Origin of the sequence: Chthonobacter rhizosphaerae (assembly GCF_013839525.1) — a bacterium.
In the GTDB taxonomy this organism is placed as follows: Bacteria; Pseudomonadota; Alphaproteobacteria; order Rhizobiales; family Pleomorphomonadaceae; genus Chthonobacter; species Chthonobacter rhizosphaerae.
The window spans coordinates 1-56,346 of sequence record NZ_JACDIS010000013.1 but is presented as its reverse complement, the minus strand read 5'-3'; the positions used below and the strand labels follow the sequence as shown (position 1 = coordinate 56,346).

49 protein-coding genes, 1 tRNA gene and 1 pseudogene are annotated in these 56,346 nt (G+C 70.1%); 33 read left to right on the top strand and 18 right to left on the bottom strand.

Annotated elements, in window-relative coordinates; genetic code table 11:
* Positions 1–39: 39 nt before the first annotated feature.
* Entirely contained in the window at positions 40–1,356 is a 1,317-nt protein-coding gene (locus HND91_RS19080) for an ActS/PrrB/RegB family redox-sensitive histidine kinase (protein WP_181708200.1), read from the bottom strand.
* A 249-nt stretch (positions 1,357–1,605) separates the two neighbouring features.
* Between HND91_RS19080 and phaZ the strand changes: the two genes are divergently transcribed.
* The 4 genes from phaZ (at position 1,606) to HND91_RS19060 (ending at position 5,053) form a co-directional block, all read left to right on the top strand.
* Positions 1,606–3,102, top strand: coding sequence for a polyhydroxyalkanoate depolymerase (gene phaZ / locus HND91_RS19075; RefSeq protein ID WP_181708199.1), 1,497 nt, complete (start codon positions 1,606–1,608; stop codon positions 3,100–3,102).
* A 5-nt stretch (positions 3,103–3,107) separates the two neighbouring features.
* Positions 3,108–3,434 (top strand): YnfA family protein, encoded by a 327-nt coding sequence (locus HND91_RS19070; RefSeq protein WP_181708198.1) that lies wholly within the window; start codon positions 3,108–3,110, stop codon positions 3,432–3,434.
* 229 nt (positions 3,435–3,663) lie between these two features.
* Positions 3,664–4,053: a DUF2852 domain-containing protein gene (locus tag HND91_RS19065; RefSeq protein WP_181708197.1), complete on the top strand. Its 390-nt coding sequence runs from the start codon at positions 3,664–3,666 to the stop codon at positions 4,051–4,053.
* A gap of 232 nt (positions 4,054–4,285) precedes the next feature.
* Entirely contained in the window at positions 4,286–5,053 is a 768-nt protein-coding gene (locus HND91_RS19060) for a M48 family metallopeptidase (protein ID WP_181708196.1), read from the top strand.
* A 67-nt stretch (positions 5,054–5,120) separates the two neighbouring features.
* Here HND91_RS19060 and HND91_RS19055 read toward each other — a convergent pair whose 3' ends face one another.
* The 3 genes from HND91_RS19055 to HND91_RS19045 all read right to left on the bottom strand — a co-directional run bounded on the left by HND91_RS19055 (position 5,121) and on the right by HND91_RS19045 (position 11,814).
* Positions 5,121–7,448, bottom strand: coding sequence for a transglycosylase domain-containing protein (locus tag HND91_RS19055; protein WP_181708195.1), 2,328 nt, complete (start codon positions 7,446–7,448; stop codon positions 5,121–5,123).
* Between the two features lie 132 nt (positions 7,449–7,580).
* Positions 7,581–10,661 carry a DNA polymerase I gene (polA, locus tag HND91_RS19050; RefSeq protein ID WP_181708194.1) on the bottom strand — a complete coding sequence of 1,027 codons (3,081 nt, stop codon included), beginning with the start codon at positions 10,659–10,661 and terminating at the stop codon, positions 7,581–7,583.
* Positions 10,662–10,782: 121 nt separating this feature from the next.
* Positions 10,783–11,814, bottom strand: coding sequence for an acyltransferase family protein (locus HND91_RS19045; RefSeq protein ID WP_246329581.1), 1,032 nt, complete (start codon positions 11,812–11,814; stop codon positions 10,783–10,785).
* A gap of 228 nt (positions 11,815–12,042) precedes the next feature.
* Between HND91_RS19045 and HND91_RS19040 the strand changes: the two genes are divergently transcribed.
* The 5 genes from HND91_RS19040 (at position 12,043) to HND91_RS19020 (ending at position 17,014) form a co-directional block, all read left to right on the top strand.
* A complete protein-coding gene (locus HND91_RS19040) occupies positions 12,043–13,095 on the top strand; it encodes a MaoC/PaaZ C-terminal domain-containing protein (protein WP_181708193.1) in 1,053 nt (350 codons plus the stop codon).
* A 396-nt stretch (positions 13,096–13,491) separates the two neighbouring features.
* Entirely contained in the window at positions 13,492–13,890 is a 399-nt protein-coding gene (gene sdhC / locus HND91_RS19035) for a succinate dehydrogenase, cytochrome b556 subunit (protein WP_181708192.1), read from the top strand.
* Positions 13,891–13,904: 14 nt separating this feature from the next.
* Complete coding sequence (sdhD, locus tag HND91_RS19030; RefSeq protein ID WP_181708191.1) at positions 13,905–14,297, top strand: succinate dehydrogenase, hydrophobic membrane anchor protein; 393 nt, start codon at positions 13,905–13,907, stop codon at positions 14,295–14,297.
* Between the two features lie 2 nt (positions 14,298–14,299).
* Positions 14,300–16,135, top strand: coding sequence for a succinate dehydrogenase flavoprotein subunit (sdhA, locus tag HND91_RS19025; protein WP_181708190.1), 1,836 nt, complete (start codon positions 14,300–14,302; stop codon positions 16,133–16,135).
* A gap of 99 nt (positions 16,136–16,234) precedes the next feature.
* The gene (locus HND91_RS19020) at positions 16,235–17,014 is read left to right on the top strand and encodes a succinate dehydrogenase iron-sulfur subunit (protein ID WP_181708189.1); all 780 of its coding nucleotides are present in this window, start codon (positions 16,235–16,237) and stop codon (positions 17,012–17,014) included.
* Between the two features lie 284 nt (positions 17,015–17,298).
* On the opposite strand, the gene HND91_RS19015 is transcribed toward HND91_RS19020, so the two are convergent.
* The gene (locus HND91_RS19015) at positions 17,299–17,691 is read right to left on the bottom strand and encodes an MAPEG family protein (protein ID WP_181708188.1); all 393 of its coding nucleotides are present in this window, start codon (positions 17,689–17,691) and stop codon (positions 17,299–17,301) included.
* 257 nt (positions 17,692–17,948) lie between these two features.
* On the opposite strand from HND91_RS19015, the gene HND91_RS19010 reads away from it, so the two are divergent.
* Together HND91_RS19010 and HND91_RS19005 are read left to right on the top strand one after the other, a co-directional pair.
* Complete coding sequence (locus HND91_RS19010; RefSeq protein WP_181708187.1) at positions 17,949–18,431, top strand: arsenate reductase/protein-tyrosine-phosphatase family protein; 483 nt, start codon at positions 17,949–17,951, stop codon at positions 18,429–18,431.
* A 120-nt stretch (positions 18,432–18,551) separates the two neighbouring features.
* Positions 18,552–18,641, top strand: a tRNA-Ser gene (locus tag HND91_RS19005).
* Positions 18,642–18,898: 257 nt separating this feature from the next.
* On the opposite strand, the gene HND91_RS19000 is transcribed toward HND91_RS19005, so the two are convergent.
* Positions 18,899–19,882, bottom strand: a complete 984-nt coding sequence (locus HND91_RS19000) for an aldo/keto reductase (RefSeq protein ID WP_181708186.1) — start codon at positions 19,880–19,882, stop codon at positions 18,899–18,901.
* 69 nt (positions 19,883–19,951) lie between these two features.
* Here HND91_RS19000 and HND91_RS18995 point away from each other — a divergent pair, with 69 nt between their 5' ends.
* Positions 19,952–20,347 carry a MerR family transcriptional regulator gene (locus tag HND91_RS18995; protein ID WP_181708185.1) on the top strand — a complete coding sequence of 132 codons (396 nt, stop codon included), beginning with the start codon at positions 19,952–19,954 and terminating at the stop codon, positions 20,345–20,347.
* Positions 20,348–20,924: 577 nt separating this feature from the next.
* Complete coding sequence (locus HND91_RS18990; protein WP_181708184.1) at positions 20,925–21,404, top strand: VOC family protein; 480 nt, start codon at positions 20,925–20,927, stop codon at positions 21,402–21,404.
* A 151-nt stretch (positions 21,405–21,555) separates the two neighbouring features.
* On the opposite strand, the gene HND91_RS18985 is transcribed toward HND91_RS18990, so the two are convergent.
* Positions 21,556–22,497 carry a LysR family transcriptional regulator gene (locus tag HND91_RS18985; protein WP_181708183.1) on the bottom strand — a complete coding sequence of 314 codons (942 nt, stop codon included), beginning with the start codon at positions 22,495–22,497 and terminating at the stop codon, positions 21,556–21,558.
* 110 nt (positions 22,498–22,607) lie between these two features.
* Here HND91_RS18985 and HND91_RS18980 point away from each other — a divergent pair, with 110 nt between their 5' ends.
* Both HND91_RS18980 and HND91_RS18975 read left to right on the top strand, forming a co-directional pair.
* Positions 22,608–22,931: a nuclear transport factor 2 family protein gene (locus HND91_RS18980; protein WP_181708182.1), complete on the top strand. Its 324-nt coding sequence runs from the start codon at positions 22,608–22,610 to the stop codon at positions 22,929–22,931.
* Positions 22,928–23,707, top strand: a complete 780-nt coding sequence (locus HND91_RS18975) for an SDR family oxidoreductase (protein WP_181708181.1) — start codon at positions 22,928–22,930, stop codon at positions 23,705–23,707. The genes HND91_RS18980 and HND91_RS18975 overlap by 4 nt, the downstream gene beginning before the upstream one ends.
* A 35-nt stretch (positions 23,708–23,742) precedes the next feature.
* Here HND91_RS18975 and HND91_RS22925 read toward each other — a convergent pair.
* Both HND91_RS22925 and HND91_RS18965 read right to left on the bottom strand, forming a co-directional pair.
* Positions 23,743–24,040: pseudogene (locus HND91_RS22925) on the bottom strand (integrase core domain-containing protein); the annotation flags it as partial.
* Between the two features lie 349 nt (positions 24,041–24,389).
* The gene (locus tag HND91_RS18965; protein WP_181708180.1) at positions 24,390–25,181 is read right to left on the bottom strand and encodes a class I SAM-dependent methyltransferase; all 792 of its coding nucleotides are present in this window, start codon (positions 25,179–25,181) and stop codon (positions 24,390–24,392) included.
* A gap of 108 nt (positions 25,182–25,289) precedes the next feature.
* On the opposite strand from HND91_RS18965, the gene HND91_RS18960 reads away from it, so the two are divergent.
* The 6 genes from HND91_RS18960 (at position 25,290) to HND91_RS18935 (ending at position 33,668) form a co-directional block, all read left to right on the top strand.
* Positions 25,290–26,417, top strand: a complete 1,128-nt coding sequence (locus HND91_RS18960) for an ABC transporter substrate-binding protein (protein WP_181708179.1) — start codon at positions 25,290–25,292, stop codon at positions 26,415–26,417.
* Between the two features lie 4 nt (positions 26,418–26,421).
* Positions 26,422–27,489: a FecCD family ABC transporter permease gene (locus HND91_RS18955; protein ID WP_181708178.1), complete on the top strand. Its 1,068-nt coding sequence runs from the start codon at positions 26,422–26,424 to the stop codon at positions 27,487–27,489.
* Complete coding sequence (locus tag HND91_RS18950) at positions 27,483–28,238, top strand: ABC transporter ATP-binding protein (RefSeq protein ID WP_181708177.1); 756 nt, start codon at positions 27,483–27,485, stop codon at positions 28,236–28,238. Before HND91_RS18955 ends, HND91_RS18950 begins: the two co-directional genes overlap by 7 nt.
* Before the next feature lie 305 nt (positions 28,239–28,543).
* Positions 28,544–30,133, top strand: a complete 1,590-nt coding sequence (locus HND91_RS18945; RefSeq protein WP_181708176.1) for a putative bifunctional diguanylate cyclase/phosphodiesterase — start codon at positions 28,544–28,546, stop codon at positions 30,131–30,133.
* Positions 30,134–30,281: 148 nt separating this feature from the next.
* The gene (locus HND91_RS18940; protein ID WP_425485492.1) at positions 30,282–32,639 is read left to right on the top strand and encodes a PBP1A family penicillin-binding protein; all 2,358 of its coding nucleotides are present in this window, start codon (positions 30,282–30,284) and stop codon (positions 32,637–32,639) included.
* A 99-nt stretch (positions 32,640–32,738) separates the two neighbouring features.
* Positions 32,739–33,668, top strand: coding sequence for a DUF1236 domain-containing protein (locus HND91_RS18935; RefSeq protein ID WP_181708175.1), 930 nt, complete (start codon positions 32,739–32,741; stop codon positions 33,666–33,668).
* Between the two features lie 85 nt (positions 33,669–33,753).
* Here HND91_RS18935 and HND91_RS18930 read toward each other — a convergent pair whose 3' ends face one another.
* A complete protein-coding gene (locus HND91_RS18930; protein WP_181708174.1) occupies positions 33,754–34,134 on the bottom strand; it encodes a rhodanese-like domain-containing protein in 381 nt (126 codons plus the stop codon).
* Between the two features lie 395 nt (positions 34,135–34,529).
* On the opposite strand from HND91_RS18930, the gene HND91_RS18925 reads away from it, so the two are divergent.
* The 3 genes from HND91_RS18925 to HND91_RS18915 all read left to right on the top strand — a co-directional run bounded on the left by HND91_RS18925 (position 34,530) and on the right by HND91_RS18915 (position 37,671).
* Positions 34,530–35,669, top strand: coding sequence for a TRAP transporter substrate-binding protein (locus HND91_RS18925; RefSeq protein ID WP_181708173.1), 1,140 nt, complete (start codon positions 34,530–34,532; stop codon positions 35,667–35,669).
* Positions 35,670–35,773: 104 nt separating this feature from the next.
* Positions 35,774–36,352 (top strand): TRAP transporter small permease subunit, encoded by a 579-nt coding sequence (locus HND91_RS18920; protein WP_181708172.1) that lies wholly within the window; start codon positions 35,774–35,776, stop codon positions 36,350–36,352.
* Positions 36,349–37,671, top strand: a complete 1,323-nt coding sequence (locus HND91_RS18915) for a TRAP transporter large permease (protein ID WP_181708171.1) — start codon at positions 36,349–36,351, stop codon at positions 37,669–37,671. The genes HND91_RS18920 and HND91_RS18915 overlap by 4 nt, the downstream gene beginning before the upstream one ends.
* Positions 37,672–37,791: 120 nt before the next feature.
* Here HND91_RS18915 and HND91_RS18910 read toward each other — a convergent pair whose 3' ends face one another.
* Positions 37,792–38,049 (bottom strand): hypothetical protein, encoded by a 258-nt coding sequence (locus HND91_RS18910; protein ID WP_181708170.1) that lies wholly within the window; start codon positions 38,047–38,049, stop codon positions 37,792–37,794.
* A 239-nt stretch (positions 38,050–38,288) separates the two neighbouring features.
* On the bottom strand, positions 38,289–38,864 hold the full coding sequence (locus tag HND91_RS18905) for a c-type cytochrome (RefSeq protein WP_181708169.1): 576 nt from the start codon (positions 38,862–38,864) through the stop codon (positions 38,289–38,291).
* A 396-nt stretch (positions 38,865–39,260) separates the two neighbouring features.
* Between HND91_RS18905 and HND91_RS18900 the strand changes: the two genes are divergently transcribed.
* The 5 genes from HND91_RS18900 (at position 39,261) to HND91_RS18880 (ending at position 47,700) form a co-directional block, all read left to right on the top strand.
* Positions 39,261–40,238: a tripartite tricarboxylate transporter substrate-binding protein gene (locus HND91_RS18900; protein WP_181708168.1), complete on the top strand. Its 978-nt coding sequence runs from the start codon at positions 39,261–39,263 to the stop codon at positions 40,236–40,238.
* A 118-nt stretch (positions 40,239–40,356) separates the two neighbouring features.
* Positions 40,357–40,818: a tripartite tricarboxylate transporter TctB family protein gene (locus HND91_RS18895; protein WP_181708167.1), complete on the top strand. Its 462-nt coding sequence runs from the start codon at positions 40,357–40,359 to the stop codon at positions 40,816–40,818.
* Positions 40,819–40,828: 10 nt separating this feature from the next.
* Positions 40,829–42,334 (top strand): tripartite tricarboxylate transporter permease, encoded by a 1,506-nt coding sequence (locus HND91_RS18890; protein ID WP_181708166.1) that lies wholly within the window; start codon positions 40,829–40,831, stop codon positions 42,332–42,334.
* 445 nt (positions 42,335–42,779) lie between these two features.
* Complete coding sequence (locus tag HND91_RS18885; RefSeq protein WP_181708165.1) at positions 42,780–46,469, top strand: PAS domain S-box protein; 3,690 nt, start codon at positions 42,780–42,782, stop codon at positions 46,467–46,469.
* A gap of 169 nt (positions 46,470–46,638) precedes the next feature.
* Positions 46,639–47,700 carry a fatty acid desaturase gene (locus HND91_RS18880; RefSeq protein WP_181708164.1) on the top strand — a complete coding sequence of 354 codons (1,062 nt, stop codon included), beginning with the start codon at positions 46,639–46,641 and terminating at the stop codon, positions 47,698–47,700.
* A gap of 18 nt (positions 47,701–47,718) precedes the next feature.
* On the opposite strand, the gene HND91_RS18875 is transcribed toward HND91_RS18880, so the two are convergent.
* Complete coding sequence (locus HND91_RS18875; protein ID WP_181708163.1) at positions 47,719–48,126, bottom strand: hypothetical protein; 408 nt, start codon at positions 48,124–48,126, stop codon at positions 47,719–47,721.
* A 294-nt stretch (positions 48,127–48,420) separates the two neighbouring features.
* On the opposite strand from HND91_RS18875, the gene rpsU reads away from it, so the two are divergent.
* Positions 48,421–48,705 carry a 30S ribosomal protein S21 gene (gene rpsU, locus HND91_RS18870; protein WP_181708162.1) on the top strand — a complete coding sequence of 95 codons (285 nt, stop codon included), beginning with the start codon at positions 48,421–48,423 and terminating at the stop codon, positions 48,703–48,705.
* A gap of 228 nt (positions 48,706–48,933) precedes the next feature.
* On the opposite strand, the gene HND91_RS18865 is transcribed toward rpsU, so the two are convergent.
* From HND91_RS18865 to HND91_RS18845, 5 genes are all read right to left on the bottom strand, one after another.
* Positions 48,934–49,326 carry a DUF6481 family protein gene (locus HND91_RS18865; RefSeq protein WP_181708161.1) on the bottom strand — a complete coding sequence of 131 codons (393 nt, stop codon included), beginning with the start codon at positions 49,324–49,326 and terminating at the stop codon, positions 48,934–48,936.
* A 110-nt stretch (positions 49,327–49,436) separates the two neighbouring features.
* Positions 49,437–49,703, bottom strand: coding sequence for a hypothetical protein (locus HND91_RS18860; RefSeq protein WP_181708160.1), 267 nt, complete (start codon positions 49,701–49,703; stop codon positions 49,437–49,439).
* A 156-nt stretch (positions 49,704–49,859) separates the two neighbouring features.
* The gene (locus HND91_RS18855) at positions 49,860–50,057 is read right to left on the bottom strand and encodes a hypothetical protein (protein WP_181708159.1); all 198 of its coding nucleotides are present in this window, start codon (positions 50,055–50,057) and stop codon (positions 49,860–49,862) included.
* Between the two features lie 245 nt (positions 50,058–50,302).
* The gene (locus tag HND91_RS18850; protein WP_181708158.1) at positions 50,303–50,527 is read right to left on the bottom strand and encodes a hypothetical protein; all 225 of its coding nucleotides are present in this window, start codon (positions 50,525–50,527) and stop codon (positions 50,303–50,305) included.
* 103 nt (positions 50,528–50,630) lie between these two features.
* The gene (locus HND91_RS18845) at positions 50,631–50,840 is read right to left on the bottom strand and encodes a cold-shock protein (RefSeq protein WP_181708157.1); all 210 of its coding nucleotides are present in this window, start codon (positions 50,838–50,840) and stop codon (positions 50,631–50,633) included.
* A 467-nt stretch (positions 50,841–51,307) separates the two neighbouring features.
* On the opposite strand from HND91_RS18845, the gene HND91_RS18840 reads away from it, so the two are divergent.
* The 3 genes from HND91_RS18840 (at position 51,308) to HND91_RS18830 (ending at position 56,074) form a co-directional block, all read left to right on the top strand.
* On the top strand, positions 51,308–52,747 hold the full coding sequence (locus HND91_RS18840; protein ID WP_246329580.1) for a vanadium-dependent haloperoxidase: 1,440 nt from the start codon (positions 51,308–51,310) through the stop codon (positions 52,745–52,747).
* A 2-nt stretch (positions 52,748–52,749) separates the two neighbouring features.
* Positions 52,750–54,357, top strand: a complete 1,608-nt coding sequence (locus tag HND91_RS18835) for a CRTAC1 family protein (protein WP_181708156.1) — start codon at positions 52,750–52,752, stop codon at positions 54,355–54,357.
* Positions 54,358–54,547: 190 nt separating this feature from the next.
* Positions 54,548–56,074: a phospholipase D-like domain-containing protein gene (locus tag HND91_RS18830; protein ID WP_181708155.1), complete on the top strand. Its 1,527-nt coding sequence runs from the start codon at positions 54,548–54,550 to the stop codon at positions 56,072–56,074.
* The last annotated feature ends 272 nt before the right edge of the window (positions 56,075–56,346 follow it).

Sequence of the window (56,346 nt, the reverse complement as noted above, 5' to 3'; positions counted from 1 at the left end):
ATTGGAAGCAAAGCGCTTTCGAAACTTCTGAACCGGCTTTCACCAGGGCTCCTCGATGCCGGCGTCCATCGCCTCGCGCGGCCAGCGCACCGTGATGACGGCGCCCGTATCCGGAAGAGCCCTGTTGGTGATTGAGACACGGGCCCCGGTCCGTTCCAGAAGCGTCTTGGCGATGAAGAAGCCGAGGCCGAGCCCGCCGCCCTCCCGCGGCTGTGCCGCCGCCCGCCCGCGCGTCGTCACGTAGGGCTCGCCCAGGCGGTCGATCACCTCCGGCGAGAAGCCCGGCCCGTCGTCGCGGATGGTCACCACCACCTCGTCGTTCGTCCAGGCGGCGCCGATGTCCACCCTGGAGCGGGCGAAGTCGATCGCGTTCTCCACGAGGTTGCCGAGCCCGTAGAGGATCGCCGGGTTGCGGGTGCCGACCGGCTCCCGATCGCGTTCGCCGTCGAGATGCACGATGAGCGCCACGCCGAACTCCCGGTGCGGCGCGATCACGTCCTCGATCAGGTGGGTGATCGGCTGGCGCGCGAGGTGATCGCCGAACTCGGTGGCGAGCGAGGTCAGCTTCTTCAGGATCTCCCGGCACCGCTCCGACTGGGAGCGCAGGAGCGCCAGGTCCTCCCGCCAGGGCGCGTCCGCCGGCACCTCCCGGTCCAGCTCCTTGGCGACCAGCGCGATGGTGGCGAGCGGCGTGCCGAGTTCGTGGGCGGCGGCGGCGGCCAGTCCGTCCAGCTGGTGCAGGTGCTGTTCCCGGGTCAGCACCAGTTCGGTGGCCGTCAGGGCGGCGTGCAGCTGGCGGGCCTCGTCGGCGACCCGGAACGAATAGGCCGCCATGAAGCAGAGCGCGCAGACGAGCGACACCCAGAGCCCCGCCACATACTCGTCCGGCAGGTTGAACCCGGGCCCGTCCGTCCAGGGCAGCGGCCGGTGCCAGACGGCGAGCAGCGTCGCCAGCACCATCACCAGGAGGCCGAGCGCGATGGTGGTCCGCACCTTCAGCGCCGTCGCCGAGACGAGCACCGGCGCGATCAGCAGGATGGCGAACGGGTTGGTGAGGCCGCCGGTCAGATAGAGGAGGCCGGCGAGCTGCAGGATGTCATAGGCAAGGAGGGCCGCCGCGGACGGGTCCGCGAGCCTGAGGGTCGCCGGATAGCGGATCTTCAGGAAGAGGTTCAGCCACGCCGACAGCGCGATGAGCCCCAGGCAGAGGCCGAGCGGCAGCGGGTAGCCGAGGCCGAAGGAGACGCCCATGACGGCGAGGGTCTGCCCCGCCACCGCCAGCCAGCGCAGCCGGACGAGGGTGTCGAGCTTCAGCCGGAGCGGCTGGTTCGGCGAGAGAACGATCGCGTTCGGCATGGGTCCCCCATCGGGCGCCGCTCGGGGGCCGACGCCGGCCTCCCCAGGGCCGGGCGTCGTCCGGTCGGCAGCCGGACGGCCGCCCGCCGCCCGACTTAAGGCTTAGCCGCCTGATCCTTGCGGCTGGAAGAAAACCGGATCTATCCTCAGATCCAGCGCGGTGGAACCCCTGGTCATTGAAACCGCTTGTTCATGACCGTGAGACATCGTCAGTCTTCGCGGGGTGACAGGGTACGAGGACCGCAGAGGATGAACGTGCCGTACTACCACCTGTACGAGTTCAACCACGCAGCCATGGGGCCTGCGCGAGCGGCGGCGGACATGACCCGCCTCTACTTCCAGAACCCGTTCAACCCCTTCTCGCAGACCCAGGTCGGCCGATCCATCGCGGCGGCGTGCGAGCTGTTCGAGCGCTCCACCCGTCGATACGGCAAGCCGTCCTTCGGGCTCGACGCCACGGTGGTCGGCGGCGTGCGCGTGCCGGTGACCGAAAAAGTGGTCTGGCACAAGCCCTTCTGCCGGATGATCCGGTTCGAGCGCGCGGTCCCGGCATCCCGCCGCAAGGACCCGAAGGTGCTGGTGGTCGCCCCCATGTCGGGACACTATGCCACGCTCCTGCGCGGCACCGTCGAGGCGCTCCTGCCCAAGCACGACGTCTACATCACCGACTGGGAAGACGCCCGGATGGTGCCGCTCGCGGCCGGCCGTTTCGACCTCGACGACTATATCGATTACGTGATCGAGATGCTGCAGGCCCTCGGCGGCGACGCCCACGTGCTGGCGGTCTGCCAGCCGTCGGTGCCGGTCCTGGCGGCCGTCGCCGTCATGGAGGCGAACGGGGACCCGCTCGCACCTCTCACCATGACGCTCATGGGCGGCCCGATCGACACCCGCAAGAACCCGACCGCCGTGAACAACCTGGCGGCCGAGCGCGACATCGACTGGTTCCGCCGCAACGTGATCATGAAGGTGCCCTTCCCGCACCCGGGCATCTACCGCGACGTCTATCCGGGCTTCCTGCAGCTGACCGGCTTCATGAGCATGAACCTCGACCGGCACGTGGGCGCCCACAAGGAATACTTCGCCAACCTCGTCAAGGGCGATGGCGACAGCGCCGCCAAGCACCGGGAGTTCTACGACGAGTATCTCGCCGTCATGGACCTGACCGCGGAGTTCTATCTGCAGACGGTCGAGACCGTGTTCATGACCCACGCCCTGCCGAACGGCGAGTTCATGCACCGGGGCCGGCTCGTCGACTGCGGCAAGATCCGGCGCTCCGCGCTCCTCACCGTGGAGGGGGAAAAGGACGACATCACCGGCGTCGGCCAGACGGCCGCCGCCCACGACCTCTGCACCGGCCTCCCGGACGACATGAAGATCCACTACATGCAGCCGGGGGTCGGCCACTACGGCGTCTTCAACGGCTCGCGCTGGCGCTCGGAGATCTGCCCGCGCATCACGGACTTCATCCTCACCCACAACCAGCGGTCCCGCCGCGCGGCGGAGGCGGTGGTCCCCGCCAAGGCCCGCAAGGCCTCCACCGCCACCCACGACCTGAAGCGGATCGACGGCATCGGCCCGCAGCTGGAGGCCGCCCTCTACCGGGAAGGCATCTTCCTCGTCGACCAGCTGGCGGACCTCACCGACGCCCAGATCGACGATCTGGACCGCCGCCTCGCGACTCACGGGCGGATCCGCCGGCAGGACTGGGTCGGCCAGGCCCGCCGCTTGATGTCCCTGGCCTGAGCGGCTTGCCGGCCGGTCTCGCCCTTCTGGTCGCCGCCGGACTGGAGATCGGCGGCTGCTGGCTCGTCCATGCCGTCTTGCGGCTCGGCTGGCATCCGGCTTTTCTCCTCCCCGCCGTCGCGATCCTGCTCGGCTTCGGCTGGGCCCTGACGCTCGTCGACACCGGCGGCTCCGGCCGCACCTTCGCGATCTACGGCGGCGTCTACGTGGCCGCGTCCCTGGTCTGGCTTCGGGCCGTCGAGGGCGTGTCGCTGACGCCTTTCGACCTCGCCGGCGCCGCCCTCGTGCTCGCCGGGGCCGGCGTGATCCATCTCGGTGCCCGCGCCGGCTGAGCCGGCCCTCGCCCGAACCGGCGGCCCTGCCGGACGCCGGTCCCTCACGGCACCGTGATGCCGCATGCGGGTTTCAAGACCTCGCCGCCGGATCTTTTTCGCGCCCCATTTGTTTGAAAGAAGATCGGCTGATCCCCCTTGGGTCCAAAAAACAGCTTGGAAGGTCTTGAACGGCGCCTTGGCCGGGGCCACCTCGTTCTTCGTGGTGGTTGACTGTCGAGGACTTGAAATGACCAACAACTGTATCGTCAAGCCTGGCTGGCACCCGACTTCGGTCGGTTTGATGGTGCTCGGATTCATCGTGTTCTGGCCGCTTGGCCTTGCCATGCTGGCCTACATCATGTGGGGGGACCGTATGCGGACGACCTGGTCGAAGTTGCGCCCGAACATGGAAACCGTGGTGCGGGACGCCGGCTTCCGGGCCCCGGATTTCGGCCGCACCGGCAACGCCGCGTTCGACGAGTACCGCGAGCGCGAACTGAAGCGGCTCGAAGAGGAGCGCGCCAAGATCGAGCGCATGCGGACCGAGTTCGACGAGTTCCTTCGCTCGCTGCGTCGGGCGAAGGATCAGGAAGAGTTCGATCGCTTCATGGCGAGCCGGACTAACCCCACCGGCTGATCCCCCGCCGTGGACAGGCGACGCTTTTCCTGACCTCCAGTCGGTGTGGGCGGGCCTTCGGGCCGCGCCCACATCGGCGTTTCCACGTTTCCGGACGACTGCTTCGACCTGCTGGAGCGTTTTCCGACCTGACGGAGTCGTCACGTCGAAGGCGCTCCGGATCCACCATGCTGGAGCATTCTCTCGTCGATCGCGTCATGCAACTTGATCGGAGAATGCTCTAGGATCGGGCATGCCGAATCGCTGGATCCCGTTCCTCTTCTCCCCGCCGAAGACTCCGTCGCCCAAGCCGGCCCCGTCCGCCTTCGAGGTCGTGGTGGCCGGCCGTCCCATTCCGGTCGCGCTGCGTCGCAACGTGCGGGCGAAGCGCTACACCCTGCGCCTCGATCCGCGCCGCGACGGCGCGGTCGTCACCGTGCCGAAGCGCGGCACCGTCTCGGAGGCGAAGGCCTTCGTCGGCCGGCACCTGGACTGGCTCGCCGAGCGCATCGGCGACGGCACGCCCGCGTCCTCCCTGGTGCCTGGGGGGCTGGTGCCGGTCCGCGGCGTTCCGCATCTCATCCACCCCACCGGCGCCGTGCGGGGCGTCGTGGAGGCGCGCGTGGAAAACGGGCGGCCGGTGCTTCTCGTCCCCGGCGACCGGGCGCACCTCGCCCGGCGGATCCTCGACCACCTGAAGGCGGAGGCCCGGGCGGACCTCACCCGCGCGGTCGCCCGTCACGCGGCCACCCTCGACGTCACTCCCACGGCGATCCGGCTCAAGGACACCGCCTCCCGCTGGGGCTCCGCGTCGAGCCGCGGCACGCTCTCCTTCTCGTGGCGGCTCGTCATGGCGCCGCCCTTCGTGCTCGACTATCTCGCCGCCCACGAGGTGGCGCATCTGCGCGAGATGAACCATTCCGACGCCTTTTGGCGGATCTGCGTGGCGCTCGCGCCGCGCACGGACGAGGCCAAGGCCTGGCTGAAGGCGAACGGGCGGGCGCTCCACCGGGTCGGCTGACGAAGCCGCCCGTGCGCCCGGTTGGGGTGGTCGGCCTCAAGCGGCCCGGTCCGACGCCGGCGGATCCTCAACCCCCGAACAGCCGCTCCAGGAGACCGCGCTCCACGTCCGTCGGGCCGTCCGCACGCACGCCCACGTCCACCGGCGGCATCGGCGGCGGCGCGGTGTCCGGCACGACCGGCAGGCCGTCCGCGTTGGCGATCGGCGTGCCGGGGTCGACCACCAGCGGCGGCACCAGGTCGAGGCCGGGGAGGGGACCGACCGCCATGCCGGCGGTCGCCTTCGTCATGAAGCGGTTCCACACGGTCGCCGTCACGCTGCCGCCGGTCGCTTTCTTGGTCGGCGAGTTGTCGTCGTTGCCGAGCCACACGCCGGTGGTCAGGCCGTTCACGTAGCCGAGGAACCAGGCGTCGCGGAAATCCTGGCTGGTGCCCGTCTTGCCGGCGGCGGGACGGTCCTTCAGCACCGCCTTCTGGCCTGTGCCGGCGTAGAGAACCGTCTGCAGCATCTGGTTCATGGTGCCGACCACGCGCGGCTCGATCACCTGGCCGGTGCCGTCGCCCTGGCGGCGGAACAGCTCCTCGCCGTCCTTCGTGCGGATGCTCTCGATCACATAGGGAATCACGCCGTAGCCGCCGTTGGCGAACGGCACATAGGCGGCGGTGATCTCCAGCGGCGTCACCTCCGCGGTTCCGAGGGCGATCGACGGGCTGTCGTGGAGCCTGGACACGATGCCGACCCGCCGGGCCGTCTGGGCCACGGTGGCCGGGCCGACCTCGGCGGCGAGCCGCGCCGCCACCGTGTTGAGCGACTTGGCGAGCGCCGTCGTCAGCGTCACCGGGCCCATGTAGTCGCGGGAATAGTTCTTCGGCTGCCATCCCTTGATGGAGATTGGCTCGTCCACCACGATGTGGTCCGGCGTGTAGCCCTGCTCCACCGCCGCCAGGAACACGAACGGCTTGAAGGCCGATCCCGGCTGGCGCCGGGCTGCCACGGCCCGGTTGAACTGGCTTTCCGCATAGTCGCGCCCGCCGACCAGCGCCTTCACGGCGCCGCCGTTGTCGAGCGCCACCAGGGCGCCCTGGCTCACGTTGTGCGACTTGCCCTCGGCCGCCAGGGTCTCGCGCAGGGCCGTCTCGGCGGCCTTCTGCATGTCCACGTCGATGGTGGTCTCCACCACGATGTCGCCGGCGACCGACGCCACGTAGCCGGGCAGGAGTTCCATCACCCAGTCGGCCACGTAGTTCTCGGCCCGGGCGTTGTGGGCCATCACGATCCGGCTCGGCGCCTCGGCCGCCTTCTTGGCCTCGGCCCGGCTGATGTAGCCCTCCTCCGCCATGGCGGCGAGCACCAGCCTGGCGCGCTCGCGGGCGAGGTCCGGGTCGCGGGTCGGCGCGTAGCGGGACGGCGCCTTCAGGAGGCCGGCGATGATGGCCGATTCCCCGAGCGTCAGCTCGCGGGCCGACTTGCCGAAGTAGCGCCGCGCCGCGCCGTCCACCCCGTAGCTGCCGGCGCCCAGATAGACGCGGTTGAGGTACATCTCCAGGATCTCGTCCTTGGAGAATTTCCACTCCAGCCAGAGCGCCAGAAGCACCTCCTGCAGCTTGCGCTCCAGGGTCCGGTCCGGCTCCAGGAATAGGTTCTTGGCGAGCTGCTGGGTCAGGGTGGAGCCGCCCTGCACCACGTTGCCGGCGGCCACGTTGGTCACCACCGCGCGGGCGAGGCCGATCGGGTCGATGCCGAAATGAGTGAGGAAGCGCCGGTCCTCGATGGCCATCACGGCTTCCGGCAGGTAGGGCGGCATCTGCTCCAGGCGCAGGGCCTCGCCGCCGGTGTCGCCCCGGTTGGCGATCAGCTGGCCGTTGGCGTCCACGATCTCCACGTTGGGCGGGCGCTTCGGCACGGTCCATTCGGAGGTCGGCGGCATGGTGGCGGCCGTGTAGGCGAGGAGGCCGCCGACGCCGATCGCGCCCCAGAGCCCCAGGGTGAGGCCGGTGGAGACGAGGCCGCGCATCATTCGGCCCGTCAGGCTGCGGCGCGGCTTGCGCCGGCCCCGCCCCGCCTTGTCGTCGGCGCGCTTGCCGCGCTTGGCCTTGGCCACGGGGGCGATCTCCTCGTCGTCGAAGGGCAGGTCCGGCTCGTCGTCCTGCCAGCGGCTCGGCCCGGCGCCGAGACGCGGTTCGGCGCGGGCATCGTGTCGCCCGTGTCGTGGCGACGACGGCGCCCCGTCCCGTCCGTCCTGTCGGCCGTGTCGTGGCGAAAGGGGATCGCGGTCGCGGCCGCGCACGGGCGCGCCCGTCGCGCGGTCGTCCAGGGTCACGCGCAGGTCGCCGTCCCCGGTGTCGCGCCCGAGCCGCGGCTCGATGCGGCCCTCCGTCCTGTCCCGTCCCCTCATCGCGTCCGCCTCGCCGGTGACTCGAATGGGGGCCGCTCCGGCCGTCGGGACCGGGTTCGTCGCGCGCCCCTCGGACCCTCGTCTCGACGCTAAATGCGGCGGTTTAACGAGCGGTTAAGGATGCCCGCCCGGTCAGTGCGCCTCCTCCCAGTTGTGGGCGGCCCGGGCGTCCACCCGCAGCGGGACCGAGAGGGTGACGGCCGGCTCGGCGGCCGTTTCCATCACCCGGCGCACCACCGGCAGCGTCGCCTCGATCTCCTCGTCGGGCACCTCGAACACCAGTTCGTCGTGCACCTGGAGGAGAAGGAGGGCGGAGAGCCCGGCGTCCTTCAGGGCGTCCTCCATCCGCACCATGGCGCGGCGGATGATGTCCGCGGCCGAGCCCTGGATCGGCGCGTTGATGGCCGCCCGCTCCATGAAGGCGCGCATGGAGGCGTTCGGCGCGTTGATGTCCGGATAGTGCGCCTTCCGGCCGAAGATGGTGGTGACGTAGCCGTTGTCCCGGGCGAAGCGCCGCGTGCTGTCCATGTAGTCGCGGATGCCGGGGAAGCGCTCGAAATAGCGTTTGATGTAGTCGCCCGCCTCCTGGCGTTCGATGCCCAGCTGGTTGGCGAGGCCGAAGGCCGAGATGCCGTAGATGATGCCGAAGTTGATGGCCTTCGCGCGCCGGCGCACCAGCGGGTCCATGCCCTCGATCGGCGTGTTGAACATCTCCGAGGCCGTCATGGCGTGGATGTCGAGCCCGTCCTCGAAGGCGCGCTTCAGCTGCGGGATATCCGCCACGTGGGCGAGCACGCGCAGTTCGATCTGGCTGTAGTCGGCCGAGACCAGCTTGCGGCCGGGCGGCGCCACGAAGGCGGTGCGGATCTTCCGCCCCTCCTCGGTGCGGACCGGGATGTTCTGCAGGTTCGGCTCCGACGACGACAGCCGGCCGGTCGTCGTGGAGGCGAGCGAGAAGCAGGTGTGCACCCGTCCGTCCACCGGGTGCATGTAGCCGGGCAGGGCGTCCGTATAGGTGGACTTCAGCTTGGAGAGCTGGCGCCAGTCGAGGATCCGGCGCGGCAGCTCGTGGCCGGCCTCGGCCAGTTCCTCCAGCACGTCGGCGCCGGTCGCGTAGGCGCCGGTCTTCGTCTTCCTGGCGCCGCCGAGCCCCATCTTGCCGAACAGGATGTCGCCGAGCTGCTTCGGCGAGCCGATGTTGAAGCTTTCGCCGGCGAGGTCGTGGATCTCCGCCTCCAGGCGCGCCATTCCCTGCGCGAAGTCGCCCGAGAGGCGGGAGAGGATCTGCCGGTCGACGCTGATGCCGCGCTGCTCCATGCGCGAGAGCACCGGCACGAGCGGCCGCTCCAGGGTCTCGTAGAGCGCCGTCATGCCTTCCGCGGCCAGACGCGGCTTCAGCACCAGCCACAGGCGGAGCGTCACGTCCGCGTCCTCGGCCGCGTAGGCGGTGGCCTTGTCGAGCGGCACCTGGTCGAAGGTCACCTGGCCCTTGCCCGTCCCGCACACGTCCTTGAAGGCGATCGGCTTGTGGCCGAGCCACTTTTCCGACAGCTCGTCCATCCCGTGCCCGGTCTTGCCGGCGTCGAGCGCGTAGGACAGCAGCATGGTGTCGTCGAACGGCGCCACCGCGACGCCGTAGCGGGACAGGAGGGTGACGTCGTACTTGGCGTTCTGCGCCACCTTGAGGACGGAGGGACTTTCCAGGAGCGGCCTCAGCGCCTGGAGCGCGTCCCCGGTGGACAGCTGGCCGGGCACGAGCCCGCCGCCGAGGAGATCGCCCGCGCCGGACTTGTGGATGAGCGGGATGTAGCAGGCCCGGCCCGGCCGGGTGGCGAGCGAGATCCCGCAGAGCTCCGCCCGCATCACGTCGAGCGAGGTGCTCTCCGTGTCGAACGCCACCACGCCCGCTTCGGCCGCCTCGTTGATGAAGGCCCGGAGCGCGTCGATGGTCAGGATGGTCTCGTAGGCCGAGTGGTCGACCGGGATGGCGGCGATCTCGGCGAGGCGGCGGGCCGCGAAGGCGGCGGGCGAGCCGGCGGGAGCGGCCGGGGACGGCGGTTCCCCCCTCTCCCCGACCCTCCCCCTCGAGGGGGGAGGGGGCGCCGTGGTGGAGGTGGGGAGGGCGGCGCCCGCAAAGGACGGCGCAGCAGGATCACCGCCGCTGCTCCCTCCCCCCTCGAGGGGGAGGGCCGGGGTGGGGGGAAGGACCGCGCCGGCGGCGGGCGTGCTCGCGCTCTCCGGCGGCCAGTGTTTCACCGGCACCGGCACCGCGGACACCTTGGAGACGTCCGTGTCGGTCGCCTCCGCGACCCGGCGCGTCAGCGTGACGAACTCCATCGCCTTCAGGAAGGCGATCGCCCGCTCGCCGTCGATAGGCCGCACGGCGAGGTCGTCGATCGGGCAGTCCACCGGCACGGCGCAGTCGAGCGAGACGAGCTGGCGCGAGATCCGGGCCTGATCGGCGAACTGGATCAGGTTCTCGCGCCGCTTCGGCTGCTTGATCTCGCCGGCGCGGGCGAGCAGCGTCTCCAGGTCGCCATACTCCAGGATCAGCTGTGCGGCCGTCTTGACGCCGATGCCCGGCACGCCCGGCACGTTGTCGACGGAATCGCCCGCGAGCGACTGGACGTCGATCACCTTCTCGGGCGGCACGCCGAACTTCTCCATCACCTCGGCCGGCCCGATGCGCTTGTCCTTCATGGTGTCGAGGAGAACCACGCAGTCGTTCTCGACGAGCTGCATCAGGTCCTTGTCCGACGACACGATGGTGACGTCCGCCCCGACCTTGCGGGCCTGGGTCGTGTAGGTGGCGATGAGGTCGTCCGCCTCGAAGCCCTCCTGCTCCACGCAGGCCACGTTGAAGGCCCGCACCGCCTCGCGGATCAGGCCGAACTGGGGCCTGAGGTCCGCCGGCGGCTCCGGCCGCTGCGCCTTGTACTGGTCGTAGAGTGCGTTGCGGAAGGTCACCGCCGAGGCGTCGAAAATCACCGCGATATGGGTGGGCTTCACCCGCGCGGCCGTCGCCTCCGCCTCCTTCAGGAGCCGCCACAGCATGTTGCAGAAGCCCGCGACGGCCCCCACCGGCACGCCGTCGGACTTGCGGGTGAGCGGCGGCAGGGCGTGGTAGGCGCGGAAGATGTAGCCGGATCCATCGACCAGGAAGACGTGGTCTCCGCGGGCGACGGGGCGGGAATAGGAGGAGGCGTTCGACATGGCCGGGACTATGCCCCGGCCGGGTTTGGGAGGAAAGGGGCGGCGCGCGCCCGTACTGACGCCCAACGGCAGGATCGCGCTTCGGCCCGGCCCCGGCGGCGGGGCGCCCGGCCCTGCGGGCCTACTCCGCCGCGGCCAGCCGGGCGCGTGCGCCGTTCGGCCGCTCCAGCCGGGCCCAGGCCGGGCGCTCGAACAGGAAGCGGGCGCCGACGCGCATCGCCACCCACCAGATCGCGAACGGCACCACCACGGCGGCGACCGTCACGATCAGCGACATGGTGCCGACGTCCGGAACGACGCCGGTCTTCACCAGCACCGTCCGGCTCGCCCCCATGGGCAGGAAGAAGGCCAGATAGACGACGATCGAGTGCGCACCGAGGAAGCGCGCCACGTCGCCGGCCTTCGGCAGCGACCCGATCAGCACGGCCGCCGACACGATCGCCGCCGCCCCGGCAAAGCCGAGGCCGAGGGACAGGAAGGGCAGCATGGCGAGACCCGCCGCCACCATCGCGCCGTTGACCACGCCCCAGACCGCAAGGCCGGCGAGCGCCGCGCCCGGCCGGGCCGCGACCCCGTCGGCGAGGCGGAAGATCATCGGCGCGAGCGCGTAGCCGGCGTAGAAATAGACGAAGCGCGACGCGAACTCGTCCAGGATGGGCAGCGGCAGGCCCGGCGGCGCGATCTCCAGGGCGGCCCCGATGGCGAGCATCACCGGAACCGGCACGCGCCGGGTGAGCCGCACCGTGAGGGCGAAGAAGGGCAGGATCCAGATGAACCAGAGGGTGCCGAACGGCTCGATGAAGAGGCTCTCCACGAAGACGAGCGCCGTCGCGCCCGCGCCCTCCGCCGCCACCATGCCGGGCGCCTTGAAGGCGAACTGGATGACGAGCCAGAGGACGTAGAAGTAGAAGAAGTGGACCACCCGCCGGTCCAGGAAGGTGCGCCAGTCCCGGTCGACCACGCGGGACAGGAACAGGCCGGAGATGAGGAAGAAGTCGGGCATCCGGAACGGCTGGGCGAAGGCCACGACCGCGCCCATCCAGCCGGTCTCGCCCGTGACCCGCTCGACCCCGAGGGTGGAGTGCATCATCACCACGAAGACGATGCAGAGGCCCTTGGCCGCATCGACCCAATCCACCCGAGACCGGTTCATGGCCAACTCCCCGCCACCTGACGCGCCGGACCCCGTCCGGCCTTGCGCCAAGCGCATCATGCCGGGGACCAAAGCGGCGGAAAAGAGCCTCTTCGGAGCCTCTTTCACATAGACTTAATGGCGCTGTCGACGATCTGAATGCGCCGCGACGAAGGGCGGGGGTGACAAGCGCGGGCGCTCGCCATCATGGTCCTCGCCGTCAATGCGAGACGAGTGGAGGACGCGAGGGTGTCGAAGACCAACAGCGGCAACTTCTTCGAGGACTTCCGGATCGGCCAGGTCATCCGCCATGCCACGCCGCGCACCGTGAACGCCGGCGACGTGGCGCTCTACCAGGCGCTCTACGGGTCCAGGTTCGCCCTCCAGTCCTCGGCCGCCTTCGCCCGCGCGGTCGGCTATCCGGACGCCCCGCTCGACGACCTCCTCGTCTTCCACGTGGTGTTCGGCAAGACCGTGCCGGACATCTCGCTGAACGCCATCGCCAACCTCGGCTACGCCGGCGGCCGCTTCCTGGCGCCGGTCTATCCGGGCGACACCCTCTCGACCGTCTCCGAGGTGATCGGCCTCAAGGAGAATTCCAACCGCAAGACCGGCGTCGTCTACGTGCGCTCCACCGGCTACAAGTCGGACGGGACGGAGGTGCTGGACTACGCCCGCTGGGTGATGGTGCGCAAGCGCGACGAAGACGCCCCCGCGCCGGAGCCGGTCGTGCCGAAGCTGCCGGACCACCTGCCGGCCGAGGCGCTCGGCAATGCGGTGCCGCTGCTCGACCCGTCGAAGTGGGATGACGACCTGTCCGGCAGCCCGCACCGGTGGGGCGACTATCACGTGGGCGAGCGCATCGACCATGTGGACGGGACCACCATCGAGGAGGCGGAGCACCAGATGGCGACGCGCCTCTTCCAGAACACCGCCAAGGTCCACTTCAACCAGTATACGGAAGGCAAGGGCCGCTTCGGCCGCCGCCTCGTCTACGGCGGGCACATCATCTCCATCGCCCGGTCGCTCACCTTCAACGGTCTCGGCAACGCCTTCCACGTGGCGGCCATCAACGGCGGCCGGCACGCCAACCCGTCGTTCGCCGGCGACACCATCCACGCCTGGTCGGAGGTGCTCGACAAGCAGCCGATCCCGGGTCGTTCCGACGTGGGCGCGCTGCGGATCCGGCTCGTCGCCACCAAGGACCGGCCCTGCGCCGATTTCCCCGACCGGACGGAGACCGGCGAGACCGATCCGGCCGTCGCCCTCGACCTCGATCTCTGGGTTCTCCTGCCCCGGTGACTTGACTTGGCAAGAGTCCGGGTTACGTGCACGTGAGGCGCGACTGCCTGCGACACCGTGCATGCCGGCCGCGACCACCGACCGCGCTCTCCAGAAGGGGTCCGGCGGTCTAGGGTCCTGATCTGAAGCGATTTCTTGTCGACCTGACGTTTCCGTCAGGTCGGAAAGCGCTTTAGACGACAGCGGCTCCTCCTTGGCTTCGCCTTCTGTCGATCCGCGGAGAACGGCGGAGGTCTTAAGACTTTTGCACTGCAAGATCGGCTTTGACGCGGAACAACGAAGAAGCTAGAAGAAATCCAGGATCTTCAAGAGCTTAACGCTTACGTAAACGTAACCTACGAGCTGCAACTCCCGAGCCGCCGCTGGGCGGCCGCGCCGGAAGGGCTGAGGAACACGATGGCGGAACTCCAGACGAAAGTGGCGCGACCCCTGTCGCCTCATCTCCAGATCTTCCGGCCGCTCCTGACCATGGTGATGTCGATCGTCCACCGCATCACCGGCGGCGCGCTCTACGCCGGCACGGCGCTGCTCGCCTGGTACCTGGTGGCGGCGGCCTCCGGGCCGGACGCGTTCGCCACCGCGTCCTGGTTCTTCGGGTCGATCATCGGGCAGCTGATCCTGTTCGGCTACACCTGGGTGTGGATCCACCATGCCCTCGGCGGCATCCGCCACTTCATCTGGGACACCGGCCACGGCTACGGGGTGGAGGCGCGCAACTGGCTCGCCAAGGCCACCCTGATCGGCTCCGTGTCGGTCACAATTCTCGTCTGGGCCATCGCCCTCATCGTGCGCTGACGGAGAGACCGGACATGCCCCGCTTTTCCAACATGCGCACCCCGCTCGCCAAGGTGCGCGGCCTCGGCTCCGCCCACGAGGGCACCGAGCACTTCTGGCGCCAGCGGCTGACCGCGGTGTCGAACCTCTTCCTGACCACCTTCTTCGTCGGCGTCCTCCTCTCCCTGCAGGCGGGCACCTACGCGGACGTGATCGCCACCCTGAGCCATCCCGTCGTCGCCATCCTGCTGATCGGCATGATGATCTCAGTGACCCTCCACATGCGTATAGGCATGCAGGTGATCATCGAGGACTACGTCCATGACGACGGGCTCCGGGTGGTGGCGATCGGCGCCAACACCTTCTTCGCCGCCATCATCGCCATCGCGTCGGTGTTCGCTCTCCTCAAGATCGCGTTCGGAGCCTGATCATGGCTGAGACCAGCAAGACCGGCACGCCCTCCAGCTTCACCGTCGGCGGCCGCGCCTACACGTTCACCGACCACACGTTCGACGTGGTGGTGGTCGGCGCCGGCGGCGCGGGGCTTCGCGCCGTCGTCGGCGCGTCCGAGGCCGGCCTCAAGACCGCCTGCATCACCAAGGTCTTCCCCACCCGCTCCCACACGGTGGCGGCCCAGGGCGGCATCTCGGCCGCGCTCGGCAACATGGGCGAGGACGACTGGCGCTGGCACATGTACGACACCGTCAAGGGCTCCGACTGGCTCGGCGACCAGGACGCGATCGAATACCTCTGCAAGAACGCCCCGGCCGCCGTCTACGAGCTGGAGCACTGGGGCGTGCCCTTCTCGCGCACCGAGGCGGGCAAGATCTACCAGCGTCCGTTCGGCGGCATGACCACCAACTACGGCGAGGGCCGCGCCCAGCGCACCTGCGCGGCCGCCGACCGCACCGGCCACGCCATCCTGCACACGCTCTACGGCCAGTCGCTGCGCTATTCGGCCGAGTTCTTCATCGAATACTTCGCCATCGACCTCATCATGGAGGACGGCGTCTGCCGGGGCGTGGTCGCCCTCTCCATGGACGACGGCACGCTGCACCGCTTCCGGGCGCACAAGACCGTCCTGGCGACCGGTGGCTACGGCCGCGCCTACTTCTCCTGCACCTCCGCCCACACCTGCACGGGCGACGGCAACGCCATGGTGCTGCGCGCCGGCCTGCCGCTGCAGGACATGGAGTTCGTGCAGTTCCACCCGACCGGCATCTACGGCGCCGGCTGCCTGATCACCGAGGGCTCGCGCGGCGAGGGCGGCTATCTCACCAACTCCGAGGGCGAGCGCTTCATGGAGCGCTACGCCCCGTCGGCCAAGGACCTCGCCTCCCGCGACGTGGTCTCCCGCGCCATGACGATGGAGATCCGCGAGGGCCGCGGCGTCGGCAAGGCCAAGGACCACATCTACCTGCACCTCGACCACCTGGATCCGAAGATCCTGGCCGAGCGCCTGCCGGGCATCTCCGAAAGCGCCAAGATCTTCGCCGGCGTGGACGTGACGCGCGAGCCGATCCCGGTGCTGCCGACGGTCCACTACAACATGGGCGGCATCCCGACCAACTACTACGGCGAGGTGCTCACCAAGGTGAACGGCGACCCGGACCACGTGGTGCCGGGCCTGATGGCGATCGGCGAGGCCGCCTGCGTGTCCGTGCACGGCGCCAACCGCCTCGGCTCCAACTCGCTCATCGACCTCGTGGTGTTCGGCCGCGCCGCCGGCGCCCGCTGCGCCGAGACGATCGAGCGCGGCGCCCGCCAGGCGGACCTGCCGAAGGACGCGGGCCTCTCCAGCCTGGACCGGCTCGACCGCTTCCGCCACGCCAGCGGCTCCACGCCGACGGCGGAACTGCGCCTCGACATGCAGCGCACCATGCAGAACAACTGCGCGGTGTTCCGCACCGGCGAGGTGCTGGAGGAGGGCCACACCCTCATCCACAAGGTCTGGTCCGGCACCGACGACATCCGCGTCACCGACCGGTCGTTGATCTGGAACACCGACCTCGTGGAGGCGCTGGAGTACGACAACCTGATCGTCCAGGCGGTCGTCACCATGGACAGCGCCGTGAACCGGCAGGAGAGCCGCGGCGCCCACGCCCGCGAGGACTTCCCCGACCGGGACGACAAGGAGTGGATGAAGCACACCCTCGCCTTCGTCGATACGAATAGCCGCACGGTCTCGATCGACTATCGTCCCGTGCATACATACACCATGTCCAACGAGATCGAGTACATCGCCCCCAAGGCGCGCGTGTACTGACGGCGGAGCCGCCCGCCGCGCCGCCGCCGCTCTTGCGAGCGGCGCGATCGCGGCGGGCCGTCCGGCACCCCAGACAAGTCCAGGAAAGGCGCAAGGGCGATGGTCCAGCTGACGCTTCCGAAGAATTCCAAGATGGTCGAGGGCAAGGTCTGGCCGAAGCCGGCCGGCGCCACGAAGCTGAAGGAGTTCCGCATCTATCGCTGGGATCCGGAGGATGCCAGCAATCCGCGCATCGACACCTACTTCGTCGACATGGACGACTGCGGTCCGATGGTCCTCGACGGGCTCATCTGGATCAAGAACAAGGTCGATCCGACGCTCGCGTTCCGCCGCTCCTGCCGCGAGGGCATCTGCGGCTCCTGCTCGATGAACATCGACGGCATGAACACGCTGGCCTGCACCAAGGGCATGGACGAGGTGAAGGGCGCGGTGAAGATCTACCCGCTGCCCCACATGGCGGTGATCAAGGACCTGGTGCCGGACCTCACCACCTTCTACGCCCAGCACCGCTCCATCGAGCCCTGGCTGCACACCTCCACGCCGGCGCCCGAGACCGAGTGGAAGCAGAGCCGCGAGGACCGCGAGAAGCTGGACGGCCTCTACGAGTGCATCCTCTGCGCCTGCTGCACCACCTCCTGCCCGAGCTACTGGTGGAACGGCGACCGCTATCTCGGCCCCGCCACCCTGCTGCAGGCCTACCGCTGGCTGATCGACAGCCGCGACGAGGCGACCGGCGAGCGGCTCGACAACCTGGAGGATCCGTTCCGGCTCTACCGCTGCCACACCATCATGAACTGCGCGCAGACCTGCCCGAAGGGCCTGAACCCGGCGAAGGCGATCGCCGAGATCAAGAAGATGATGGTCGAGCGCCGCTTCTGACCGCGCCGGCACGCACGCTCCACAAGGCCGCCGGGGCTCGTCGCCCCGGCGGCCTTTTCCGTTCCGGGCCTGCAGAACCTTCCCATCGGCAAAAATGACCCGGCCGCCGAGGGCCGGTCCCGCTTCCGCCGTTCCGGCCTGCGCCCGCCTCGCCGCGACCGGCGCGCCCGCCGTCGTCGGTCGGGGGCGTGCAGGTCGGCGACTTGCATGCCATCGTGTGATGCAATTTTAGGCGGTGCGGTTGCGCCCTGCGCGCAGGCCGGCGGCATTAACTTCATGAAAGATCATATGTCTGCGACCGGAGCCCACAACGGCGTGGTCAGGATGGCCACCGTCAGGCCGAACCCGACCACCCATACGGCGGAGCGCAGGGTCGGCCGGTCGGCCCAGTAGGCGGCCGTGTAGGCGGCGCGGGCGGCCACGAAGGCGATCGCGAGCCCGTCGACGACTGCCGGGTCGCCGCCCTGGGTCAGCCCGGCGAGGACCGCCGCCGCGAACGGCGGGAAGGCCTCGAAGCCGTTCTGCATGGCGCCGTAGGCCCTTGCGAGGAAACCGCTCTTCCAGAAATCCGGGTTGCGCGGGTTCCGGTTGTCGAAACCGGGCCGCACCTTGGCGGGGGCGGACGCCGCGATCGGCAGGATCATGGCCGCGAGGAGACACCAGAGGGCGAGGGACACGGGGGAGGGCGCCTTTCGTCAGGACGGATGGATCGGTCCTGCTACGGCCGGAATCGGCCGGCGGATGCGCCGCGGTCGCGCCTCCGCAAGCCACACACAAGCAGCATTGATAAACTGGCGCGATCAATGCATCGCGCCCGTCCCAACTGGAGCGCCCTCCATGGTCCGGCAGGATCGTCACTGCCATGACATGTCGGTGGTGCATCCCGTGGGCGCCGGCCCGGCCGGTGCCCCGAGTCGGACGTCGGGAGACTGGAATGAAGCCCATTGACGTGCTGTTCCTGTGCGAGACGAACGCGGCCACCAGCCTGATGGCCGAGGCGATCGTCAACCACCGCGGCGACGCCCGCGTCCGCGCTTTCAGCGCCGGCCGTACGCCCGGGGACACGCTCCTGCCGGAGGCCCGCGACGTGCTCGCCGCCCGCGCCATCGCGACCGAGGGGCTGGTGCCGAAGGCTTGGCCCATCTTCGCCCTTCCGGGCGCCCGTCGCCCCGACATCATCGTCGACCTCGCCACGGTCACCTGGACCATTCCCGAGCTGAAGCAGCTGGCCGAGCAGTCCGTGCTCCGCTGGCCGCTGCGCGACGCCGCCCTGGTGGAGAGCCGGCGCGACCGGCGCAGCGTCGCGCAGGCGGTGTTCGACGCGCTCGAATCGCGCATCCTCGACGAACTGGTGCCGCTGGTCGCCCGCCTCGCCCTGGTGCCGATGCGCCCGCACGGCGTCGAACTCACCGCCTGACCAGCTCCCCGACCGGCCTTTCAGCCCGGTTTTCAGAATTCCGCCTATGGCCTTGAAACGCCGCTTGAACCGCGTCGCTCGATGGGTATAGTGCCGCCCGCGGACGTGACCCGTTCGCCTGGAGAGGTGGCCGAGTGGTTGAAGGCGCACGCCTGGAACGCGTGTATACGGGAAACCGTATCGAGGGTTCGAATCCCTCTCTCTCCGCCAGTTTCTCAGGGGCTTTTACCACGCTCCGGGACACGACCTGCGTCCACCATGCGCCCTCTCATGACAGCTATGGCCTGCGAGCCAAGCGTGCGCGGCCCGGGCATAGTTCAGCCGCGCGGGATACTGACGCGAAACTCCTGATTCAGCAGTTTTCTGGTTCTCCGTGACCGCGACTGGGGCGCTGAAGCCGTATGACCCGAAGACGCCGTCCTGACAGAGTGCAGCGCCGCCACCGGCGACGCTGATTGCCAGGTCGCCTATACGGCGATGCCCCGGACGGCGGAGGCGAGTGGCTCGAGTGCTTCCATCTCCGGCGCGGTCAGCATCATGGACGCCGCTACGACGTTTTCCAGGAGACGGATGCGCTTCCGCGTTCCCGGAATGGGCACCGTTTTGACCTTGAGCTTGCGGCTTTGGGTATAGAGCCACGCAAGCGCGATCTGCGCCGCCGAAACGCCGCGCGCCAAGGCAATCTCCTCGATCTTTGCGACCAGCAGCATGTTCGCCGCGCGGTTCTCGGCTGAGAACCTGGGGAAATCCTGGCGTGCGTCGGTGTCGGCCAGGGATGTTGCGAAAGACCGGCCGGTCAACATGCCGCGCCCGAGCGGGGAGTAGGGCACCACCGTCACGCCGAGTTCGGCCGCCGCCGGAACCACGTCGCGTTCGATATCGCGCGTGAAGATCGACCATTCCGACTGCACAGCCGCGATAGGATGGATGGCGTTTGCCGCGCGCAGCTCGGACGCACTTACAGCGGACAAGCCAAGCCACTTCACCTTTCCCGCTTTGACTAGCTCGGCCATGACGCCGATGGAATCATCCAGCGGTACGCGGTCGGACCTGCGATGCATGTAGTAGAGGTCGATGACATCGACGCCGAGGCGCCGGAGCGACCGATCAGCGGCTGCTCGGATGTAGTCCGGACTGTTGTCGATGCTCCAGTCGTCGGGCCGTTCCGGCGTGCGGCGATAGCCAAACTTCGTAGCGATCGTGACGCGCTCGCGATTGGCCGAGACGAAAGGAGCTAAGAACTCCTCGTTTGCACCAAGGCCGTACATGTCTGCGGTGTCGAACATGCTGATCCCGAGTTCGAGCGCGCTTTCCAGCGGCAACCGTGACTCGGCTTCATCGGTCGCTCCATAAAATTCGCTCATGCCCATACATCCGAGGCCTTGAGCGCCGATCATGGGGCCAACCTGGCCGAGTTGAACCTGATGCATGGAGGTGTCTTCGCTTGTCATGGGGGGTCTCCACTTTTGGACAAGCACCGTCCATAAGCGTGGAGTGCACTCCAGGGTCAAGGGCTCGACATGCTCATTTCGGAATTTGCGAAAGCGACTGGGCTGACGCTCGATACGATCCGGTTCTACATCGCCAAAGGTCTTCTGAAGCCTGACCGCAGCCCTAAAGGTGGCTCGAACCAGTACCGACTGTTCAAGCCTGAGGATGTGACCACCGCTCGGATGATCCGGCTTCAACAGACGCTTGGCTTCACCCTCGCAGAAATCCTGGCCCTGAATGACGAGTACCGGGCAGGGGAGCATTCCTCGGAAAGAACCATAGAGGTCCTTCAGTTGCAAATCGAAAGGCTACAACAACGCAAATATGCGTTGGAGGTAGCCTTGAGCTTTCTGCAAAGGAAAGTCGACTGGGTAAAGTCTGGCAAAGCAGGACCTGCGCCGCAGATGGAAGACGACCGGCGCTGAATAGGAGTTCCAGTCATCCCGCGGCGTGGCACTTTCGAATGGGGATCAGTGCGCGCCTGGCTTGTTGCTTCGTATCGATATGGCGGTTCCTGGCTTCCAGTCGCAGGATCGGCTTGAGGTCGGCAAAGAGCATTGCGACTTTCTCCCGCTCGCGGCGGGAGACGGCGTACGCGTCGTCGCGGCGATGTCGCGGGCGCCCCCATGGATGGACCGGAGGATCTCGTGGGCGGGGGCTCGCGGGCGGCATCGTGGCTTCGGGGCACAGGCGTCGCAGTTCAGCTGACTCCCCTGATTGCGCACGAACCAGCGCGAGCCCCGCGACGCGATACACCCGCCCCGGTCCCGGCCCGGTGGCGGCGTCGCGGACCGACTTTCTGGTGCCCGCCCTCCCCGTCCGTCCCCGTCGGGCGGAGAGCCAGATTTTTCTGCTGCGCGGAGTCGGCCCAGCTGCTGCCCGTTCGTCCTGGCATTGTCGGCGGCACTGGACCGCCGCCGGGGACCGGTAAGACAGGGTGCTCGCACCGGTGGTCGGATACGATTGTCGGCGCCGGCCCCACAGGACATGGAGGAGACCCACATGGATCAGCCCAGGAACACCATCTGCATCTGGTACGACAAGGATGCCGAGGCCGCCGCCCGGTTCTACGCGGCGACCTTTCCCGACAGCGAAGTGAAGGCGGTGTTCCGCGCACCCAGCGACTACCCCTCCGGCAAGGCTGGCGACGTGCTGACCGTCCAGTTCACGGTTCTGGGCATTCCCTGCCTCGGTCTGAACGGCGGGCCGACCTTTCCCCAAACCGAGGCCTTCTCCTTCCAGGTCGCGACCGAGGACCAGGAGGAGACCGACCGTTACTGGAACGCGATCGTCGGCAACGGCGGCCGGGAAAGCGCTTGCGGATGGTGCAAGGACCGCTGGGGGGTGTCGTGGCAGATCACGCCGCGCGTTCTCACCGAAGCCCTGGCGGCCGGCGGCGCCGAGGCGAAGCGCGCCTTCGACGCGATGATGCAGATGGGTAAGATCGACGTCGCCGCCATAGAGGCCGCCCGGCGTGGCTGACGCCGCCCCAGATCGCAGACGCATTCCGGCTCTCGCCGAAAACCGTCGCCAACGACCACTACGCGATCAAGTCGAAGCTTGGCGTCGGCTCGGGCATCGTATCGGTTTGCTTCTGCATGCAGCACGGTCTGGTCGCGCCGCTCGCGAGCGGTCAGCCGATCTGACGGGCTTCGGCGGCGCCTGGCGGTCGTGGCGCAGGTTTGTCGCCGATCTGTCGAGCCAGGACGAGAAAGGCCTTCAGGGCCGCGGACGGGTTGCGACGGCTGGGATAGTAGAGGCAGAGGTCCGAACGGGGCGGCGTCCAGTCCTCCAACACGCGGACGAGGCTGCCGTCCTCGAGGTCGGACCGGACGTCCGGCTCCATGAAGTAGCCGAGCCCGATGCCTTCCAGCACGGCCGTGCGCGCCAGGGTGGCCTCGTCCAAGGTGATCCGGCCGGTCACGTCCATCTGTATCGGCTCGCCATCCTTCTCGAATTGCCAGCGCAAGAGAGCGCCGTTCGGCAGGCGAACGCGAACGCATGGGTGAGATGCGAGATCGGACGGAGCACGCGGTGCTCCATGTTTGTCGATGTAGGCGGGCGAACCGACGACGGCCCGTCGCTGCGGACGGCCGAGCGACACCGCGATCATGTCGGCGGGCACGAGGTCGGCGGCCCGCACGCCGAGATCGAAGCCCTCGGCGACGATGTCCACCAGCCGCCCTTCGGTGACCAGATCGACGTGAACCAGGGGATATGTCCGAAGAAACGTCAGAACCAGCGGCGAGAGGATTTCGCGCGCGGCGGCCGAGAAGGCGTTGATGCGCAGCACTCCTGACGGCGTCGCCTGCTGCGATCGGACAACGTCCATGGCGGAACGGATGTCCTGAAGAGACGGGCCGATCAGGTCGACGAACATGCGGCCCGCATCGGTGAGTGAAACGCTCCGGGTCGTCCTGTTGAACAGCCGGACGCCGAGGCTCGCCTCGAGCCTGCCGACTACGCTGCTGAGCGACGTTGTCGACATCCCTAGTTCGAGTGCCGCCGCACGGAACGAACGTCTCCGCGCGATGGCGATGACCGCGTCGAGGTCGTTGAGCCCGGGTTGGTACATTGTCCGCTTTCCTGGGACGACGCGTCCCGATTTGTCCGGCTTATCGCGACGATTGTCCAGAGGTAAATGGAGAGAAGCAAAACAGCCCCGATCCAGAAGGACCATCACCCGTGGACCTGCCGCTATCCATCCAGACTTACTTCGACGCGGAAGCAAAGAACGACGGCAACCTGCTCATTCAAGGTTTCGCGCCTGACGCCGTTGTCAGAGACGAGGGGAGAGTGCATGTCGGCCGCGGCGCAATCCGTGCGTGGTGGCACGACGCGAAGGCGAAGTACCAGCATCAGCTGGAACCAGTTGGCGTGACCGAGACTGGCGACATCGTCGCGGTCCGAGTCGCGGTGACGGGACGGTTTCCGGGTAGTCCCGCCACGCTCGGCTTCGTTTTCCGAACAAGGGGCGACCGTATCGCCGAACTGGAGATTGGTGGATGACCTCCTTCCTGACGCTTGAGAACAAGCGCGCCCTGATCACGTCCGGGACCCGAGGCGCAGGCGCCGCGACTGTCGCCTTGTTCCGCGACCTCGGGGCGCGGGTCCTGACGACCGCACGGTCCCGGCCGGAAGCCTTGCCCGATTCCATGTTCGTTGCGGCGGATCTGACGACGCCGGAGGGCTGCGCCAAGGTGGCCACCGCTGCTCGCGAGCGCCTGGGCGGGGTGGACGTGATGGTCCATATGCTCGGCGGATCGTCCGCTCCAGCCGGCGGCCTTTCGGTGTTGGGCGATGCGGAATGGGAGCGGGAACTCGACCTCAATCTCATGTCCGCCGTCCGGCTCGATCGTGAAATCGTTCCCGCAATGGTGGCGCAAGGCGGCGGCGTGGTTATCCATGTGACATCCATTCAACGCCAGATGCCGCTGCCGGAAGCGACGACCGCTTACGCAGCCGCCAAGGCCGCGCTCTCGACATACAGCAAGAGCATATCGAAGGAGGTCTCCCCGAAGGGGGTACGGGTCGTCCGCGTGTCGCCGGGTTGGATTGAGACCGAGGCGTCGGTGCACTTGGCCGAGCGGATTGCCAAGGACAACGGCACGGACGTTGAGGGCGGCAAACGCATCATCATGGCCTCGCTCGGCGGAATTCCGATTGGCCGTCCGTCAAAGCCTGAGGAGGTCGCCAACCTAATCGCATTCCTGGCGTCCGATCGCGCCGCCACGATCACCGGCACGGAATTCGTGATTGACGGCGGTACGGTGCCTACCACCTGATCCCTTGCGGCGCGTGGCGTTGCCCCCGATTTCCATCCAGCCTCGGGTTCGTTCCGGCGGCTGGTTTGGCCCTCTCGGGCGGGTTGATCGGCGTAGGCAGATAGAGCGCTAGTCATGTTGCGTAGCGTCTCATCCCGCCGCGGGTGAAACGCGGCCGCAAAGTCCATCGGCGTCTGCCATCCGAGCTTCGGGTGCGGCCTTGTGGTGTTGTAGTCGAGCCGCCACCGCGTGCGCGCGGCTCTGGCCTGGGTCAGGCTAGAGAACAGACCCTAGCCACTCCGCGGCTTCGACGTTGGATAGTTCGTCCCGCAAGCGGCCGTCGAAGCTTTCAATGTCGAAGCAGCGCGACGTTGTCCAGCATTGCGTCGGCCAGCATGCGCTTCAGCTTGGCATTCCAATCGTCGGGAAATCGATTCTCTATCGATTTCCGATCCTCCTCATACCTTGAGCGCCATCAGTCGTTTGGCCTCCGACAGGTCCATCCCGCCGCTTGTCCATCGCACTGCTCCCTCCGGGGGGCGAAACGCGTGGCGAGCCGCGGCGGATGCGGAAGCAGGACCGTGCGATCGCGCGCCGCTCGCCGCAACCCCGCCGCGCGCCCGGCATGCGGGTGGACCGGATCCGCCCGCGCGCAGACCGCCGATGCGATGCCGGGCGCGGCCAACCCGCCCGGAACGCCGGGTCACTTGACCGCGACCACCGCATACCGGTGCTGCGTTGCCCGGTCGAAGCCCTTCATCAGGGGCAGGTGGCGCGCCTGCGCCCGATGGATCGCGCCGAGGTTCGTGTCCACGGTCGTCTGCCGGAACCCCGCCTCGCGCAGAAGCGCCGCCACGGCGTCGGCGCGGGCGCCGTGGCGGAAATACACCTGTTCCAGGATGCGCCGGTGCCGCTCCCGCAGCGGGTCCGCCGGCGCCCGAGCGCCGAGGCCGAGCCTCGCCGCCAGCGCGGTCAGGGCGGCCGTCGCGCGGCCGAGGAGCGTCGGCGACACGAAGTCGCCGTCGACGACCAGCAGCCGTCCGCCCGGCTTCAGGACCTGGTGCCAGTCGCGGAAGGCGGCCGCCGGGTCCACCAGGGTCCAGACCAGATGGCGCGTCACCACCACGTCATAGCTTTCCGCCGGCTCCATGGTGCGTTCCGCGTCGCCCATCACGAACCGGATCGGCGTGCCGCGCGCCCGCGCCTTCGCCCGGGCCCTCTCCAGCATCGGTTCGGCCCAGTCGAGGCCGGTCACGTCGAACCCGAGGTCGTGGAGGAGATGGGAGACGACGCCGGTGCCGCTCGCCAGGTCCAGCGCCCGGCGGCCCGCGCCATCGCCGAGGTGCCGCCTGAGCAGGGCGTGCCAGGCCCGGCGTTCGGCCTCGGAGGCGATCTCGTGGCCGACCTGGGTGTCGAAAGTGGCGGCGCGCTCCGACCAGTAGTCCCGGATCTCGTCCCGGATCGAGTAGTTCGCTCCCGCCCCGTGCGCGTTCATCGCCGCCCTCGTCCACCATCCGAAGTGGAGCGGTTCTAGAATATAAAAGTTGACTGTCAAGATCCACTTTTCTAAGACAGGCCCCGAAGCACAATCGGGGAATACGCGATGCGGATCTTGGCATTGGCGGCTTTTGCCGCCGTGAGCGCGGCTGCCTGCCTTCCGGCCGGCGCCGAAATGGTCAGCGTGACGGACGTGGTCGGCCGGACGGTCCAGGTGGACGCGCCCGTGGACCGGGTCATCCTCGGCGAGGGCCGGCAGATCTATTTCGTCGCCGCCCTCGACACCGAGGACCCGTTCCGCCGCGTGGTCGGCTGGCGCGACGACTTCCAGAAGGCCGATCTCGACGGCTACGGCCAGTATGTGGCCAAGTACCCGGCGATCGCCGACCTGCCGACGTTCGGCGGCTCCAAGGACGGCACCTTCGACGTGGAGCAGGCGATCACGCTGAAGCCCGACGTGCTGATCATGAACGTGGAAGCGAAGACCGCCACGGACGACGCCAGGCTCATCGAGAAGCTGGAGAAGGTCGGCATCCCGGTGGTGTTCGTGGACTTCCGCGAGAAGCCGATGGTCAACACCGAGCCGAGCATGCGGCTGATCGGCAAGCTGTTCGGCAAGGAGGACCGGGCCGAGGACTTCATCGCCTTCCGCGCCGAGCAGATGGCCGTGGTCGCCGATCGGCTGGCCGCCGCCAACCCGCCTCGCCCGTCGGTGCTGATCGAGCGCGCCGGCGGCTACACGGACGACTGCTGCATGTCGTTCGGCAACGAGAACTTCGGCAAGATGGTCGAGATGGCGGGCGGCCGGAACATCGCCGCCGACCTGATCCCGGGCACCTTCGGGACGCTCAATCCCGAGCAGATCATCGCGTCGAACCCGGACCAGGTGATCGTCACCGGCTCCAACTGGGAGCTCTACGTGCCGGGCGGCGCCTGGGTGGGCGTCGGCGCCGGCGCCGAGCCCGCGGACGCAAGGCGCAAGCTCGCGGCGCTCATGGAGCGTCCGGCCTTCACCGGCGTGAAGGCCGTGCGCGACGGCCAGGTGCACGCCATCTGGCACCAGTTCTACAACAGCCCCTACCAGTTCGTGGCCGTGCAGCAGATGGCCAAGTGGCTGCACCCGGACCTCTTCAAGGACGTCGACCCGGACGCCACCTTCGCCGAACTGCATCGCCGCTTCCTGCCGGTGGACTACAAGCCCGGCTATTGGGCGTCGCTCGCGGCGGGCCAGTGATCCGATGGCGACCGTCACGACAGCGGGCGCGAGGCGGGCCGGGCGCGACGACTATCGCGCCCTGGTCCGCCGCCGCCGGGTGCTGATCGGCCTCCTCGCGGCGGGGCTGGTCGCCACCTTCCTGGCCGACCTGGCGCTCGGGCCGGCCCGCTACACGGTCGGCGAGGTCGTCGACGCCCTCGTCCGGCCGGCGGCGGCCGACCTCCAGACCGCCGTGGTGGTCTGGGACATCCGCCTGCCGGTCGCCCTCATGGCGGTGCTCGTCGGCTGCGCCCTGTCGGCCGCCGGCGCCCAGATGCAGACGATCCTGAACAACCCGCTGGCGAGCCCGTTCACCCTCGGCATTTCGGCGGCGGCGAGCTTCGGGGCCGCCCTGGCGCTGGTGTTCGGCGTCAAGCTGCTGCCGTTCGGCCTCGACTACGTGGTGCCGCTCAACGCCTTCATCATGGCGGCCGCCGCCGCCATGATGATCCACCTCCTCAGCCGCGCGCGCGGCGTGACGGTGGAGACGGTGGTGCTCCTCGGCATCGCCCTCGTGTTCACCTTCAACGCGCTCCTGGCGCTCCTGCAGTATTTCGCCTCCGAACAGGCCCTCGCGGCCGTCGTGTTCTGGACCATGGGCAGCCTCACCAAGGCGACCTGGCCCAAGCTCGCCATCACGGCGGCCGTCGTGGTCGCCACCGTGCCGCTGCTCGCCCGGCGCGCCTGGGCGCTCACCGCCATGCGCCTCGGCGACGACAAGGCGGCGAGCTTCGGCGTGAACGTGGGCCGCCTGCGGCTGGAGACCATGATGCTCGTCAGCCTGCTCGCGGCCGTCCCGGTCGCCTTCGTGGGCACCATCGGCTTCATCGGGCTCGTCGGCCCCCACATCGCCCGCATGCTGATCGGCGAGGACCAGCGCTTCTTCCTTCCGGCCTCCATGCTGGCGGGCGCGCTCCTCCTGTCCGCCTCGTCGGTGGTCAGCAAGATGCTGGTGCCCGGCACCATCTTCCCGATCGGAATCATCACCGCGCTCATCGGCGTGCCCTTCTTCATCAGCCTCGTCCTGTCCAGCCGGAGGCGGTCATGGTGACCCTTCGCCTCGTCGACGTCGGCGTCCGCTACGGGCGCCGGCCGGTACTCTCCGGCATCACCACGCCGGAGATCGCCGGCGGCACGGTGACGGCGGTCATCGGGCCGAACGCCACCGGCAAGTCCAGCCTGTTCCGCCGCATCGCCGGCCTCCTCGAGGGCCCGGGCGAGGTCCGCGTCTCGGACCCGCGCCCGGACGCGGTCTGCTACATGCCGCAGGACACCGCCGCCAACACCGTGCTGACGGTCTATGAATCGGTCCTCCTCGCCCGCAAGCAGCGCACGGGCTGGTCGGTGGCGGAGCGGGACCTGGTGGCGGTGGACGCCGCGCTCGACCGGCTGCGGATCCGCGATCTCGCCTTCCGCGGCCTCGGCGAACTCAGCGGCGGCCAGCGCCAGCTGGTGTCGCTCGCCCAGACGATCGTGCGCGAGCCGTCAGTCGTCCTGCTCGACGAGCCGACCAGCGCGCTCGACCTGCACCGGCAGATCGAGGTCGTCGACCTGATCCGGTCGCTCGCCAGGGAGCGGGGCCTCTGCGCGCTCGTGGCGCTCCACGATCTCGCCCTCGCGTCCCGGCTCGCGGACGGCGTGATCGTGCTGTCGGACGGGCGTATGCACGCGTGCGGCCCGGCCCGCGAGGTCATCACGGACCACATGCTGCGCACCGTCTACCGGGTGGACGGGCGGGTGTCGCAAGCGCCGAGCGGTCGGCTCGCGATCGAGATCCACGGGGCCCTCGACGCCGCCTGACGCACGCCGCGGACCGGCGCCCGCCGGGCGGCCCCGTCCGGCTCCGGTCCGGCCACCCCGTCCAGCCGGCGATCCATCTTCCGCTCCCCGGGCCGCTCCCCCCGGTCTGGTCGCCCGTCCCGGACGGACGGACCGATGCCCGTGCGGCAACGCGCCGCGAGTATTCGCCGCGCCGCACCATTTTTCGCCGCGGCGCGCGGCTTCGTGACGTCTCTGTGACGGGAGGCTTCAGCCGGCCTTAACGCAGCGCCCGTATGCATGACACGCGCGCCATGACCGGCATGGCCGACGGGCGTCGAGGACCGATGCATCGCGACGAACATCTGAAGACCGTGCTCGAACGGTGCTGGCACGCCTCCATCGCGTCGGCCGGCCTCGCCTTCGCGGCGCTCGTTTCGAGCGCGCTCGGCTATGCGGCCGCGGCGGGCTGGCTCGGCGACGCCTGGGCACCGCCCTTCCTCGTCGCCGCCATGGCCTGCTCGGGGCTTCTTCTCGTCCTCGTGGCGGCCGGCTTCCAGTCCCTGCGCTCCAGCATCCTCCTCGCCGACGAAGCCCGGCAGGCCGCGCTCGAGGCCGCACACCGCGACCAGATGACGGGCGCTTTCACCCGCGCCTACTTCCTGTCGGCCCTGCGCGCCCGCGTGCACCACGGCTCGGTCGCGAGGCACGCCTACCTGCAGATCGACATGGACCGCCTGAAGGCCCTCAACGACGCCTATGGCCACGCCGCCGGCGACGAGGCCATCCTGCAGCTGGTCTCCGCCGTCCGGGCGGAGCTGCCCGACGCCCTGATCGGGCGTCTCGGCGGCGACGAGTTCGGCGTCCTCATGGCGAACCACGGCAGCCGCGCGGACGTGACCGCCGCCGCCGCGCGCATCCTCGACCGCCTCGGCCAGCCGGTCAGCATCGCCGGTCGGCCGACCCGCCTGTCCGCCACCATCGGCGTCGCGCTCGCCCCGGAGGACGCGGCGCTGCCGTTCGAGCTCGTCTCCCATGCGGACCTGGCGCTCTACCGGGGCAAGGAGCGGCGGGGCGGCGTGGTGGCCTACGACGAGGAGATGCTGGTGAACGCCCGCTACGGCCGCTTCCTCACCCGCGAACTGCGGGCCGCCATCTACCTCGACCAGCTGGACCTGCACTACCAGCCGGTGATGGACGCCGACGGCCGGGTGGTCGGCCACGAGGCCCTGGTGCGCTGGAACCATCCGGTCCGGGGCCTCATCCCGCCGTCCGACTTCGTCCCGCTGGCCGAACAATCCACCCTGATCGAGGATCTCGGCGCCTGGGTGCTCGGCCGCGTCTGCCGCGACCTGCCCCGCATGACCTCGCCGGCCGTCGGCATCAACGTGTCGCCGGCCCAGCTCAAGTGCCAGGGTTTCGCCGACAAGGTCCTCGCCAGGCTCCGGGCGCACGGCATCGCCGGCTCCCGCATGGTGGTGGAGATCACCGAGACCGTCCTCCTGGACGCCGGCTCGGTCGCCCGCGCCAACATCGGCCGCCTGCGCGAGGCCGGCATCCGCGTCGCGCTCGACGATTTCGGCGCCGGGCACACCAGCGTGGACCACCTGCGCCAGCTCGACTTCGACATCATCAAGATCGACCGCAGCTACGTGCAGGCCGCGCCGCGCGACACGGTCAGCATGGCGATCGTCAGCGCGCTCACGTCCATCGCCCGGGCCATGAACGTGGAGGTGCTGGCCGAGGGCATCGAGACGGAGGAGCAGCTGGCGATCATGCGCGCCGCCGGCTGCCGCCTGTTCCAGGGCTACCTGCTCGGCCGCCCGATGGCCCTGCGCCCGTCCCCCGCCGACCGGACCGCCGGCGCGGGCCCGTTCGTCGCCGGGTCCGAAGCCGGCCCGGCGTTCGAGGCCGGCCTGCGCCTCGCCGCCCGCTGACGGCGGGTTTCCGGCCGGCGGACAGGCCGGGCCCGGTCCGGCTTGCCAAGCCGCGCCAAGCGGCCCCGCCCCGGCGCGTCTCTCCGCCACCGGTCGGAACCCTGTCCCGGTGTCCCGGTTTCCTCACGGGGCATGCAGGCAGGGTCGCATGTTCGACGTCAGGGACGACCGCGACCGCACCCCGGGCCCGCGGCGAAACGACAGCACACGGGTCCTCTTTCTTGCCTTCCTCCGGTCGCTCGCCCGCGACATCGTCCGGTGGGGACGTCACCTGTACGCGCTCGCCAGCGACGCCGGCGCCCGCGCCGGGCGGTCCGCCGCAGGCACCGGCCGGTCGGCCGCCGCCGCGGGGCGGTCCGCCGTCGAGGCCTGGCGGTCCGCCATCGAAGCCGGGCGGTCCGCGGCCGCGGCGCGGCGCCCCGGGCCCCGGCCGGGCACGGCCGCCGGGCCGATCACGCCGGCGACGCCCGCCGCTGCGGCCATCCCGGCCGCGCCGGCCCCCGCGACCGGGATGGCCAGCCCCGCCACGCGATCCGGCGCAGCCGCGCCGCCCCGGCCGGCCAGGGCGCGCCGGGCCCTGGCGCTCCCCCGACCCGCCGTCGCGGCGCTCGCCCTTCTCGCCCTTCTCGCCCTGGCGCTGGTCGGCGTCGCGGCGTCGGCCGCCTTCGTGTTCACCGGCGTCTCGGTGGAGGCCCTGGACCGCCCGGGCGGGCAGGCGGTCGCGCTGCTGCGCACCGCCGACGGCGACCGGCTGTCGCCCGCCGGCGAGGTGGTCGGCCGCTACGCCCGGGCCGGGGACGTCCCCGCCCATCTGGTCGACGCGGTTCTCGCCATCGAGGACCGGCGGTTCTGGAGCCATTTCGGCGTGGACCTGCGCGGCATCGCGCGCGCGGCGTTCAGAAACCTCCAGGCCGGCGGCGTGGTGGAGGGCGGCAGCACCATCACCCAGCAGCTGGTCAAGGTCACCGCCCTCGACCACGACCGGACCTTCCGGCGCAAGATCCAGGAGCTCGCCCTCGCGCTCCGGGCGGAAGTCTCTCTCGGCAAGGACGAGATCCTGACGCGCTATCTGAACGCCATCTACCTCGGCCAGGGTGCGCGGGGCTTCCCGGCCGCGGCGGAGGTCTACTTCGGCAAGGACGTGGCCGATCTCTCGGTCGCCGAAAGCGCCATCCTGGCCGGGCTCATCCGCGCGCCGTCCACCCTCAACCCGGTGTCGAACCTCGACGCCGCCCGGTCCCGCGCCCGCACCGTCCTCGGCGCCATGGTGGAGACCGGCGCCCTGACGCCGGAGGAAGCCGAAGCCGCCTCGGCCGAGCTCGACCGGATCTCGCCGGTCCGCCGGCCGGCCGGCACGTGGTTCGCCGACTGGGTCGCCAAGGACGCCGCCGCCCTCGCGGCGCGCGCCGGGGCCGACGTGGAGGTGCGCACCACGCTCGATCCGGCGCTGCAGCGGATCGCCGAGACCGTGGTCGGCGACGCCCTGAAAAGACGCGGCAAGGCGGCAGGCGCATCGGAGGCGGCGCTCGTGGCGCTCCGGCCGGACGGCGCCATCCTGGCCATGGTGGGCGGCCGCGACTTCGCGGCGTCCACCTACAACCGGGCTGCCAGCGCGCTCCGCCAGCCGGGCTCCACCTTCAAGCTCTTCGTCACCTACGCGGCCCTGAAGGAGGGCTTCTCGCCCCTCGACCGCGTCCTCGACCGCCCGGTCGACGTGGACGGCTGGACGCCGCAGAACCACTCCGGCCGCTATTTCGGCGAGGTCTCCATCGCCGAGGCCTTCGCCCGGTCGCTCAACGCGGCCTTCGTGCGGCTCGCCATGGAGGTCGGCATCGACAAGGTCGCGGCCGCGGCCCGCGAACTCGGGATCGACGCGCCGCTCACCGAGACGCCGAGCCTCGCCCTCGGCACGTCGGAGACGACGCTGCTCGACATCACGGGCGCCTACGCGTCCGTCCGGGCCGGCGTCGCGCCCGTCGAGCCCTGGGGCATCGAGGCGACCAGCCCGCCGGGCGCCGACGACTGGACGCCCGTCGGGCCGGTGAAGCCGCCGACCGTCGAGCTCGGGCCGATCGCCGAGGAACTCGCCGCCATGCTCGGCCTCACCGTGGAGCGCGGCACCGGCCGCCGCGCCCGCCTCGACCGCCCGGCCGCCGGCAAGACGGGCACGAGCCAGAACTATCGCGACGCCTGGTTCGTCGGCTTCACCGAGGATCTGGTGGTCGGCGTCTGGGTGGGCAACGACAAGGGCGAGCCCATGAAGGAGATCACCGGCGGCGAACTGCCGGCGGAGATCTGGCGCGCCTTCATGCGCGAGGCCGACCGCCGCGACGAGCCGGCCGACCCGCCGCTCGCCGTGCTCGACGACGGCGGCGACGTGGTGGACACGTTCGAGCCTCCCCGCGCCTGCAACGTCGACCTGTGCAGCCGCGCCTACAGGTCGTTCCGGGCGAGCGACTGCACCTACCAGCCCTGGCGCGGCCCGCGCCGCATCTGCGAGCGTTGAGCGGCCGGCCGCTTCACCCGCCCTCTCCGCGAGCAGCCGGAATTCGGCGCCCGCCTGCGCCGTTCATCAGACAGGCCCACTATTCTGGAGGTGCATGTCATGAACAAAATCCTGCTCACGGCTGTCTCGTCCGTCGTCCTCCTCCTTGCGACCCCGACCATCGCCCAGGATGCCGGTTCCGCCGGCTCCGGCGGCTCCGCCCAGCCCTGCGCGCCCGGCCGGTGCCCGGGCGACTCCGGCGGCTCCTCCGCCGAGGGCGGCGCGGACGCGTCCGCGACGACCTCGGGGAGCGCGACCTCGGGAGGCGCGGGTGCGGAAGCCGGCGCTTCGGCGAGCGGCTCGGCCGGCCAGCCGCTGCCCGAGGGCTCGAGCGGTGGCGCTTCCACCGAGAGCGGGCAGGACACGGGCGGCGCTGCTGCCGGGGAGGGCGGTTCCGGTTCCTCCGGCGCGACGACCGGCGAGGGCGCGGCCACCCAGTCCGGGTCCGGCGACGCCGCCACCGAGACGACCGGCCAGTCGGGCGAGAACACCGAGGGTGGCTCGTCGTCCGGCGAGGCCGGCGCCACCACCGGCGCGGAGACGGAGGGCGGCTCGTCCGGCCAGTCGGGCGAGGATAGCGAAGGCGGCGACGCCGCGTCCGGCGGGTCGACGGACACGCCCGATCAGGCGACCACCGGCGACGATGCGGACCAGTCCACCGGCGACGCGTCGAGCGAGACCACCGAGACCGAACAGTCCACCACGGGCGAAAGCTCCTCCGAGGCGGCGTCCGTCAACCTGTCTGTCGAGCAGAAGACCGAGATCACCACGGTGATCCGCGAGGTCGACGTGGAGCCGGTCACCGACATCGATATCGAGGTCACCGTCGGCACCACGGTCCCGCGGACCATCGAGCTCCATCCCCTGCCGCCCCGGATCGTCGAGATCGTGCCGGCCTACCGCCGCTACGTCTTCTTCATCCTGGCCGACGGCCGGATCGTGATCGTGAACCCGGACACGCTGGTGATCGTCACCACCATCGTGGTCTGACGCGTCGCGGCGGTCGCGCCGGCGCTCCGGATCGTCCGGGGCGACCGGCCGGCCGCCCCGCCCGGCCGGACCCGCGCCCGCCGCCTCAGGCCTTCTCCACCTCGATCCCGCAGGCGGCGAGGTCGGTGAAGCCGCCGATGTTGTAGACGTCCGTGTAGCCCATGTCCTTCAGCACCTTGCCCGACATGGCGGACCGCCCGCCGGCCGCGCAATGGAGCAGGATGGTGCGGTCCTTGCGGAATTCCGGGTTGTAGTAGCTGCTCTCCGGATCGGCCCGGAACTCCAGCATGCCCCTCGACACGTTGAGCGCGCCCTTCAGCTTGCCGGTCGCTTCCACCTCGTTGGCGTCCCGCACGTCCACCACCAGCACGTCGCCGGAGGTCATGCGCTCGGCCGCCTCCTCGGGCGTGAGCTTCGGCACCACCGCGTTCGCCTCGCTGACGAAGTCCTTCACCGATCTGGCCATGACACTCTCCCGTGTACGCCGCTCCGCCGCCACCGGCGAGGGTATCACGGCCAACCGGCGCAGGTGAACTCGTGCGCCGCGTCAGCGGCCTTGAGCGCCCGGCCGGCCCCGCCATGCGATGTCACATTGCAGATTATAACGCCGTTTGGACTGTCTAATTCGAATAGTCTAAATGCCTAGGCGCAGTTCTGCGGAGCGAAGCGTCCGTCTCCGTGTATCCTTCCGGGGATCGTCGCAAAAAGACTCGCCAAGATGACCAACACCGAAGGCCGATGTTGCTTTGCAGCATAAGCGGAGAACATGCCAAAGAGCAAGGGACATCCCGCATATGCGAAGAACAGTCGGCCATGACGCAGCGGCGACGATCCGAGGACTGTGTCAGGGAGGAGTGCTTCATGCATAATGATGACAAGCCGGCATCCGCGGCTCCGGCTCCGGCCACCAAGACGCGTCGGACCTTTCTCGCCGGCGCGGTCGCCGCGACCGGGGCCGTCGCGACCGGCGTCGCGATGCCGAACGTCGCCCGTGCCCAGGGCACGACCCTCAGGTTCCAGAGCACCTGGCCGTCACGCGACATCTTCCACGAGTTCGCCCAGGACTACGTCAACATCGTCAACGGCCTGTCCGGCGGCCGGCTGACCCTGGAGCTTCTGCCCGCCGGCGCGGTGGTGGGCGCCCTCCAGTTGCAGGACGCCATCATCGCCGGCGCCCTCGACGGCGGCCACGGCGTCGCCGGCTACTGGTACGGCAAGAACAAGGCCTTCTCGCTGTTCGCGACGCCGCCGGCCTTCGGCTGGAACGCCAACCAGATGCTCGGCTGGATCCGCTATGGCGGCGGCCAGGCGCTCTATGACGAGCTCGTCCAGCAGGTGCTCGGCCTCGATCTCGCCGGCTACCTGATGGCCCCGATGCCGACCCAGCCGCTCGGCTGGTTCAAGAAGGAGATCGCCTCTCCGGACGACCTGAAGAACCTGAAGTACCGCACCAACGGCCTCGCCGCCGACATGAACCAGGTGATGGGCGTCGCCGTCACCATCATGGGCGCCGCCGACATCGTGCCCGCCATGGACCGCGGCCTCCTGGACGGCGCGGAGTTCAACAACCCGACCTCCGACCGGCTGCTCGGCTTCTCCGACGTGTCCAAGACCTACATGGTGCAGAGCTACCACCAGGGCAGCGAGTGCTTCGAGGTCATCTACAACAAGACGAAGCTCGACAGCCTCGGCGACGAGGTGAAGCAGATCCTGAAGGTGGCGGCCGACGCGGCCTCGTCCGACATGGTCTGGAAGGCCATGTCGCGCTATCCGAAGGACCTGCAGGCCCTCAAGGACGCGGGCGTCAACGTCGTCAAGACCCCCGACACGGTGCTGCAGGCGCAGCTCGACGCCTGGACCCAGGTGGTCGACCAGCTGTCCGCCGATCCCTTCTTCAAGAAGGTGGTCGACAGCCAGAAGGCCTGGGCGAAGGACGTGGTCGGCTTCGAACTGGAGTGGGAAGTGCCCCGCGCCCAGGCGTACCAGCACTTCCACGGCTGATCTCTTCATCGATGGACGCGTCCGGCAGGCGCCGGAGGGTGGCTTCCGGCCGCTCTCCGGCGCCTGCCGCCGCCGCGCGCAACCGAACCGCCGGTCCCTTTCCTATGAACCGTACCCTTCTCTTCATCGACAAGGTCAGCAGCGCCGTAGGCAAGCTGTTCGCCTGGTGCATCCTCCTCCTCACCCTGGTGGTGAGCTACGAGGTGTTCGTGCGCTACGTGCTCGGCCAGCCGACCACCTGGGCCTATGACGTCTCCTACATCCTCTACGGCACGCTGTTCATGATGGCGGGCGCCTATGCGCTGTCGCGGAACGCCCACGTGCGCGGCGACGTCGTCTACCGCTTCTTCCCGGTCAGGGTGCAGGCGTCGCTCGATCTCGTCCTCTACATCCTGTTCTTCTTTCCCGGCGTGATCGCGCTCGTCTACTCCGGCTACGGCTTCGCGCGCCTGTCGTGGATGATCAACGAGCACTCGTCCTTCAGCCCGAACGGTCCGCCGCTCTACCACTTCAAGTCCATCATCCCGATCGCGGGCTTCTTCCTGTGCCTCCAGGGCGCGGCCGAGACGGCGCGCTGCGTCATCGCCCTGCGCACCGGCGTCTGGCCGCAGCGCCAGCACGACGTGGAGGAACTGGAGAAGGAACTGATCGCCCGCAACGCCGCCGAGGGAGTGGCCCGATGACCAATCCCGAAATCGGCATGCTGATGCTGGTCGTGTTCATCGGCACGATCCTGCTCGGCTTTCCCATCGCCTTCACGCTGGTCGCGCTCTCGGTGGGGTTCGGCTACTACGCCATCGGCGACACCATCTTCCCGCTGCTCGTGCAGCGGACCTACGGGGTGATGTCCAACGACGTGCTCATCTCCGTGCCGCTCTTCCTGTTCATGGGCTACGTGATCGAGCGGGCGAACATCCTGGAGCGCCTGTTCAAGAGCATCCAGCTCGCGGCCCGCAACGTGCCCGGGTCGCTCGCGGTGGCGAGCCTCGTCACGTGCGCGCTCTTCGCCACCGCCACCGGCATCGTCGGCGCGGTGGTCACCCTCATGGGCCTTCTCGCCCTGCCGGCCATGCTGAACGCCGGCTACGACAAGAAGCTGGCGAGCGGCGTCATCTGCGCCGGCGGCTGCCTCGGCATCCTCATCCCGCCGTCCATCATGCTCATCCTCTACGGCGCCATGGCGGGCGTGTCGGTCGTGCGGCTCTATGCGGCGGCCCTGCTGCCGGGCCTCATGCTCGCCGGCCTCTACATCCTCTATGTGATGATCCGGGCGATGATCAACCCGAAGGTCGCGCCGCAGCCGAGCCGGGAACAGCTCGGCGACGTGTCCTTCGGCCGGGTCGCCTGGATGCTGCTCACCTCCTTCTTCCCGCTGGCGCTTCTCATCCTGGCGGTGCTGGGCGCGATCCTGTTCGGCCTCGCGACGCCCCACGAGGCGGCCGGCATCGGTGCCCTCGGCGCCATCCTGCTCGCCGTCGTCTATCGGGCGCTCACCTGGACCGGCCTCAAGGAGGCGGTCTTCCTCACCGCCCGGTCGACCGCCATGGTCTGCTGGCTGTTCGTCGGCTCCTGGATCTTCTCGTCGGTGTTCGCGCTTCTCGGCGGCCACCACGTGGTGGAATCCTGGTTCACCGCCCTCGATCTCACGCCGCTGCAGTTCCTGCTCCTCGCCCAGCTGCTCATCTTCCTTCTGGGCTGGCCGCTGGAGTGGACGGAGATCATCATCATCTTCGTGCCGATCTTCCTGCCGCTCCTGGACATCTACGGCATCGACCCGCTCTTCTTCGGCATCCTGGTGGCGCTCAACATCCAGACGTCATTCATGACGCCGCCGATGGCCATGTCGGCCTTCTACCTGAAGGGGGTGGCGCCGAAGGGGGTGGAACTGACGGACATCTTCGCCGGCATCCTGCCCTTCGTCGCCATGGTCTTCATCTCGATGATCCTCTACTACACGTTCCCGGCCATCGGCAGCTGGCTGCCGAGCCTCCTCTACCAGTAGACGACGCCACGGGCCGCGTGGCCCCTCCCGCGACGAGGCGTCCGCGCCTCGTCGCGGGAGGGGCACGACCCACCCACTGGTCTCCGGCGGTCTGACCGACGTCAGCGCCGGGACCGCCTTTCACCAGATGTTGTGCTGGTAGAGAACCGACCGCACGCCGAGCGGCATCATGGCGTCGAGCAGGCCGAGGGTCGCCAGGAGACTCGACAGGACGAGCCAGGACAGGAGCCGCTTGTCCACGTCGCGGCGGGTCCGCGCCGGAATCCCGACGAAGAGGAGCGCCGCCTGCGCCATCATGAAGCCCAGGAAGGCCCAGGTCGGGCTGTGGATGACGAAGGCGTAGAGGGCGACGATCAGCGGAGCCAGCACATACCACATGACGAACCCGATCAGGCGACGAGAAACGGAAAGCCTGCTGCGACCATGCCGGCCGGCACATCCCCGGCGCGGACGGGCGGGGCGCCCGGTCGCCGGGACCAATCTCGCCCGCTTGGTGCCGCTCTCCGGAGAGCACCGCGCCAATGGATGTGCAGCTCGCATTTAACATTTTTTGTCTGCGACGAACCATGGGGGAAGCGTCGGCCCGTGGCGGCGGTTCCGTTCAAGGCGCCGGACCTTCACCGCAAGGTGTACAGGAAAGCCGCGATGTCGCGCGCTTCGCGCTCGCTCGCCCCGGTGGCCGGCATGTCGGCCTGCGGATCGACCGAGCGCGGGTCCCTGATCCAGCGCACCAGCATGTCCGGCGTGTTGTAGGCCGTCCCGCCCAGGAACAGACGCCCGGCGTGCCCGCCGAGGTTGGGGCCCACCGAGCCGTCGGCCCCGCCGACGCCCGGGATCGTGTGGCAGTAGATGCAGGCGTGGGCGCGCAGGAGGGCCCGCCCGGCCTCCGGGTCGCCGCCGGTCAGCCGGATGGCTCGCGCCGTGTCCGCCGGGTCCGGCACGGCCGGCAGCAGGGCGACGCCGAGGCCCGCCGCGAACCCGGCCGCGGCGACGGCCGCCAAGATCGCCGTCCCCGTCCCGCTTCGCCTCGGTCCGGACGCGGCGCCGGTGGCGGACGCGGCGCCGGTGACGGGCGCGGCGCCGGTGACCGGCGCGGACCGGACCGCTCCCGCCGCCTCGCCGGCCGGCGCGGGCCCGCGCCGCGGCCAGGCCGCCACCAGAAGGCCCGCCACCCCGGCCAGAAGAGCGATCATCCCTGTCCGCCGCTCCATTCCCGCCTCCCGAATGGCCCGCCTTCGGCCGCCTGCCGGAGCCCCGACGCGGCGTTGACGCGCCGCCGGCCCGGGGCATCCGGGCGGGGCGTCGCCGGCGTGCCCGATCCTTGGGCAGAACACCGCGATCCGGCCGGCTGTTCCGACCAGTCAGGCGCCGGCATCAGGCGCGACCGACCCTCGGGACAGGCGGGCGGCGGCGGTCCGGCGGCCACCCGTCCGCGCGGCCGGACTCTCGCGTTTTTTCGCCGATATGTCAAAAGAATGCATCGACTGCGGAAAACCACAGCTTTACGTTTCCGGCCTGACGGCTTCGAATGACCGATCCGCCATGGGACTCCGGGCATGGCGAAACAGAAGATGAATGGGAGGAAGGGAATGACGTCGTTCTTCAGGATGGCTGGCCTTGCGGCCGGCGTATGGCTCGCCGCGACCTCGGCAGAGGCTCAGTCCTTCCCCGAACGCCAGATCACCATGATCGTCCCGTTCGCGGCCGGCGGGCCCACCGACACGGTCGGGCGGCTCATCGCCGAGAAGATGTCGGCCGACCTCGGCCAGCAGATCATCGTGGAGAACGTGGGCGGCGCCGGCGGCACGCTCGGCGCGGGCCGGACCGCCTCCGCGGAGGCGGACGGCTACACCATGCTCCTCCACCACATCGGCATGGCGACCAGCGCCACCCTCTACCGCAAGCTCGCCTACGATCCCCTCAACGACTTCGACTACGTCGGCCTCGTCACCGAGGTGCCGATGACCATCGTGGCGCGCAAGGACTTCGAGCCCGCCGACATGAAGGCCTTCGTCTCCTACGTGAAGGAGAACGCCGACCAGATCACGCTCGCCAACGCCGGCATCGGCGCCGCGTCGCACCTGTGCGGCATGCTGCTCATGTCCGCGCTCGAGGCGCCCATCGTGACCGTCCCGTACAAGGGCACGGGCCCGGCCATGACCGACCTCCTCGGCGGCCAGGTCGACATCATGTGCGACCAGACCACCAACACGACCGAGCAGATCAAGGGCGGCACGATCAAGGGCTACGCGGTCACGACGCCGGAGCGCCTCGCCATCTTCCCGGACATGCCCACTGCCGCCGAGGGCGGCCTCGAGGGGTTCGAGGTTTCGGTCTGGCACGGCATCTACGTGCCGAAGGGCACCCCGGCCGACGTGACCTCGCGGCTCTCCGCCTCGCTCCAGAAGGCTCTTGCGGACCCGGAGATCGCGAACCGCCTGGGCGAGCTCGGCACCACCCCGTCGCCCGCAGCCGATGCGACGCCCGAGGCGCTGAAGGCCAAGCTGGAATCCGAGATCGCCCGCTGGAAGCCGGTCATCGAGGCGGCCGGCGTCTACGCCGACTGACGAGCGCGCCCCGGCGCCACCGGCGCCGGGGCTCTTTCCCGAAGCGCCCCGGCCGCAGCGCCGGGGCGCGTCTCTCCGGCGCGTTCGGCGCGTCCTCGCGGGGCTGGATCCGATCTCCATGGAAGGCAAACGCATCGACAAGGCCGACGCGATCGCGGGCGGCCTCTTCGTCCTGTTCGGGATCCTGTTCGGCCTGCAGGCGCTGAACCTCGATCTCGGCACCGCCTTGCGGATGGGGCCGGGCTATTTCCCGCTCATCCTCTCCGGCCTCCTCGTCCTCTTCGGCCTCGTCATCCTCGGCGGCGCGGTCCAGTCCGACGGCGAGCCGATCGGCCGGCTCGCCTGGCGCGGCATGCTGTTCATCCTGCCGGCGCCGATCGTGTTCGGCCTCACCGTCCGCGGCGCCGGCTTCGTGCCGGCGGTCTTCCTGGCCGCCTTCACGGCCGCGCTCGCCTCCAGGCGCATGTCGCTTCTCCAGGCGGTGCTGCTCGCGGTCGCCGTCACGATCTTCTCCACGCTCGTGTTCAGCTACGCCCTCAGCCTTCCCTTCCGCCGCTTCGGCCCGTGGCTTCCCTTCTGAGGCGCGCCCCATGGAACTCCTGTCCGACCTCGCCCTCGGCTTCGCGACGGCCGCCAGCCCGGCGAACCTCCTGTTCTGCCTGATCGGCGTCATCCTCGGCACGCTCATCGGCGTGCTGCCGGGCATCGGCGCCACGGCCACCATCGCGATGCTGCTGCCGATCACCTTCCAGCTGGAGCCGGTGTCCTCGCTCATCATGCTGTCGGGCATCTACTACGGCGCCCAGTACGGCGGCTCCACCACGGCCATCCTGATCAACATGCCGGGGGAGTCCTCCTCCGCCGTCACGGCCATCGACGGCTACCAGATGGCGCGCGCCGGCAAGGCCGGCACGGCGCTCGCGGTCGCGGCGCTCGGCTCCTTCTTCGCCGGTTCGGTGGCGACGCTCCTCGTCGCCATCTTCGCGCCGCTCCTCACCGTCATCGCGCTGAAGTTCGGCGCGGCGGAATACTTCTCGCTCATGGTGCTCGGCCTCGTGTCGGCCATCGCGCTCGCCCACGGGTCCGTCCCCAAGGCCCTCGCCATGGTGACGCTCGGCCTCCTGCTCGGCCTCGTCGGCACGGACATCTACACCGGCACGCCCCGCTTCACCATGGACCTGCCGGAGTTCGCCGACGGGCTGAACTTCGTGGCGCTGGCGGTCGGCCTGTTCGGCATCGCCGAAATCCTCCGCAACCTCGAAGGCGACCAGGACCGGACGGTCATCGGCGCCAGCCTCAGCGGCCTCTGGCCGTCGCGCGAGGACCTCGGCCGGATGGTCGGCCCCATGGTGCGCGGCACGGCGATCGGCTCCGTGCTCGGCATCCTGCCGGGCGGCGGCGCGGTGCTCGCGGCCTTCGCGTCCTACACGGTCGAGAAGAAGATGTCGAAGACGCCCGAGGCCTTCGGCAAGGGCGCCGTGGAGGGCGTCGCCGGCCCGGAATCGGCCAACAACGCCGGGGCGCAGACGTCCTTCATCCCGCTCCTCACCCTCGGCATCCCGGCCAATCCGGTGATGGCGCTGATGATCGGCGCCATGATCATCCAGGGCATCGTCCCCGGCCCGAACGTCGCCACGGAACAGCCGGCCCTGTTCTGGGGCATCATCGCGTCCATGTGGATCGGCAACCTGATGCTGATCGTCCTCAACCTGCCGATGATCGGCCTCTGGGTGAAACTCCTGAAGGTGCCCTACAAGGTCCTCTTCCCGATCATCATGGCCTTCTGCTCCATCGGGGTCTACAGCGTCAACTCGAACACCTTCGACCTCTTCGCCGTCGCGGCCTTCGGCCTCCTCGGCTACGTGCTCCTGAAGCTCCGGTGCGAGCCGGCGCCGCTGCTCCTCGGCTTCGTGCTCGGCCCCATGCTGGAGGAGAACCTCCGCCGCGCCATGATCCTCGGCCGCGGCGACCCGAGCGTGTTCGTCACCCGGCCGATCAGCCTCGTCCTCCTTCTCCTAGCGGTCGCGGTGCTGGCGGTCGTGCTGCTGCCGCAGGTCCGGCGCAAGCGCGACGAGGTGTTCGTCGAGGAGGGCTGACGAAGCCCCGGAGCCACCCGGTCCCGACCGGCGCCGGGGCCCGGTCGGCGCCGGGACCCGGCCGGTCCGGCCCGGTCCGTCCAAGTCCGGCCAAGTTGACCCAGACCGGCCGAACGCCGCCTCGATCCTTGCCCGGAGCCCGTTTGCCCCGTCCCGGTCCGCCGTGTCCGCGCCCTGGTGCCGTCTCCTGGTGGATTCTCCTGATCCTTAAATATGCAAATCACATGCAAATGGACCCGATCTGAGCTATGACGCGTCGGCCGCGTGGGGCGTTGGCGGGGGCGGGGTCGAACCGCGGTCCGGAACCGGCCCTCACATCGCGTCGGCCCGCCGTCCCGGCGTCCTGTCGCGCCGCCCGGATCGCAATGCGGCCGCGCGAGTTCTCTTGAGCGGCCGATCGGCGGGCCGAGACGCGACCGTGACGGACGAGAACCACAGGACACCCATGACGCGGCCAGTCGACAGCGACGACGTTTTTCCGGGCATCCTCGGAGAGACCGCGGCCCTCCTCCGGGATCACGACTGGTCCCGCTCCCCTCTCGGGCATCCGGCCTCATGGCCCGCGGCCCTGAAGACCGCGACCGGGCTGATGCTCACGTCCCGGTTCCCCATGTTCCTGGCCTGGGGGCCGGACCTCGTCTTCCTCTACAACGACGCCTACGCGGAGATCCTCGGCGGCAAGCATCCGGCCGCCATGGGCGCCCGGTTCGCCGACATCTGGGCCGAGATCTGGGACGACGTCGGGCCCCTCGCCGAAGCCGCCGTGGCCGGGCGCTCGGTCTACCGTCGCGACCTGCCGCTCGTCATGAACCGGCACGGGCACGAGGAGCGGACCTGGTTCACCTTCTCCTATTCGCCCCTCGCCGACGAGGCGGGCGACACCCGCGGCATGTTCTGCGCCGTCACGGAGACGACCGAGCAGGTGCTCGCCAGGGCCCGGCAGGAGTTTCGCCTCGGCCTCGACGACCGGCTTCGCCACATGGCGGACCCGGAGGAGATCAAGGCGGCCGCCGCCGCGCACCTCGGCGTCCATCTGGGCGCCGGGCGGGTCGGCTACGCCGAGGTGGAGGAGACCGGGACGCACCTCGTCGTGGAGGCGGATTGGACCGACGGATCGATGGCGAGCGTCGCCGGACGCCATCACCTGGACGCTTTCGGGCCGCCGATCATCGGCGAACTGCGGGCGGGGCGGACCATGAGCGTCGACGACGTCGACGCCGACCCGAGGCTCTCCCCCGCCGCCGCGGCGGCCTTCGCGGCCATTGGCACCCGCTCCGTGCTCGCCGTGCCGCTGATCAAGGAGGGCCGCTTCCTGGCCCTCCTCTACATCCACCACCACGCGCCGCGCCGCTGGTCGGCCGAGGACAGGCTGCTCACCGAGGACATCGCCGAGCGGACCTGGTCCGCCGTGGAGCGGGCGCGCGCCGCCCAGGCGCTGAAGGAGAGCGAGGCGCATCTCCGCAACACGGTGGAGCTCAACCCGCAGGCGCCCTGGACCTGCGACACGTCCGGCAGGATCACCTCCTACACCGCCCGCTGGCTGGAGATGACCGGCCAGGCGCCGGGCGAACCGCTCGGCGACGGCTGGCGGAACGCGGTCTGGCCCGACGACCTCCCGGGCACCCTGGAGCGGTTCGGCCGATCCCTCGCCTCCGGCGAGCCGGTCGACGTGGAGTACCGGATCCGTCGCAAGGGCGCGGCCGACCCGCGCTGGGTGCGCGCCCGCGCCTATCCGCTCCGGGACGAGACCGGCGCCATCACCCGCTGGTACGGACTCGTCGAGGACGTGCACGACCGCAAGGTGGCGGAACTGCGCCTGCGCCAGAGCGAGGAGCAGTTGAGGCTCGCCACCGAGGCCGCGGAGGTGGGCTTCTGGGACGTGGACGAGGTGAACGACGTCCTGTTCTGGCCGCCGCGGGTGAAGGCCATGTTCGGCATCTCGCCGGACGTGCCGGTCACCATGGCGGACTTCTACGCCGGCCTCCACGCGGACGACCGCGAGGCGGTCGCGGCCGCCTACGCGTCGGCCACCGACCCGGCGCGCCGGGCGGCCTATGACGTGGAGTACCGCACGGTCGGCAAGGAGGACGGGATCGTCCGCTGGGTGGCCGCCAAGGGCCGCGGCCTCTTCGACGACGAGGGCCGGTGCCTGCGCGTCCTCGGCACCGCCATCGACATCACCCGGCGGAAGGCGATTGAGGAGGAGCTCCGCCGCCTCAACGAGGACCTGGAATCCCAGGTGGCCGAGCGCACCGCCGAGCGCGACCAGATCTGGCGCCTCAGCCGCGACCTCATGTGCGTCGCGCGAACCGACGGCACCCTCCTCAGCGTCAACCCGGCCTGGGAGCGGGTGCTCGGCTGGCCGGCGGACTGGCTGGAGGGGCGGAACGCCGCCGAGATCAAGCACCCGGACGACGCCGAGCGCACGGCCGCGGAGCTCAGCCGGCTCGCCTCCGGCGAGCCCACCAGCGTGTTCGAGGATCGCTACCGCCACAAGGACGGCACGTGGCGCTGGATCTCCTGGGCCATCCAGCCCTATGGCGGCCTCATCTACTGCATCGGGCGCGACGTGACCGAGGACAAGGCCGTCAGCCAGGCCCTCCAGGCCGCCGAGACCGCCCGCAAGGAGGCCGACGCCCTCTACCGGGCCTATTTCGAGAATACGCCCGAGGCCCTGTTCGTGGTCCAGATCGACGAGAGCGACGACTTCCGGGTTGAGCAGATGAACCCCGCCCACCAGGCCACCATGGGCATGCGCCTCGCCGACGTGGTCGGCCGGCGCATCGTCGACATCCTGCCGGCCGAGGCGGCCCGGAAGGCGATCGCCGGCTACCGCGAGGCGATCAGGACGCGCGCCGCCCACCACTACCGGGAAAACTTCGAGCTGCCGGGCGGCGTCGAATACTGGGACAGCGTCCTGATGCCGGTCGCCTCGGAGACCGGCCGCATAACCCGGGTGATCGGGTCCGGCCGGAACGTCACCGCCCAGGTCCGTGCCGAGGAGGCGCTCCGCCAGGCCCAGAAGATGGAGGCGGTCGGCCAGCTGACCGGCGGCATCGCGCACGACTTCAACAACGTGCTCGGCGCCGTCGTGGGCGCGCTCGACCTCATTCGTCGCAAGCCCGGCGACGAGGACCGGGTCCGTCGCTTCGCCGAGGCGGCCCTGGAGACCGCCGAGCGCGGCGCCAAGCTCACCGCCCAGCTTCTGGCCTTCTCGCGCGCCCAGCGGCTGGAGCTGAAGCCCGTCGCCGTCGCCGACCTCCTCGCCGGCATCAGCGATCTCCTCGCCCGCACCCTCGGCCCGCTGGTGCGGGTGCAGCTGCGGCTCGACGGCGACGGCGCCGTGCTGTCCGATCCGACCCAGCTGGAGATGGCCGTGCTGAATCTCGCCATCAACGCGCGCGACGCCATGCCTTCCGGCGGCGAGCTCGTCATCGGCACGCGCGCGGTGGCCGTGACGGCCGACGCCGAGATGACGGCCGGCGAGTATGTGGAGATCTACGTGTCCGACACCGGCACCGGCATGCCGCCGGAGATCCTGTCGCGGGCGTTCGACCCTTTCTTCTCCACCAAGGGCGTCGGCAAGGGCACCGGCCTCGGCCTCAGCCAGGTCTACGGCATCGCCCGCCAGGCCGGCGGCACCGTCCGCATCGAGAGCGAGGTCGGCAAGGGCACCACCGTCCGGGTCTACCTGCCGCGCACCGGCGAGGCGGTCGGCCGCGCCGAGCCCGCCGAGGATCCGGTCGCGCCGTCCCGGCGGACCGCCCGCATCCTGGTGGTCGACGACGACCGGGACGTGCGCCGCATCCTCGCCGCCTCGCTGGAGGCGCTCGGCCACGCCGTGGAGGCCGCCGAGGACGGCCCCGCCGGTCTCCGGCGGATCGAGGACCGGCGGCCGGACCTCCTGATCCTCGACTTCGCGATGCCGGGCATGAACGGGGCCGAGGTCGCGAGGGCCGCCCGCCAGCGCCACCCGGACCTGCCGATCATCTTCGCCAGCGGCTACGCCGACACGGCGGCCATCGACGCCCTGGCGACCGGCATCCCCATGCTGCGCAAGCCGTTCCGGATCGCGGATCTGCAGGCGCTGGTGGACGACGCGCTGGCGTCCGCCCGCACCGCCGACCCCGCCTGAGGCCGGCCCGCACGGCGCGCCGGCGCCACGTCCGGATGCCGCCGCCGGGCGGCGCGCGCCGACCCTTGAGGCGGTCCAGGCCGGCCGGCGGACTCACCCGTGCGAAAAATCAGCCGCGACCGCCGAAAGAAGAGGTGCGGGCGACGGATGTCGGATATGGTCCGCCGCCATGACATTTCACACCGTTCCGACCCTTTCCGCCGACGCCGTCGCAGACGCGCGTCCCGCCGACGCCGTCGCAGACGCCCGTCGCTGGCCCAAGATCCTTGTCGCCTACCGGGCGCCGAGCCACGCCCGCAGCATCCTGGAGATCATCGTCACCGCCGTCCCGCTGGCGCTCCTCTGGGCCGCCATGTGGGCGTCGCTCCAGGTGGGCTACTGGCGCACGCTGCTTCTGGCCGTTCCGGCGGCCGGCCTCCTGGTGCGGCTCTTCATCATCCAGCACGACTGCAGCCACGGCGCCTTCTTCCGCACCCGCGCGGCCAACGACTGGGTGGGCCGGGTTATCGGCGTCCTGACGCTCACGCCGCACGACGTCTGGCGCCGCACCCACGCCATCCACCATGCCTCGTCCGGCAACCTGGACCTGCGGGGCATCGGCGACGTGGACACGCTCACCGTCCGCGAATACCGCGCCCGCACGTGGGCCGGCCGCCTGCGCTACCGGCTCTACCGCCACCCGCTGGTGATGTTCGTTCTCGGGCCGACCTACCTGTTCGTCGTGCAGCACCGGCTGCCCGTCGGCCTCATGCGCGCCGGCGCCGAACCCTGGGTCAGCGCCATGGCGACCAACGCCGGCATCCTGGCCGTCGCCACCGGCCTCGCCTGGCTGGTCGGCCTGGAGGCCTTCCTGCTCGTCCAGGCGCCGATCACCATCATCGGCGCCACGATCGGCGTCTGGCTCTTCTACGTCCAGCACCAGTTCGACGAAACCACCTGGGACAAGGGCGCCGACTGGAGCCATCCGGAAGCGGCTCTCCACGGCAGCTCGCACTACGACCTGCCGGCGCCGCTGCGCTGGTTCACCGGGAACATCGGCATCCATCACGTGCACCACCTGTGCAGCCGCATCCCCTTCTACCGGCTGCCGGAGGTGCTGGACCGCCATCCCGAACTGGCGTCCATCGGCCGCCTGACGCTCCTCGAGAGCCTCGCGTGCGTCCGCCTGGTGCTCTGGGACGAGGCGGGCCGGCGCCTGGTGAGCTTCCGCGACGCCGCGGCGGCGGCCTGACCCGCCGCTGCCGGGGCGTCAGCGCAGGGCGCTGTAGCTGTCGGCCCGGCGGGTCCGCGTCGCCACCGCCAGCACGCCGCCGGCCTTGTCGAGCGCCGTCATCGTCCAGGTGTAGTCGCCGAGCCGGCAGGGCGAGCGGGCCATCAGGCTGTCGGCCGAAATCTCGTGCTCGCCCGTGAAGGCCACGTCGCCGCCGCCGTAGTCGGACGCGGCGTCGCCGTTGGACAGTTCCAGGCGGAGCACGGCGGTCTCCCGGGGCACGTGCGACAGTGTGATCACCGGGTTCCGCGGCGCGTCCCGGCAGAAGCTCACCGCGTGCCAGGCGAAGTCGATCGACATGGCGTCGGCAAAGGCCGGCGCCGGAGCGAGGGCGGCGGCCGGCGCGAGGGCGGCGGCCACAAGAGCCCCGCGAACAAACGTTTTCATTATGATGCCTTCGGCCTCGCAGATCTGAAGGCCGCCCTCTTCATAGCACAGCTCCAGGCCGGATTCGGATCTATTTGCCGTATTCGGAGCAGAAGCCGGCGCCCGGCGGCCTGCATTTCTGAGGAAAATCCAGGCGGACGGCCGCTTTCTTCTACCCGCGCGCCGGAAGGTCGGCGGAGCCGGTCACGAGGATTTGCTGGTCTTCAGGCGAATTGATGATATGGTCGCCGCTCAGCATCGGCCCGCGCCATCGCTGAACGACCCGAAACAGGCGCGCGGCATTAAGGGGATGTTTTGCAAGTACTTGTACGAGACAACAATGTCGAGCAGGCGCTCAAGGTTCTGAAGAAGAAGCTCCAGCGCGAAGGCGTCTTTCGCGAGATGAAGCAGCGCCGCGCCTACGAGAAGCCTTCCGAGCGCAAGACCCGCGAGAAGGCCGAAGCGGTTCGCCGCACCAAGAAGGCCGCCCGCAAGCTCGCTCAGCGCGAGGGGCTTCTGCCCGGGCCGAAGAAGCGGGTTCGTCCGGACGGCCGGCGTCCCGCCGCGGCCATGCCGGCCACCGCCTCCACCGCCGGCTGAGACCGCCGGCCGAGCGCCTGCGATCGGCGAGCGTCGTCGGACCTCGTCGATCCAGGGCCGCCCGACCCGGCCGGATGGAGGGCCGACGACCCGTCCGGCCCGGCTCGCCCCTCGGCAAGCCCCCCGGCAAGCCCATAGTCGAAAGGGCCCGCCAGGCGGGCCCCTCCCGTATCTTCCCGTTCACGCGATTGACTGGCGGAGCGTTTTGCCGGTCGCGGACGGCTCCCGTCAGCGGCGCGCCTTGCGGGCCGCATAGCGGGCGTCCCGCTGCGCCTTGCGCTCGGCCTCGTCGGCCACCACGCGGCGGGCGCGATCGCGATCGGCCTGCTGGCGCGCATCGGCTTCCGCCCGCGCCTCGGCCTCCTGCGCGGCGCGTTCCGCTTCCCGCGCCTTCTCCTCTTCGGCCTTCAGGGCTTCCTCGGCCGCGCGGACGGCGGCGGCTTCGGCCGCCTTGGCGGCGAGGCGCTCGGCGCGCGCCTCGTTCACCGCCTGCCGCTCGGCGGCGCGGGCGACCACGGCCGGATCGTCCGCCGCCGGGCGGTTCTTGAACTTCTCCAAGAGCAGCGCCTTCGCGGCGTCAGCGGTCTTCCGGCGTTCGGCGAGATCGGCGACTTTCTTCATGTGTGCTGTAGACCTTTTGTCCATGGCGGGCTCCGCCGCCGGGGTGGCGACGGCTGTCGGGTGAGAGACGGAGGGGAGGGCGCGGTCCGGGGGCGGACGCGCGGCGACGGTCAGGCCGTTCCGGCCTTGACCTTCTTGGCGGCGGCCTTTTTGGCAGGCGCCTTGCCGTCGGCCTTGTCGGCCGCCTTGGCGCGCGGCTTCGGCTTCGCCGGTCCGGCTTCGGCGCGACGGCCCTGCTCGGCCTCGATCAGCGGCAAGGCCTCGGTGGCCTGCTGCTTCTGCTTGACCGTGCCGTGTTCAACGAGCCGTATCGCGTTGATCCGCATGGTGGCGAGTGCGTCGGAATCCAGGTCCGGCAGCATTTCCAGGATCTTCATGGCGCCTCCTCGGCGTAGCCGGCGGCCGCGGGGGCGGACCGTCCGGAAGCGGCAGCCATGGCTGCCGGGGCCCGCATCAGCGCGGGGCTGGCCCGCCCGGCGGCATGCCGGACGCGGCGGAAAGGGCGGCGGCCCGCGCAGGTCCGCCGGGGTGCGTCAGCCGGCGGCCGGCTTCAGGCGGCTGTGCGATTCACGGCGCAGCCGCCGATCGACCTCGCTCTCGATCACATAGGTCGGATCGTCGCTGTCCATCTCGTGGCGGCGCAGCACCGTGTAGACGTCGCCGGCGCCTTGCGCCGCCGCGAACGGTGTGGCGAGTCGGACGGATTGGCCGACCTCATAAGCCTTGGTCATGATGTTCAAACTCCGCTTCATCGTGCCGGCGGCCGGTTCGGGCGCTCGGAGAAAAGCCGCTCATGGGTGAGCCGCTCCAGGGTGAACGCTCTGATCGCGTCGCTCTCGTCGCGGCCCCTTTCGGTCCGGCTTCTCTCGATCCTGCCGTTCGGTATGCGGCCGCCGAGGGCGCCGGATCCGATGGAGGCGGCTGCCGCCCGAAAGGCGGCCGCTCGCGGCAGGGCTGCACCGGCGCCGCCGGCGGGTCAGGACCGCCCGGCGCGGCGGATCACCTTGATCGGCGCCGGCGGGATCCCGGACTGCTCGGCGATCTGCCGATCCTGCTCCTCGATCACCCCGCGGGCCGGCTCGTCGCCGTCCAGCCCACCCAGGATGTCCGAGGGGACGCGGCGGTTGGACCGCTGGCTGCCGTCCTGGTAGATCACGTCGAACAGGACGAATTCGGACTTGCTTTTCGGCTTTCGAGCCATTCACCACCTCGTGTGAAACGCGAGCCGGCGACGACGCGAGTTGCCGGCCCGACGGAAGCCGGGCCGGCCGATCCGCGCGTCGCGTGCGCGGACTTGAGCGAACTCAGGCGTTCTGCAGGTTCGACGCGGCCGACTTGCCGGTCCGGCGGTCGGCTTCGATGTCGAACGAAAGCTTCTGGCCTTCAACGAGGCTGCGCATGCCTGCGCGCTCCACCGCCGACACGTGGACGAACACGTCCGGGCCGCCGGCGTCCTGCTCGATGAAGCCGAACCCCTTCTGGGTGTTGAAGAACTTGACGGTACCAGTGGCCATGGTGGCCTCCCTTGAACAACGCAATAAAACCGACGGCGCACGACTGCGCGTCGAGCGGAGCGACCACCGCCCCGCCTGATCCGAATCCAGCGATGTCAAGAAAAAGCCGTAGGGCTGATCAGCGACGAGCCAATTTTCGAACGAGGTATACATAAGTCATTCGGCCGTGTTTCGCAACCGAAACCGGATTTTTCTAATCGACGAGCGCCGAATTTAATTTTTCAATTCTGCCGGAACCCGCCGAAGCTCACCGGCATGTCTGGCGCCGTGGAAGGCTGAACGCCGCGCTTCAGGCGGGGCGCTCAGGCCGTGCGCCGCGCCGCGCCGCCCGTCGTCTGCGGCTGGCGCCGTCCCGGCCATCGCTCCCGCTCCACGTCCGCGACGCGCGCGGGAGCTGTGGCCGAGCCGTGGACTTGCCGCTAAGATGAGCCGGCGCCGCGCACCACGGTCCGCGGGCTCCGCGTCACATGGACAAGAAGAACGACCGGCCGATGCTGTCCCCCCACGCTTGCGCGCGCTCCCGTCGGGCGCGCGTCTCCCGTATCCTGGCGCTGCGGCCATCCCGGACGCCGTGGCTGCCGAAGGCGGTGCGGTCAGCGCTCCTGGCCGCCTGCCTCTGCCTTTTCGCCGGCTGGTCGGCCATGGGCGCGGCCGCGGCGGCCGGCCCGTCGAAGGAGACACCGGAAGCGATCCTCAAGACCCGCTACCAGCTGGTGCTGGAACTCGTGCGGCACACGCCCACCTATTCGCCGCCCGTCGCCAGCCGGTCCTTCGCCTACCTGGCGGTCACCGCCTTCGAGGCGGCCGCGTCCGGGTCGCCGCGCCTGAAGTCCCTGGCGGGCCAGCTGAACGGGCTCGCGCCCGTCCCCGCCCGCGAGCCCGGCGCCGTCTACGACGAGGCGGTCGTCCTGGAGGCGGCGCTCGCAGACGCCACCCGGAGCTTCTTCCAGAACACCGGGCCGACCGGCCAGCGCGCGATCACCATGATCGCGAGGCAGCTCGGCGCCGCCGCCGCCGCGGGCGTGGCGGACGACGTGGTCGCCCGGAGCGCCGCCCACGGCCGGGCGGTCGCCGAGCACGTCCGCGCCTGGTCGCTCACGGATGGCGGCGCCGTGGTGGAGAACATGGGCTTCCCGCTCACCTACGCGGTCAGCCGGGAGCCCGGCCGCTGGGTGCCGACCAGCCTCATCCGCCAGCAGCAGGCGCCGCTCCTGCCGGCCTGGGGCGCCAACCGGCCGTTCGCCATGCCGACCGGCGCCGCCTGCGACCTTCCCCCGCCGCCGGCCTATGACGAGACGCCCGGCTCTCCCTTCTACGAGGAGGCGCGCGAACTCCATGCGGCGAGCGCGCGGCTGACCGCCGAGGAGCGCGCCATCGCGCGCTTCTGGGCCGACGACCCCATGCTGTCGCCGACGCCGCCCGGCCACTGGATCTCCATCGCGGTCCAGATCCTGGAGGCCGAGGGCGCCCCCCTGGAGCGCCGCCTCGACGTCCTCGCCCGGCTCGGCGTCGCGCTCGCCGACGCCTTCATCGGCTGCTGGCACACCAAGTACCGCTACGATACGGTCCGGCCCGTGACCGTCATCCGCAAGCTCTTCGACCCGGCGTGGGAGCCCATCATGGCGACGCCGCCGTTTCCGGAATTCCCCAGCGGCCACAGCACCCAGTCGGGCGCCGCCGCGGCCGTCCTCGCCGCCGCCTTCGGCGACCCGTACGCGTTCACGGACGCCACCCACGAGGCGGACGGCCTGCCGGCGCGGTCCTATCCGAGTTTCCGGGCCGCCGCCGAGGAGGCCGGCCTGTCGCGGTTTCATGGCGGCATCCACTTCCGGTCCGCCGTGACGGAGGGCCTGAAGCAGGGCGCCTGCATCGGCGCGCACGCGGTCCGACTCAGCACGTGGAGATGAGCATGCCTTCCCTGGTGGTCCGGTTCGCCGCCTGCCTCATCGCGGCTGCGGCGGCGGCGCCCGCCGAGGCCGGCGGCGGTCCTCTCGTGCCCCGGTTCGTCGACGAGACCGAGGCGTCCGGCATCCGGTCGGTCTATGCGGGCGACTGGGAATACATGGTCGGCGGCGGCGTCGCGGCGTTCGACTGCAGCGGCGACGGTTTCCCGGACCTCGTCTTCGCCGGCGGCACGGCGCCCGCCCGCCTCTACCGCAACGGCTCCGAACGCGGCGGGCCGCTGCGCTTCCAGGCCGTGGAGAGCGGCGTGGAGCTCGACCGGGTCACCGGCGTCTACCCGGTGGACATCGACGCCGACGACATCGACGACATCGTGCTTCTCAGAATCGGCGAGACCGTGGTCATGCGCGGTCTCGGCGGCTGCCGGTTCGAACGGGCCAACGAAGCCTGGACGTTCGAGGGCGGCGATGCCTGGACGAGCGCCTTCTCGGCCACCTTCGAGGCCGGATCCGCCTGGCCGACGCTCGCGATCGGAACCTACATCGACCTCGACAAGGGCGCCATGCCGTGGGGCAACTGCGCTGAAAACCGGCTGCATCGCCCACGCGTGGAGGGCGGCAGACCGGCCCGGGGCTTCGGCCCGCCGGTGCCGCTCGCGCCCAGCCACTGCGCGCTCTCCATGCTGTTCACCGACTGGAACCGCTCCGGCATCCCGTCGCTCAGGGTCTCCAACGACCGCGAATACTACAAGGGCGGCCAGGAACAGCTCTGGCGCGTCGAGCCCGGCAAGCCGCCCGCACTCTATACGGAGGCGGAGGGCTGGAAATCCCTCAGGATCTGGGGCATGGGCATCGCCGGCGCCGACCTCGACGGCGACGGCTTTCCGGAATACTTCCTGACCAGCATGGCGGACAACAAGCTGCAGACGCTGGCCGACCCGAAACCCTCCGCCGCCCCGGTCTATAAAGACGTCGCCTTCGCCCGCGGCGTCACCGCCCACCGCCCCTATGTGGGCGGCGACATCCGGCCGAGCACCGCGTGGCACGCGGACTTCCAGGACGTCAACAACGACGGTTTCGCCGATCTGTTCGTCGCCAAGGGCAACGTGGCCGAGATGCCCGATTTCGCCGCCGAGGATCCGAACAACCTCCTCCTCCAGGCGCCGGACGGCACCTTCGTGGAGGCGGGCGATCGCGCCGGGGTCGCCAGCACCAGGATCGGCCGGGGCGGCGCCCTCGTCGACCTCAACCTCGACGGCCTCGTCGACCTCGTGGTCGCGAACCGCTGGAAGGACGCCGAGATCTGGCGGAACACCACCGCCGGCGCCGGCCACTGGCTGCAGATCCGCCTCGCCGACGACCCGCCCAACCGCGACGCCATCGGCGCCTGGATCGAGGTCCGCCTGGCCGACCGGATCATCCGGCGCGAGGTCACCATCGGCGGCGGCCATGCGGGCGGCCAGCTCGGCTGGTGGCATTTCGGCCTCGGCGCGACCGCGACGCCGCAGGTCCGCGTTCTCTGGCCCGACGGCCGCGAGGGACCCTGGCAGGCCGTGGCGGGCGACAGTTTCCAGGTGATCGGACGCGACGGCCCGCCGCGCCCCTGGACGCCCTGACCGCGCGCCCGTCCGGCGGCCCGGCGGTCCCCCTCGCGCCGCCTGCGCGGTCCCTCGTCCTCCGGCCGGACGGTGGAACTCGGCTCAGGCTCCGCTTGTTGAACCCTGACATCCGCCTGACCGCCTGCCCGGCCCGCCTCGGCGAACCGCGCGGGCGGCCGGGCGACCGTCAGCGTCAGCGGGCCGCCCCATGGTTCTTGCCAGTTCTCCTCCCGTTCGCGACAGCCGGAGCCCCACCGGGCCGATCCTGGAGGTCGGGCGCAATTGCTGGCGGATCGCGCGCGCCGACCGTCTGTCCGTCATCATCGACGCGGCGAACTATTTCGCGGCCGTCCGCCAGGCCATCCTGGAGGCGCGGCACTCGGTCTACCTGATCGGCTGGGACTTCGACACCCGCGTCTCCCTGGACCCGGACGCGACCGACGGCGCCCCGAAGCGGTTGGGCCGGTTTCTCGACTGGATCGCCCGCACGCGGCCGGGGGTCAAGATCAGCCTCCTGAAGTGGGACATGGGCGTCCTCTTCTCCCTCGGCCGGGGGTCGACGCCCCTCTTCGTGCTCGACTGGATGACCCACGAGAACGTGCGCCTGAAGCTCGACGGCGCCCACCCGGCCACCGCCGCGCACCACCACAAGATCGTGGTGGTGGACGACGTGCTCGCCTTCTGCGGCGGCATCGACATCACCGCCGACCGGTGGGACACCCGCGACCACCTGGACGACGATCCGCGGCGACGGCGGCCGACCACGCGCCGACGCTACGGTCCCTGGCACGACGCCACCACCGCGGTCAGCGGCCCGGCCGCCGCCGCGCTCGGCGAGCTGGCGCGCGACCGCTGGCTGAAGGCGACCGGCGAACGGCTCGAGGCGCCGCCGCCGGCGCCGCCGATCTGGCCGGTCCATCTCGGTGGCGACTTCGACCGGGTGAACGTGGCCATCGCGCGGACGAACCCGGCCTACGACGGCCGGCCGGAGGTGCGCGAGATCGAGCGGCTCTATCTCGACGCGATCGCGGCGGCGCGCCGGTCGGTCTATCTGGAGAGCCAGTATTTCGCCTCCAAGGCGATCGCCGAGGCCATCGGGCGGCGGCTCGCGGAGCCGGACGGCCCGGAGTTCGTGATCGTCAATCCGCAGTCGGCGGACGGCTGGCTGGAGGAGGAGGTCATGGGCGGCGCCCGGGCGATCCTCCTCGAGCAGATCCGCGCCGTGGACCTCCAGGGCCGCTTCCGCCTCTACTATCCGGTCACCGAGAAAGGGCGGCCGATCTACGTCCACGCCAAGATCCTGATCGTGGACGACCGCATCCTGCGGGTCGGGTCGTCCAACCTGAACAACCGCTCCATGGGGTTCGACACCGAAAGCGACCTGGCGATCGAGGCGGGGCCGGACACCGGGCCCGACGATCCGGTCCGGGTCGCCATCCGGCGCCTGCGGGCGGATCTCCTCGCCGAACACCTCGGCGCGGACGCCGCCGCCGTGGAGACCACCCTCGCGCTGCAGGGCTCGCTCCTCGGCGCCGTCGAGATCCTCCGCGGCGCGGGGCGCAGCCTTCAGCCGTTAGAGCCGCCGGAGATCGGCGCGATCCAGCGCGAGCTCGCCGACCGCGCCCTGCTCGATCCGGCGACGGCGCGGCCGGCCGCGTCGCCCCTGAAACGCAGGTTGAGCCGCCTCCGGCTGCCGCGTCGGCCCGGCCGGACCACCGCCGGCCGCGGGGCGTGAGCCCCGGCGCCGAACGCGACACCCCCCACGACACCCCCTACGACACCCACGACGACCCGCGCCCGTCGCCGGTCCGAAAACCGCGGAAAACCGCCTTCTATCGGCTTTCGTGTCGGTTTTTTGAATTGGCGTGTTGACAGGCGGCGGGAGGGGGGACTATATCAGCGCCATCGACGGCGGCGCTGCGGCGACGCGGTGCCGGCGGGAATGGTCGTCTCCGGATCGACGCTTCGAGGCAGCAAGCCTGAAGGGTCTCCGGTCTCGAAGGGGTC

Coding starts and splice junctions, on each gene's coding strand:
- HND91_RS19080 (WP_181708200.1), bottom strand. CDS start 1,356: ATGCCGAACGCGATCGTTCTCTCGCCGAACCAGCCGCTCCGGCTGAAG.
- phaZ (WP_181708199.1), top strand. CDS start 1,606: ATGAACGTGCCGTACTACCACCTGTACGAGTTCAACCACGCAGCCATG.
- HND91_RS19065 (WP_181708197.1), top strand. CDS start 3,664: ATGACCAACAACTGTATCGTCAAGCCTGGCTGGCACCCGACTTCGGTC.
- HND91_RS19060 (WP_181708196.1), top strand. CDS start 4,286: ATGCCGAATCGCTGGATCCCGTTCCTCTTCTCCCCGCCGAAGACTCCG.
- HND91_RS19055 (WP_181708195.1), bottom strand. CDS start 7,448: ATGAGGGGACGGGACAGGACGGAGGGCCGCATCGAGCCGCGGCTCGGG.
- polA (WP_181708194.1), bottom strand. CDS start 10,661: ATGTCGAACGCCTCCTCCTATTCCCGCCCCGTCGCCCGCGGAGACCAC.
- HND91_RS19045 (WP_246329581.1), bottom strand. CDS start 11,814: ATGAACCGGTCTCGGGTGGATTGGGTCGATGCGGCCAAGGGCCTCTGC.
- sdhC (WP_181708192.1), top strand. CDS start 13,492: ATGGCGGAACTCCAGACGAAAGTGGCGCGACCCCTGTCGCCTCATCTC.
- sdhD (WP_181708191.1), top strand. CDS start 13,905: ATGCCCCGCTTTTCCAACATGCGCACCCCGCTCGCCAAGGTGCGCGGC.
- sdhA (WP_181708190.1), top strand. CDS start 14,300: ATGGCTGAGACCAGCAAGACCGGCACGCCCTCCAGCTTCACCGTCGGC.
- HND91_RS19020 (WP_181708189.1), top strand. CDS start 16,235: ATGGTCCAGCTGACGCTTCCGAAGAATTCCAAGATGGTCGAGGGCAAG.
- HND91_RS19010 (WP_181708187.1), top strand. CDS start 17,949: ATGAAGCCCATTGACGTGCTGTTCCTGTGCGAGACGAACGCGGCCACC.
- HND91_RS19000 (WP_181708186.1), bottom strand. CDS start 19,882: ATGACAAGCGAAGACACCTCCATGCATCAGGTTCAACTCGGCCAGGTT.
- HND91_RS18995 (WP_181708185.1), top strand. CDS start 19,952: ATGCTCATTTCGGAATTTGCGAAAGCGACTGGGCTGACGCTCGATACG.
- HND91_RS18990 (WP_181708184.1), top strand. CDS start 20,925: ATGGATCAGCCCAGGAACACCATCTGCATCTGGTACGACAAGGATGCC.
- HND91_RS18985 (WP_181708183.1), bottom strand. CDS start 22,497: ATGTACCAACCCGGGCTCAACGACCTCGACGCGGTCATCGCCATCGCG.
- HND91_RS18975 (WP_181708181.1), top strand. CDS start 22,928: ATGACCTCCTTCCTGACGCTTGAGAACAAGCGCGCCCTGATCACGTCC.
- HND91_RS18965 (WP_181708180.1), bottom strand. CDS start 25,181: ATGAACGCGCACGGGGCGGGAGCGAACTACTCGATCCGGGACGAGATC.
- HND91_RS18960 (WP_181708179.1), top strand. CDS start 25,290: ATGCGGATCTTGGCATTGGCGGCTTTTGCCGCCGTGAGCGCGGCTGCC.
- HND91_RS18955 (WP_181708178.1), top strand. CDS start 26,422: ATGGCGACCGTCACGACAGCGGGCGCGAGGCGGGCCGGGCGCGACGAC.
- HND91_RS18950 (WP_181708177.1), top strand. CDS start 27,483: ATGGTGACCCTTCGCCTCGTCGACGTCGGCGTCCGCTACGGGCGCCGG.
- HND91_RS18945 (WP_181708176.1), top strand. CDS start 28,544: ATGCATCGCGACGAACATCTGAAGACCGTGCTCGAACGGTGCTGGCAC.
- HND91_RS18940 (WP_425485492.1), top strand. CDS start 30,282: ATGTTCGACGTCAGGGACGACCGCGACCGCACCCCGGGCCCGCGGCGA.
- HND91_RS18935 (WP_181708175.1), top strand. CDS start 32,739: ATGAACAAAATCCTGCTCACGGCTGTCTCGTCCGTCGTCCTCCTCCTT.
- HND91_RS18930 (WP_181708174.1), bottom strand. CDS start 34,134: ATGGCCAGATCGGTGAAGGACTTCGTCAGCGAGGCGAACGCGGTGGTG.
- HND91_RS18925 (WP_181708173.1), top strand. CDS start 34,530: ATGCATAATGATGACAAGCCGGCATCCGCGGCTCCGGCTCCGGCCACC.
- HND91_RS18920 (WP_181708172.1), top strand. CDS start 35,774: ATGAACCGTACCCTTCTCTTCATCGACAAGGTCAGCAGCGCCGTAGGC.
- HND91_RS18915 (WP_181708171.1), top strand. CDS start 36,349: ATGACCAATCCCGAAATCGGCATGCTGATGCTGGTCGTGTTCATCGGC.
- HND91_RS18910 (WP_181708170.1), bottom strand. CDS start 38,049: ATGTGGTATGTGCTGGCTCCGCTGATCGTCGCCCTCTACGCCTTCGTC.
- HND91_RS18905 (WP_181708169.1), bottom strand. CDS start 38,864: ATGATCGCTCTTCTGGCCGGGGTGGCGGGCCTTCTGGTGGCGGCCTGG.
- HND91_RS18900 (WP_181708168.1), top strand. CDS start 39,261: ATGACGTCGTTCTTCAGGATGGCTGGCCTTGCGGCCGGCGTATGGCTC.
- HND91_RS18895 (WP_181708167.1), top strand. CDS start 40,357: ATGGAAGGCAAACGCATCGACAAGGCCGACGCGATCGCGGGCGGCCTC.
- HND91_RS18890 (WP_181708166.1), top strand. CDS start 40,829: ATGGAACTCCTGTCCGACCTCGCCCTCGGCTTCGCGACGGCCGCCAGC.
- HND91_RS18885 (WP_181708165.1), top strand. CDS start 42,780: ATGACGCGGCCAGTCGACAGCGACGACGTTTTTCCGGGCATCCTCGGA.
- HND91_RS18880 (WP_181708164.1), top strand. CDS start 46,639: ATGACATTTCACACCGTTCCGACCCTTTCCGCCGACGCCGTCGCAGAC.
- HND91_RS18875 (WP_181708163.1), bottom strand. CDS start 48,126: ATGAAAACGTTTGTTCGCGGGGCTCTTGTGGCCGCCGCCCTCGCGCCG.
- HND91_RS18865 (WP_181708161.1), bottom strand. CDS start 49,326: ATGAAGAAAGTCGCCGATCTCGCCGAACGCCGGAAGACCGCTGACGCC.
- HND91_RS18860 (WP_181708160.1), bottom strand. CDS start 49,703: ATGAAGATCCTGGAAATGCTGCCGGACCTGGATTCCGACGCACTCGCC.
- HND91_RS18855 (WP_181708159.1), bottom strand. CDS start 50,057: ATGACCAAGGCTTATGAGGTCGGCCAATCCGTCCGACTCGCCACACCG.
- HND91_RS18850 (WP_181708158.1), bottom strand. CDS start 50,527: ATGGCTCGAAAGCCGAAAAGCAAGTCCGAATTCGTCCTGTTCGACGTG.
- HND91_RS18845 (WP_181708157.1), bottom strand. CDS start 50,840: ATGGCCACTGGTACCGTCAAGTTCTTCAACACCCAGAAGGGGTTCGGC.
- HND91_RS18840 (WP_246329580.1), top strand. CDS start 51,308: ATGGACAAGAAGAACGACCGGCCGATGCTGTCCCCCCACGCTTGCGCG.
- HND91_RS18835 (WP_181708156.1), top strand. CDS start 52,750: ATGCCTTCCCTGGTGGTCCGGTTCGCCGCCTGCCTCATCGCGGCTGCG.
- HND91_RS18830 (WP_181708155.1), top strand. CDS start 54,548: ATGGTTCTTGCCAGTTCTCCTCCCGTTCGCGACAGCCGGAGCCCCACC.